Origin of the sequence: Mesorhizobium sp. ESP-6-2, from assembly GCF_020164675.1 — a bacterium.
In the GTDB taxonomy this organism is placed as follows: Bacteria; Pseudomonadota; Alphaproteobacteria; order Rhizobiales; family Rhizobiaceae; genus Mesorhizobium.
In genome coordinates this window covers 1-57,671 of sequence record NZ_JAIUGT010000008.1, presented here as the reverse complement: position 1 = coordinate 57,671, position 57,671 = coordinate 1, and the positions used below count along the sequence as shown (strand labels likewise).

Annotated in this window: 53 protein-coding genes and 1 pseudogene (1 of these 54 running past the window's edge); 24 read left to right on the top strand and 30 right to left on the bottom strand. The window is 60.7% G+C overall.

All coding sequences use genetic code 11. The features are described from left to right. A protein-coding gene (locus tag LB532_RS20735) for a substrate-binding protein (RefSeq protein ID WP_140642992.1) crosses the window boundary here: on the bottom strand, positions 1–495 show its start. It extends 858 nt beyond the left edge of the window; 495 of the gene's 1,353 nt are visible here — the first part of the coding sequence; it begins with the start codon at positions 493–495; its stop codon lies beyond the left edge, outside the window. Positions 496–718: 223 nt separating this feature from the next. Here LB532_RS20735 and LB532_RS20730 point away from each other — a divergent pair, with 223 nt between their 5' ends. Further along, positions 719–1,456: a Crp/Fnr family transcriptional regulator gene (locus LB532_RS20730; RefSeq protein WP_140642994.1), complete on the top strand. Its 738-nt coding sequence runs from the start codon at positions 719–721 to the stop codon at positions 1,454–1,456. Here LB532_RS20730 and LB532_RS20725 read toward each other — a convergent pair whose 3' ends face one another. Further along, positions 1,457–1,624, bottom strand: coding sequence for a helix-turn-helix domain-containing protein (locus LB532_RS20725; RefSeq protein ID WP_181169504.1), 168 nt, complete (start codon positions 1,622–1,624; stop codon positions 1,457–1,459). A 311-nt stretch (positions 1,625–1,935) separates the two neighbouring features. On the opposite strand from LB532_RS20725, the gene LB532_RS20720 reads away from it, so the two are divergent. Further along, positions 1,936–2,208 (top strand): hypothetical protein, encoded by a 273-nt coding sequence (locus tag LB532_RS20720; protein ID WP_140642996.1) that lies wholly within the window; start codon positions 1,936–1,938, stop codon positions 2,206–2,208. A gap of 88 nt (positions 2,209–2,296) precedes the next feature. After that, entirely contained in the window at positions 2,297–2,488 is a 192-nt protein-coding gene (locus LB532_RS20715; protein ID WP_140642998.1) for a hypothetical protein, read from the top strand. On the opposite strand, the gene LB532_RS20710 is transcribed toward LB532_RS20715, so the two are convergent. After that, positions 2,471–3,157, bottom strand: a complete 687-nt coding sequence (locus LB532_RS20710; RefSeq protein WP_140642999.1) for a Crp/Fnr family transcriptional regulator — start codon at positions 3,155–3,157, stop codon at positions 2,471–2,473. The genes LB532_RS20715 and LB532_RS20710 overlap by 18 nt on opposite strands. Positions 3,158–3,204: 47 nt before the next feature. Further along, positions 3,205–6,990, bottom strand: coding sequence for an ATP-binding protein (locus LB532_RS20705; RefSeq protein ID WP_181169506.1), 3,786 nt, complete (start codon positions 6,988–6,990; stop codon positions 3,205–3,207). Positions 6,991–7,373: 383 nt separating this feature from the next. On the opposite strand from LB532_RS20705, the gene LB532_RS20700 reads away from it, so the two are divergent. After that, positions 7,374–11,507, top strand: a complete 4,134-nt coding sequence (locus LB532_RS20700) for a GMC family oxidoreductase N-terminal domain-containing protein (RefSeq protein ID WP_140643003.1) — start codon at positions 7,374–7,376, stop codon at positions 11,505–11,507. Continuing rightward, complete coding sequence (locus LB532_RS20695; protein ID WP_140643005.1) at positions 11,504–13,219, top strand: alkaline phosphatase D family protein; 1,716 nt, start codon at positions 11,504–11,506, stop codon at positions 13,217–13,219. The genes LB532_RS20700 and LB532_RS20695 overlap by 4 nt, the downstream gene beginning before the upstream one ends. Positions 13,220–13,503: 284 nt before the next feature. On the opposite strand, the gene proX is transcribed toward LB532_RS20695, so the two are convergent. Genes proX through LB532_RS20680 form a run of 3 tightly spaced genes read right to left on the bottom strand, consistent with a single transcriptional unit; the run spans position 13,504 to position 16,927 of the window. Then, positions 13,504–14,556 (bottom strand): glycine betaine/L-proline ABC transporter substrate-binding protein ProX, encoded by a 1,053-nt coding sequence (proX, locus tag LB532_RS20690; RefSeq protein ID WP_140643007.1) that lies wholly within the window; start codon positions 14,554–14,556, stop codon positions 13,504–13,506. A gap of 56 nt (positions 14,557–14,612) precedes the next feature. Further along, positions 14,613–15,551 (bottom strand): ABC transporter permease, encoded by a 939-nt coding sequence (locus tag LB532_RS20685; protein WP_140643009.1) that lies wholly within the window; start codon positions 15,549–15,551, stop codon positions 14,613–14,615. Between the two features lie 2 nt (positions 15,552–15,553). Next, the gene (locus LB532_RS20680; protein ID WP_224557125.1) at positions 15,554–16,927 is read right to left on the bottom strand and encodes a glycine betaine/L-proline ABC transporter ATP-binding protein; all 1,374 of its coding nucleotides are present in this window, start codon (positions 16,925–16,927) and stop codon (positions 15,554–15,556) included. A 41-nt stretch (positions 16,928–16,968) separates the two neighbouring features. Here LB532_RS20680 and LB532_RS20675 point away from each other — a divergent pair, with 41 nt between their 5' ends. Next, the gene (locus LB532_RS20675) at positions 16,969–17,631 is read left to right on the top strand and encodes a cysteine hydrolase family protein (protein ID WP_224557123.1); all 663 of its coding nucleotides are present in this window, start codon (positions 16,969–16,971) and stop codon (positions 17,629–17,631) included. Here the strand turns inward: LB532_RS20675 and LB532_RS20670 are convergent. The 15 genes from LB532_RS20670 to LB532_RS20600 form a co-directional block, all read right to left on the bottom strand. After that, entirely contained in the window at positions 17,617–17,931 is a 315-nt protein-coding gene (locus LB532_RS20670) for an NIPSNAP family protein (RefSeq protein ID WP_140498490.1), read from the bottom strand. The two genes, LB532_RS20675 and LB532_RS20670, sit on opposite strands and share 15 nt — an antisense overlap. 16 nt (positions 17,932–17,947) lie before the next feature. Next, positions 17,948–19,030: an LLM class flavin-dependent oxidoreductase gene (locus LB532_RS20665; protein WP_140643014.1), complete on the bottom strand. Its 1,083-nt coding sequence runs from the start codon at positions 19,028–19,030 to the stop codon at positions 17,948–17,950. 42 nt (positions 19,031–19,072) lie between these two features. Continuing rightward, positions 19,073–20,584, bottom strand: a complete 1,512-nt coding sequence (locus LB532_RS20660) for an aldehyde dehydrogenase (protein WP_140643083.1) — start codon at positions 20,582–20,584, stop codon at positions 19,073–19,075. A 4-nt stretch (positions 20,585–20,588) separates the two neighbouring features. After that, on the bottom strand, positions 20,589–21,602 hold the full coding sequence (locus LB532_RS20655) for a flavin reductase (protein ID WP_140643016.1): 1,014 nt from the start codon (positions 21,600–21,602) through the stop codon (positions 20,589–20,591). A 114-nt stretch (positions 21,603–21,716) separates the two neighbouring features. Further along, positions 21,717–23,522, bottom strand: a complete 1,806-nt coding sequence (locus LB532_RS20650) for a helix-turn-helix domain-containing protein (RefSeq protein WP_181168428.1) — start codon at positions 23,520–23,522, stop codon at positions 21,717–21,719. A gap of 154 nt (positions 23,523–23,676) precedes the next feature. After that, on the bottom strand, positions 23,677–25,176 hold the full coding sequence (locus LB532_RS20645) for an aldehyde dehydrogenase family protein (protein ID WP_140643018.1): 1,500 nt from the start codon (positions 25,174–25,176) through the stop codon (positions 23,677–23,679). A gap of 81 nt (positions 25,177–25,257) precedes the next feature. Beyond that, entirely contained in the window at positions 25,258–27,006 is a 1,749-nt protein-coding gene (locus LB532_RS20640; protein WP_140643020.1) for an ABC transporter ATP-binding protein, read from the bottom strand. Next, entirely contained in the window at positions 27,003–27,770 is a 768-nt protein-coding gene (locus LB532_RS20635) for a hypothetical protein (protein ID WP_140643022.1), read from the bottom strand. Before LB532_RS20635 ends, LB532_RS20640 begins: the two co-directional genes overlap by 4 nt. After that, complete coding sequence (locus LB532_RS20630) at positions 27,767–29,524, bottom strand: hypothetical protein (RefSeq protein ID WP_140643024.1); 1,758 nt, start codon at positions 29,522–29,524, stop codon at positions 27,767–27,769. The genes LB532_RS20635 and LB532_RS20630 overlap by 4 nt, the downstream gene beginning before the upstream one ends. A 13-nt stretch (positions 29,525–29,537) precedes the next feature. Further along, positions 29,538–30,278 carry an ABC transporter permease gene (locus LB532_RS20625; protein ID WP_224557165.1) on the bottom strand — a complete coding sequence of 247 codons (741 nt, stop codon included), beginning with the start codon at positions 30,276–30,278 and terminating at the stop codon, positions 29,538–29,540. 72 nt (positions 30,279–30,350) lie between these two features. Further along, a complete protein-coding gene (locus LB532_RS20620; RefSeq protein ID WP_140643026.1) occupies positions 30,351–31,292 on the bottom strand; it encodes an ABC transporter permease in 942 nt (313 codons plus the stop codon). A 191-nt stretch (positions 31,293–31,483) separates the two neighbouring features. Continuing rightward, entirely contained in the window at positions 31,484–32,995 is a 1,512-nt protein-coding gene (locus LB532_RS20615; RefSeq protein WP_181169509.1) for an ABC transporter substrate-binding protein, read from the bottom strand. A gap of 101 nt (positions 32,996–33,096) precedes the next feature. Beyond that, positions 33,097–33,720, bottom strand: a complete 624-nt coding sequence (locus LB532_RS20610) for an amino acid synthesis family protein (protein ID WP_140643030.1) — start codon at positions 33,718–33,720, stop codon at positions 33,097–33,099. Beyond that, entirely contained in the window at positions 33,717–34,109 is a 393-nt protein-coding gene (locus LB532_RS20605) for a carboxymuconolactone decarboxylase family protein (RefSeq protein ID WP_140643032.1), read from the bottom strand. The genes LB532_RS20610 and LB532_RS20605 overlap by 4 nt, the downstream gene beginning before the upstream one ends. A 17-nt stretch (positions 34,110–34,126) precedes the next feature. Beyond that, a complete protein-coding gene (locus LB532_RS20600) occupies positions 34,127–34,906 on the bottom strand; it encodes an alpha/beta fold hydrolase (RefSeq protein ID WP_181169511.1) in 780 nt (259 codons plus the stop codon). 149 nt (positions 34,907–35,055) lie between these two features. Between LB532_RS20600 and LB532_RS20595 the strand changes: the two genes are divergently transcribed. The 4 genes from LB532_RS20595 (at position 35,056) to LB532_RS20580 (ending at position 38,421) form a co-directional block, all read left to right on the top strand. Next, positions 35,056–35,778, top strand: coding sequence for a GntR family transcriptional regulator (locus tag LB532_RS20595; protein ID WP_181169513.1), 723 nt, complete (start codon positions 35,056–35,058; stop codon positions 35,776–35,778). Continuing rightward, positions 35,775–36,755: an aldo/keto reductase gene (locus LB532_RS20590; RefSeq protein WP_140643037.1), complete on the top strand. Its 981-nt coding sequence runs from the start codon at positions 35,775–35,777 to the stop codon at positions 36,753–36,755. Before LB532_RS20595 ends, LB532_RS20590 begins: the two co-directional genes overlap by 4 nt. Positions 36,756–36,836: 81 nt before the next feature. After that, the gene (locus LB532_RS20585; RefSeq protein WP_140643039.1) at positions 36,837–37,517 is read left to right on the top strand and encodes a GntR family transcriptional regulator; all 681 of its coding nucleotides are present in this window, start codon (positions 36,837–36,839) and stop codon (positions 37,515–37,517) included. Continuing rightward, positions 37,495–38,421: an alpha/beta fold hydrolase gene (locus tag LB532_RS20580; RefSeq protein ID WP_140643041.1), complete on the top strand. Its 927-nt coding sequence runs from the start codon at positions 37,495–37,497 to the stop codon at positions 38,419–38,421. Before LB532_RS20585 ends, LB532_RS20580 begins: the two co-directional genes overlap by 23 nt. A 169-nt stretch (positions 38,422–38,590) precedes the next feature. Here LB532_RS20580 and LB532_RS20575 read toward each other — a convergent pair. Then, a pseudogene (locus LB532_RS20575) lies at positions 38,591–38,796 on the bottom strand (glycerol-3-phosphate dehydrogenase); the annotation flags it as partial. A gap of 354 nt (positions 38,797–39,150) precedes the next feature. Between LB532_RS20575 and LB532_RS20570 the strand changes: the two are divergent. From LB532_RS20570 to LB532_RS20535, 8 genes are all read left to right on the top strand, one after another. After that, positions 39,151–39,957, top strand: a complete 807-nt coding sequence (locus LB532_RS20570) for a metallophosphoesterase family protein (RefSeq protein ID WP_181169515.1) — start codon at positions 39,151–39,153, stop codon at positions 39,955–39,957. 39 nt (positions 39,958–39,996) lie between these two features. After that, positions 39,997–41,202: an ABC transporter ATP-binding protein gene (locus LB532_RS20565; protein ID WP_140643045.1), complete on the top strand. Its 1,206-nt coding sequence runs from the start codon at positions 39,997–39,999 to the stop codon at positions 41,200–41,202. A 2-nt stretch (positions 41,203–41,204) separates the two neighbouring features. Beyond that, positions 41,205–42,119: a carbohydrate ABC transporter permease gene (locus LB532_RS20560; protein WP_411908887.1), complete on the top strand. Its 915-nt coding sequence runs from the start codon at positions 41,205–41,207 to the stop codon at positions 42,117–42,119. A gap of 29 nt (positions 42,120–42,148) precedes the next feature. Then, positions 42,149–43,009 (top strand): carbohydrate ABC transporter permease, encoded by an 861-nt coding sequence (locus LB532_RS20555; RefSeq protein ID WP_140643085.1) that lies wholly within the window; start codon positions 42,149–42,151, stop codon positions 43,007–43,009. A 120-nt stretch (positions 43,010–43,129) separates the two neighbouring features. Then, positions 43,130–44,404 carry an ABC transporter substrate-binding protein gene (locus LB532_RS20550; protein WP_140643049.1) on the top strand — a complete coding sequence of 425 codons (1,275 nt, stop codon included), beginning with the start codon at positions 43,130–43,132 and terminating at the stop codon, positions 44,402–44,404. Between the two features lie 110 nt (positions 44,405–44,514). Continuing rightward, a complete protein-coding gene (locus LB532_RS20545; protein ID WP_140643051.1) occupies positions 44,515–45,348 on the top strand; it encodes a phosphodiesterase in 834 nt (277 codons plus the stop codon). After that, positions 45,345–46,130: an inositol monophosphatase family protein gene (locus LB532_RS20540; RefSeq protein ID WP_140643053.1), complete on the top strand. Its 786-nt coding sequence runs from the start codon at positions 45,345–45,347 to the stop codon at positions 46,128–46,130. Before LB532_RS20545 ends, LB532_RS20540 begins: the two co-directional genes overlap by 4 nt. 26 nt (positions 46,131–46,156) lie before the next feature. Beyond that, a complete protein-coding gene (locus LB532_RS20535; protein WP_140643055.1) occupies positions 46,157–46,837 on the top strand; it encodes an HAD family hydrolase in 681 nt (226 codons plus the stop codon). 282 nt (positions 46,838–47,119) lie between these two features. Here the strand turns inward: LB532_RS20535 and LB532_RS20530 are convergent, their stop codons facing one another. Continuing rightward, complete coding sequence (locus LB532_RS20530) at positions 47,120–49,087, bottom strand: AI-2E family transporter (RefSeq protein ID WP_140643057.1); 1,968 nt, start codon at positions 49,085–49,087, stop codon at positions 47,120–47,122. A gap of 617 nt (positions 49,088–49,704) precedes the next feature. Here LB532_RS20530 and LB532_RS20525 point away from each other — a divergent pair. Further along, positions 49,705–49,920, top strand: a complete 216-nt coding sequence (locus LB532_RS20525) for a hypothetical protein (RefSeq protein ID WP_181169516.1) — start codon at positions 49,705–49,707, stop codon at positions 49,918–49,920. A 92-nt stretch (positions 49,921–50,012) separates the two neighbouring features. Then, the gene (locus LB532_RS20520; protein ID WP_140643061.1) at positions 50,013–50,312 is read left to right on the top strand and encodes a DUF1236 domain-containing protein; all 300 of its coding nucleotides are present in this window, start codon (positions 50,013–50,015) and stop codon (positions 50,310–50,312) included. Positions 50,313–50,779: 467 nt separating this feature from the next. Here the strand turns inward: LB532_RS20520 and LB532_RS20515 are convergent, their stop codons facing one another. The 4 genes from LB532_RS20515 to LB532_RS20500 form a co-directional block, all read right to left on the bottom strand. Next, entirely contained in the window at positions 50,780–50,989 is a 210-nt protein-coding gene (locus LB532_RS20515; protein WP_140643063.1) for a hypothetical protein, read from the bottom strand. 85 nt (positions 50,990–51,074) lie between these two features. After that, the gene (locus LB532_RS20510) at positions 51,075–51,254 is read right to left on the bottom strand and encodes a hypothetical protein (protein WP_140643065.1); all 180 of its coding nucleotides are present in this window, start codon (positions 51,252–51,254) and stop codon (positions 51,075–51,077) included. A gap of 166 nt (positions 51,255–51,420) precedes the next feature. Continuing rightward, complete coding sequence (locus LB532_RS20505) at positions 51,421–52,671, bottom strand: phospholipase D-like domain-containing protein (protein ID WP_224557117.1); 1,251 nt, start codon at positions 52,669–52,671, stop codon at positions 51,421–51,423. 93 nt (positions 52,672–52,764) lie between these two features. Further along, positions 52,765–53,091 carry a low affinity iron permease family protein gene (locus LB532_RS20500; protein WP_140643087.1) on the bottom strand — a complete coding sequence of 109 codons (327 nt, stop codon included), beginning with the start codon at positions 53,089–53,091 and terminating at the stop codon, positions 52,765–52,767. Positions 53,092–53,792: 701 nt separating this feature from the next. Here LB532_RS20500 and rnk point away from each other — a divergent pair. Next, positions 53,793–54,257 (top strand): nucleoside diphosphate kinase regulator, encoded by a 465-nt coding sequence (gene rnk, locus LB532_RS20495; RefSeq protein ID WP_140643069.1) that lies wholly within the window; start codon positions 53,793–53,795, stop codon positions 54,255–54,257. Positions 54,258–54,417: 160 nt separating this feature from the next. Further along, a complete protein-coding gene (locus LB532_RS20490; RefSeq protein WP_140643071.1) occupies positions 54,418–54,978 on the top strand; it encodes a nucleoside-diphosphate kinase in 561 nt (186 codons plus the stop codon). Positions 54,979–54,985: 7 nt separating this feature from the next. Here the strand turns inward: LB532_RS20490 and LB532_RS20485 are convergent, their stop codons facing one another. Further along, entirely contained in the window at positions 54,986–55,531 is a 546-nt protein-coding gene (locus tag LB532_RS20485; protein ID WP_140643073.1) for a DUF488 family protein, read from the bottom strand. 65 nt (positions 55,532–55,596) lie between these two features. After that, positions 55,597–56,442, bottom strand: a complete 846-nt coding sequence (locus LB532_RS20480; protein ID WP_140518333.1) for a LysR family transcriptional regulator — start codon at positions 56,440–56,442, stop codon at positions 55,597–55,599. A 125-nt stretch (positions 56,443–56,567) separates the two neighbouring features. Between LB532_RS20480 and LB532_RS20475 the strand changes: the two genes are divergently transcribed. Both LB532_RS20475 and LB532_RS20470 read left to right on the top strand, forming a co-directional pair. Next, complete coding sequence (locus LB532_RS20475) at positions 56,568–57,230, top strand: 5-formyltetrahydrofolate cyclo-ligase (protein ID WP_140643075.1); 663 nt, start codon at positions 56,568–56,570, stop codon at positions 57,228–57,230. Between the two features lie 100 nt (positions 57,231–57,330). Next, positions 57,331–57,671, top strand: a 341-nt coding sequence (locus tag LB532_RS20470; protein WP_224557162.1) for a cbb3-type cytochrome c oxidase subunit I, incomplete at its 3' end; no start/stop codon positions are given.

The following is a 57,671-nucleotide window of genomic DNA, read 5'->3' as shown; positions in this document are numbered from 1 at the left end:
CGCGACGTAGAGGATCTTCTCGCGCTGCGCGAATTTGTTGAGCGCAACCGCGACCGCCGATGAAGTCGAGCCGGTCATCAGGATGATGTTGTTTTGGTGGATGAAATTCTGCTCAAGCTCGACGGCCTGGTTCGGCTTGGCCGCGCTGTCGGCGGACAACAGCTCGACCTTCTTGCCGAGCAGCCCCTTGTCGACCTTCGGTGCCAACGCCTTCATCAACTCATGGCCGTTGTTGATGTGGTCGACCGCGAGCTGCCAGCCCTTAAGTTCGTCAGCACCCTGCACCGCATAGGCGCCGGTAAGGGGTACCGCCGCTCCGATGTGGACGGTGTCGCCCGCCGACCCGGCCGGCCAGGTGCCTATCGCGGGCTTGTCGTCGGCCGCAAAAGCCGCAAAGCTGGATAACGGCAGAACGGCACTACCGAGAAGACCTGCGCCCGCGTGCAGCATGGTACGGCGGGATATATTGGAAGTATTTTGATCGTCGAGCGGCATCAGCTGTTCCTCCTAAGCGTGGAGCCGTCGGACGGCTCTCATTGTTGTTCCCGGAAACCGGTTTTTTCCAGCAAAAACGCTGAAAATGGCCTATTTGCATGGGCATTCGCAGTGGCGTAGGCCTGCCAGTCAATACAACTTTCGTTTGATGATTCTGTTCATTGATCTGGATTAATAAGCATAGGAAAGTTTCGTTGAAGGTCATGAACATTTGGAGCATGGCATGCCGCTGACCGGCCACCCGATTGTGACCCGACTGACACGTGCAATGAAGCTGGATGCGCTAGACATCAAACGTCTTGAGGCAATCTTCGAGCGCGATCTTACCATTCGGAAACGGGAGGAGCTCGTCGTTCACGGCTCCGAGTTCCGAAACCTGTGCTTTGTTAAAGACGGCTACGCGATCCGCTACAGGTTGCTGCGCAGCGGCAGGCGGCAAATCCTGAAGCTCATCCTGCCCGGTGATGTCATTGGCTTCCCGGTCAGCTTTTTCGATCGATCCACCTGTGCGGTCGTTGCCGTGAGCGAACTGACCTACGCCGTCTGTTCGTTCGACGCTTACATTCGTCTCTGCTACGAGCAGCCCCAATTCGGTCTGGTGTTAAGTTGGCTCGCCGCCCAAGAGGCAGCGACTTATGCGGAACACATTGTCAATCTGGGTCGGCGCACTCCGATTGAAAGGCTGGCGCACCTTTTGCTGGAGATTCACGCACGTCTCCTGGAGGTCGAACGCGCCGACGAAGCAAGTTTCGATTTGCCGTTTTCACAGGAAATCATGGCAGACGCGCTCGGGTTGAGCGTGCCCCATCTCAATCGCGTCATTCAGCAATTGCGCGCCGAACAGCTTATCACCAGCAACGCGCGCTTCATCGATTTGACTGATCTTGCGGGCCTTCGAAGACTGGCTCAGTACCAGCCGATGTCCCTCATTCCGATCCCGGTGCAGAAGCAGCGGGATTGATCACGGAGCTAGCCCTTCCAGGCCGCCATCATTGTAGCGCGTGAGGATCTTATAGCCCGTCTTGAGCGATATCGAATTCCGGCACAGCACCACCATTCTCTCGCCGTCCAGCAGCCGGGCGATGAACTTCGGCCGCTCTTCCACGATGTTACACTCCTTCCAAGGCACCTTGCTCTCCTTGCAAAGGGCCGAAAGTGTAACCCAACTATCCGGAATGAAATGTCACCCATCTCGCGGGAAGGGTATGCCTGAAAGGCGTCCCATCGATCATATTGGCACCCTTTGTGAATTCCTTCACATACAAATTCCACCCGCGGCGTACAAGAGATGACAGAGCAGGCAATTTAGTCTCTCTTTCGGATAGATCGTAAAGAAAATAGAGAAGATCAAATCCGAAGAGGAAGTTGGTTTTTTGAAACTAAGCCAATTTCGTTCTCATCACGACTTGTTGTGATGCCATCAACCAAAGGGAGATCAACATGTATAAGATCATTACAGCTGCGTCTGCGTTCTTCATCCTCACGGTGCCTTCGTTCGCGATCGACTCGACCTTCGTCCACAGTCTGCGAGCCGACAATGGTGACTTCGAGGCCCCGGGTGACTTGAAGGGTCAACATTCATTGCCTTCAGAAGAAGCGGTGTATGGCTTCCCGACCGGATCGATCGGGTTGCCTGGTGGCGCTTCGAACTCCAAGTGCATGGGGGTCAGCCCACACCAGTACGATCCCGTCAGCCCGGACTGCCGGAATTGACCCAGATAAGAGCGGTGGCTAGCGCCACCGCTCTGCCTCCTTGAGCGGGTACCGACTGACCGACGGACTATCAAGAAAAGGCCCGACCATGGATCGCGCGACAGCCGTGGCAGGTCAAATCCGCCTGGGCCGGCGTCAGGATGCTGAACGGAAGCCCCAGTTCGTCGCGATGCAGGTAGAGGACTATCTCTTCATGCCGATCCGGTCTTCGTTGCGCAACCTAATTCGCGGCTCTGATGCGCGCACGCCCATTGCGAAACGATCAGTCATCGTCCTGTGACTCGGCGATGTGACGAAGCGCACCGGCATTCGTTATGCGCAGGCCACCACGCTTGATTGCGATGATCGAACGGTTGCGCCAATCGTTAAGCGTCTTGTTGACGGACTCGCGCGTGGCGCCCAGGAACTCGCCCAGTTCGGACTGAGAGATCGGTATCCAACCTGAGTCATCCGCCATAGCGCCGGCCAAAAAGGCCAGTCGCTTTGCCAGCCTGGCCTCAATGCCGAAGAAAGCCTGATCGCCAAGTTCGCCGCTGACCCAACGCAGCCGTGCGCACAAAAGCTCAATCATGGCGCGTGCCAGATGTGGGGTTTTTTCGATGCGATCGAAGAGCTGCGCCCGGCCGAGCGAGGCCAGATCGCAAACGGTCAGGCAAGTGGCGGTTGCAGTGCGAGGGCGCCCGTCGAGCGCGCCGATCTCTCCGACCAAGCTGTGCGAAAGCTCGATATTGGCCACCAGCTTCCGGCCTCCCGGCGAATACATCGAGATCTCCACCGTCCCGCTCATCACCCCGTAAATACGATCGGATGGATCTTCCTGGACGAAGAGAATCTGGCCCGCCGCGTGGCGTTCAGCCTTGCAGCCGCCGAAAAGAAGATCGAACAAGCGCGGATCGATCCGTGCAAGGCGCGGCAGATCATTTCTTTCGTTCGCGCCGCCAAAAGCCATGTCGCCCCCAAGTTGCCGATCGGATAACTCCAACGCAAGAGAGTATCTTAGATCTTGTCTTGCCGGCGCCTCAGCTCGGCCGCAATGATCGACTGATCCCTGCGTAACGAGAGGCGCCGCGCAGCCGCGAGTGCTTGCCGCCAAGTAGAGACGGCGCGGTCACCGCGCCCGTCCAACCAATGGGCCACGCCGACCCACAGCCCATACTGGGCGGTGCCGACAGGAAACGCGCGGCGGTAGCGCTTGAGCTCATGCAGCGCTTGGCGCTCCCAGTGGTGCCACTGGTCGTACTCGCGCGAGAGGCCTGCCTCCCTGCCGCGCAGAAGCACTTCGCACACGCCAGCAATGCCGGGCAGTGTGCTGTGCACAGTCGGCCGACGCATCTCGCGCAGCAGGCGTAGCGTCTCGACCACAGCCCGAAGGCTCTCAGCATGGAGCCCGACCCGTGCAAGCGCGAGCGCAAGCGACCCTTTGGCGGAGACCAAGTCGGCGAGATCGGCGGACCCGGCCATAGCGGACGTGGTCAGCCGAAGGATGTCCACCGCTTCACGGGGGCTATCCGTGTGGAGCACACACAACGACTTGCATCGGAGCGCCCAAATCTCTTGCTGGAGGTTTCCGCTGTTCTGTGCGCGGGAGAGCAGCGCTTGGGCGGTGTACTCCAGCGCACCCGATTCACCCCGGTAGTACATTGACCAGAAGCGCATGGCCTGGGCGTTGCACCAACTTAGTTGATCGCCCGCCTTTAGACATAGCTCTTGGGACTGATCCAGACGACGATCTACCATCAGCCAGTCGCAGCGCCCGATGCGCCAGAGAGCATCGAGATTACACAGGTGGGCATGGACCGCTGGATCGGCGAGCGCAGTCACCACCCGTTCTGCCCTTGCCATGAAGTAGTTGCAAGCGCGCCGGCGCCCCAGAATTCCCAGCCCGCATGCCAGTTGGGCGGACGCGACCACCATCTCCATGGTGAGCCCCGTGCGCTCCGCATGGGCGACAGCCGCGACGGTGTGGGAAAACGCTCGCGAAAAGCGAAGCTCGAAATAGTCCACGACCGCCGCCTGGTTAAGACAGCGCGCTAGTTCTCGCTCCCATGAGTCCAGTACACCACCCTGAGTTGACCATAGCGAGGGAGGGAACACCTGTTGGAACGCGAGCCGCATTCCACCCCCAAGCAGCCGCATCAAAAGGGCTGCCGAGGAGCGTGGAACCGGCGTGCCCGCCAAGGTGAGGGCGCGCCTCACCGAAATGCCCTGAGCATGGAGGTCGCCGCGACTGTAATGAGCCTCGCCGAGCTGCCTGCGCCAACGCACCGACTGAAGTCTTTGCTCAGCACTCCAAGGCTGCTTCGACTCGTATCTTAAGCAGATTTCCAGAAACGCCTCGACCTCTCGAAATGCACCGACCTGCAGCGCCTTGATTGCTGCCAAATTGGCATATTCAACTGCCTTGAAATTGTTTCCGGCGGCCTCAAAATGCTGAACGAGGGCCGCGACATCCGCGCCCATGGCGGCCGACTGGCTCGACTCGATCCAGGCGGCCAGAGCTGCATGAAGTCGCTGTCGCACTTCACTGGGAATTGAACCATAAACGACGTCTCGGATTTGATCATGACGGAACTCGTAGTTCCCTGATCCGGTGCCCTGACGCACGAGATGCGCCGCCACGAGCGACTCGACAGCTGCACCCACACCGTCGTGACCCAGTTCGCCCTCGAGCAACGTCGCCAGGGCCTCGCCGGTAAAGGAACGCCCGATCACCGCCGCAGCCCTGAGAACGTGCTGGACTGGGGTCTCCAATCGATCAACGCGCTCCCGAATGACCCGATCGACACCTTCGAAATATCGAAGGCTCTCGAGCGGGCGGATCGGACACCACAAACCATCGCGTATGGCGATGAGCCCCTGGCTCTTTAATGTCAGCGCTATCTCCTCGGCGAAAAACGGATTGCCACCGGCCAAGGCCGAGACCCGGCGCGCCAGTTCGCCATGTGGGGGCACATCCCCGAGCGTGCGGGCGACCAGTTCGCAAATCGACGCTTCGCTGAGTTCCTCAAGATCCAGGATACGACACAGGCGGGCGGGATCGTCAGGTTCCGTTCCGGATGTATTCCTTCGTGAGGCCTCGGCTCGCCTTCGTAGGTTTTTTAACTCCTCCGGAACTTCGTCCGAGCGTACGCACAGGACCAGAAGCAACGAGGACAGAGATGAGAGAACCCACTCGACGAGGCGCCACGATGCCGAATCCAGCCACTGACTGTCCTCCAGGACCAATGCCAGCGGGCGCGGTGCCAAGTTATCCATGAGATCACCCAAAAGGCGCATGGTGGCATCAGCGCGATGAGGTCCCTCCAGATGTCGCGTCCCGTCGTTTTGGGGAATTTCGATGCTCAAAACATCACCTAGCAAGGGCAGTCGCGCAACGAGCGACAGATTGCCCTGAACCCGTTGCGTGACGACATCAAGCACCGCAAATCCATCGCTGTCGGACGGTAGGCCGAGAAGGGACACAAGCACCCGCCGCCATGGCAGGAGCGATGTCCGGCGATCGTCACGTTCGGCGCGCGCTGTCAGAACCTCGATTGCGGTTGAGCGCAGTTCGTCCGTGAAAGCTCTGATCAAAGCGGTCTTTCCAATGCCCGACTCACCCAAGACAACGAGCAAACGCCTGCCTCCACGGCGGGTCTCCTCGAACGTACGTTTCAGGAACTCCAGCTCGCTCCGCCGACCAATCAGCGGATTAAGAGGTTGGACCGGGGCGCGCGGATCCATGGGACAAAACACCGTTGCCATGTCCCCAAGTCCGTCCAGTTGCAACGTGCCGTGTTCTTCGAACCAAAACGCCGCCCGGCTGGCTCGCTCTGTCGGCGCATCGCAGAGAACGTTTGCCGATGCCGCTGTCATAAGCCGCGCCGCCCGATTCACGGGCGCGCCGATCACCATCAGCTGGCGCCGACGTGCGCTTCCGACAACACTAAAAAGCGCATCGCCGGTAGCCACTCCCATCGACGCGGAGAGGCCCAAGCGTTGGGCCGTCAGACGGATCGCGCGAGCAGCATCGACGGCACGGCAAGGGTCGTCGCGGTGGAAACTGCCCCGCGCCCCGAACGTCGCAAAGAAAATCAGACCTTTGTCGTCAAAGAGCAACTCGCCGGCCGGTCCACCGCGCGAACGCAGATCCTCCTGGAGGGTCGCGCATAGCAGTTGATAGCGCGCAAGCGCCTGAGGTTGGCGGTGGTCAAGTCCGGCAATTCGCGCGAAAAGGGCGGTGATCGGCCTAATCTCCGCCAGGGCGTCTAAGCGGGCGGTCGTTGGACGATCTTCTTCGGAACGGATGGCAATGGCGCTGTCGGCAGCAACTGAGCGCAAGTCGGCTTCGGACAGCAGGTCCCTGAGCTGCAAAGGCAGGAACCTTGCCAGCCAGCCCGGAGGCGGAGAATCCAGCGTAGGCCGACTGCGCCGCGATTGAGACGGCTGCGCAAGGGCCAAGTTGGCTTTGTCGGAAAGTACATATTCCCATCGGCGCGCAGCCGCTTGGGACTGAGCGGCCTGCATGATGGCATCTCCACCTGCAAAGAGAGTCCAGACCGGCTGACCGCCCAAAGCCGCCGCCCAGAGGGCCCCCGCCCCTACTCCAACATGCAGCGCGGGTGCGATTTCAGCTGTTCCGTTCTCCAAACGCTCGTTCCGGCCGCCGCAGATTGCCTTGGCACAGGCTGTCGCCGCTCGCACCGCGCTTTCAAGTCCGCGGACATCCGCCGACCAGTAGGCCAGCAGTTCGTCGCCGGCGAGGTACAAAATCTCGCCTCCACGATTGTATACTTGCTCCACGCATCGTGCGTAGGAGTGACTAAGCAGGCTCGGGATTCTTTCAAGTCCTTCTTGCCCTCGTCGTGCTAGTTGCTCGACCAAGGCCGTGTATCTCGACACATCGACAAACACCACTGCGGCCGGGAATTCGACGGCTACTGGGCCATCCGCTCGAAGTGCGTGAATTCTACCGAGTAATTCCAGCGGCAGAAAACTCTCAAGTAGCTCGCAAGTACCCTTCATGGGTTCCTTCCCGCAGCCGTGCCCATAATTTCAGGGCAGAGAAAGGCACCGCCGACCGCGCACTTCTTAGAGGGAATGAAGATCGCCCCGATAGATTGCGTGACTTCCTGACGTTACACCAAATTTCGTATATTATTGATACCTAAATTAGGGAGGACGCATTGCCTGTACACATCAAGGCAGCGCCGGAGCCGCCACGCGCGACGACTTGGCTCTCGCGCGGACTTGAGGCGTTGGTCCACGATTTTCCGCAGATCGCTGATACGCCAAGGACAACCGTCAACGGCGGATATGACTTTGATATTGTCATCGTTGGCAGCGGCTATGGTGGCTCGGTGGCTGCCGCCGAACTGAGTAGCTGCAAGGACGTGCAAGGCCAATCTTTAAAAATCTGCGTGCTCGAACGCGGCAAGGAGTACCTGGCTGGAATGTTCCCTTCGCGATTGGCCGATCTGGGCGGCCACGTCCGCTTTGCCACCCCCTTTGCGAAACGCCAACGCGGCGTGTTCGATGGTCTTTACGACTTGCGCTGCAGCGACGACGCGGTAGCTCTCGTCGCGTGTGGCTTGGGCGGAGGCTCATTAATCAACGCCGGCGTGATGGAGATGCCGCTGCCGGAGATTTTCCGGGAAGCACGCTGGCCCACCAAAATCCGTAGAGATACGAAGCTCGCAGAGACGGCTGAACGGCTGCGCGATTGGTTGGGAGCCAAGCCGATACGTACCACCACCAAGCCTTTCTTGGCCAAGTCCGAAGCAATTAGAAATTTGGCTGGTGGCAAAGCACGACCCGCTCACATAACCGTCGCTTCCGATTGCCACACCAACCACGCCGGGGTCGCGATGAGCGAATGTCGCCGTTGCGGCGACTGCGCCACTGGTTGCAACTACAATGCCAAAGAATCCCTCGACCTGAACTTGTTGCGGCTGGCTCGACAAAGCGGAGTACGAATCGTCACTGGCGCCACCGTCTTGCGCGTTTTGCGCGCGGGCGAAGGATGGCAGTTGGACGTCAATCACACCGATGGCCATCTACGCGATAACCAGCGGAATCCGTTCGCGCTGCTGGCGAGGCGCGTGATCCTTGCAGCAGGCACATTCGGCTCGACGGAAATTTTGATGCGCTCGCAAATTCGCGGGATAAAGTTCTCCGATCAGCTGGGAGGTAAGTTCTCCGCCAATGGTGACATGCTCGTGGTTGCTCACGATTTGGCGGCAAGGGTGAATGGCGTTGCTGACGAAACCGAGGATCCGGCTCCAAACATCAAAAGCGAGAATTGCGGTCGCGCGGTCGGCCCGACAATAACCGCAATGATCGATCTGCGCGACGGCAACGCGGCTACTGACCTGGTGATCCAGGATCTTGCCGTACCGGGACCGCTGCGCCGCCTGTTTGAGGAAAGCGCCACCACATTCGATGTGCTCAATCGCGTTGCCGATGGCGACTGGGCCAAGCATGAGCCGAATCCTTCACGGGCAGACGACGCAGCCGTCAATCCTGCCGCCATCACCAACTCCCTGGTGCTGGCTATGATCGGCCGCGACGACGCGGAGGGAGCACTGGCACTAGAGGCCTCGAGGCAAAACAGCGTCGATGAGATGCAAGACGATGCTGACGAAATGCGCGCCGACGGGATGCTCACAGTGCGCTGGCCGGAGTTGCGACTTGACCCCCGGCTGGAGAACCATCATGCGCGCCTTGACAGCTTGCTTCGAGAGTCGGGATTGGGGGGACGGCTGGTGAACAACCTGCTGTGGAGACCTTTGTCCGACAGGCTCGAAGCCGTGTTCGGTCGCCAACGCGGGCCGCTGCTGACAGTGCATCCGCTCGGGGGCTGCGCCATGGGTGACGACGTTCGACAAGGCGTGACCGATCATTGCGGCCGCGTGTTCGATGCCGCCGCGATCGGCCTCAGACGCACTCACGCAGGGTTGATCGTGCTCGATGGCTCGGTTGTGCCGACGTCTCTCGGCATCAATCCCGCCTTGACCATAGCCGTTCTGGCATTGCGAGCGATCACCGAGCTCAAGGGGGAATGGCAACTCAGTGGCGGCCGTTTGACCAATGCACCCTTGTCTGGGAACTCTCGTGGCGAAACGCGGCCGATTTATTCCACGCCGCGGACGAATGCTGCACCTACGCCTACCAGCATCGAACTGACCGAACAGGTGCGCGGCAAGATCCCTCTGGCGGTGCGCGGCAGAGGTGTGAAACCGCATACCGTCGAACTGACCCTGACCACCAAGCCGGTGGCGCTTGCCGATCTCTTCGCGCTGCAAACGCCCCGTGGACGCTGTTTGCCGATTGCCCACGGTCGGCTGCGCGTTCTGCGTGCAGGAAAGGAGTTCGACCCCATTGCAGATCAGGCCTATGAAAGCGATGTTGCGCTCGAGGCGGAGATCTCGGGATCGCTCCACCTGTTCGATCTGGAAGAATCGCGTCCCGTGCCTCGAATGCTGCGCGCTGTCCTTGCGTGGGCGCTCAACCGCGGGGTGCGCGACTTTGCTTACCGCTTGGTCCGCCAGGGCCAGGAATGGTTGCGTCTCACGCCACCTAGCGGAGAGCCGTCCCATCTCAGACTGCTCGATATTCTGCACCTGTGCTCGCGTGCGGGCGGGGTGCGCCTGATCGAATACGATTTGCACATCGACAAGGTTGTCGAGCCGGAAGATCTCGGCACGGGCGTGAGGTTCGACAGTTCTTTGTTCGCACAGAAGAAAATTAGAGGGGTGAAGCGGCTCACATATGCACGTGGCGCCAGCCCTTGGACGCAGTTGATGGAAATGTCGGTCGAGGCATTCCCGCAGATGCGCAAGGCCATCGTTCGCAAAAAGCTGTCCTCGCTGGAACTGAATAAGCGATACCTGGCGCGACAGGGAGTGCCATTGCTGCGAATAGTAGATCAGCAAGACCGTGTCGCAGCGCTGGCAGATCTGGCCTCTTTCATTCTCTACGGCTTTCGCGTCGTGCTTCAGATACATGCACTGAGTTTTCGCCGCCCCGACCCGCCATCGACGCGTGAACCGCAACGGCTGCCCGGGGCAGTGCCGGGCTTACCGGCGCCGCAGATCGACTGGTTGACTTTGGACGGCCAGCCAAGCCCCCCGATCCGCATTCGCCTGGCCCGCTATGACGGCAGGTCCGCAAAGGCGGTCGAGAACGGCGTCCCGAAACGCCCCGTCTTGCTTGTTCATGGCTACAGTGCGAGCGGCACCACATTTGCTCATGCTGCCGTACCCGGCAACCTCGCTCAATCGCTGTGTGATGCTGGGCGCGATGTCTGGGTGCTCGATATGCGATCGAGTTCAGGCCTGACTACCGCCACGGGCAGTTGGGCTTTTGAGGAGATGGCGGAGAATGACATTCCGATCGCCATCCAACACGTGCTGGCTGCGACAGGGCAGGAAAGGCTCGATGTCGTCTGCCATTGTATGGGCGCGGCAATGTTCAGCATGGCAGTGCTTGGCGGGCACGATCGAAGGACTTTGCACAATAAGATCGGGCGCGTGGTATTTTCACAAGTCGGCCCGGTAATGCTGTTGAGTTCGGCAAATGTGCTCGCCGCATATGTCATGCGATATGTGCGTTATTTTCTTCAGCTTGATGACTATGTGTTTAGTCCGCATGGCGATATCTCGCTCGCCGGTCAATTGCTCGACAGAGCGCTCTCGGCAATGAGGCTGCCGTCCGATGAATATCGGCGCGAGAATCCCCTCTGGCCTCCAGGCAAGGCGACGCCTTGGGTCGGCACAAGACATCGGATGGACGCGCTCTATGCACGCACCTTCTCGCTCAACAATCTCTCTGACCTCGTACTCGACCACATCGACGATTTCTTCGGCCCGCTCAGCGTCGAGACAGTCTCGCAGGTCATACATTTTGCTGGCTTCAACACCGTGACCGACCGCGCCGGCATAAATCGCTATGTGCTGCCGGACCGGGTGAGGGATCGACTGAAGTTCCCGATGATGTCGATCCATGGAGCCGAAAACGGTTTGGTCGCCCCCTCAACGCTGACACTGATGCGAAATATGCTCAAAGGGGCCGGCGTGCCGCACTTGAACTCATCTCTGCATGCGGTCGAGGCGGTGCAATCGGACGAAGAAATCAGGCATCTTATCGACAAAAGCCGCCAGTTCCTGGGGCTCGGCCAACCGTCCTACCTGACCTGGTGCATTGCCGGCCACGGTCATCAGGATTGCCTGATTGGCAAAGACGCCCCGTCGATCTGCGGTGTTATAGCGAAATACCTTGGAATGCCGGATATGCCGGGCCCCCTGGAGGACAAGCCATGACGCGTTCTCTCCCCTTCGAAGCCAGGGCGCCCGTCTTCGGCGTGCGCGTAGGGATCGAAGCGGGCAAGATCCTGGTGCAAGCGGCCGATAGCGGAGGGCGGGGCTTGCCTCATGCAGCCCTTATTGTTCCCGTTTACGCAAAGGGCGACCGCCTGCACATGATCGATCCGCCGGCTACGAGCCCTGGCGACGAGAAAGGACAGAGAGACGGCAGCCTCCATGACAGTCTCCTCCCGTACTATATCGAGCAACCCGCATCTCCCTATGTATTTGAAGTTCCGCTCCACAAGTGGCCTGAAGCGCAGCAGGTACTCGTCTTGCTGCTGTACGTTCAGGCGCAGGGTATTGGCGGCTTGGCTCGGTTACCGAAACTGCCCGACGCGGCGGAATCAGCATCTGAAATCCCCGACAAAGGTTTGCATGCCGAGTACGCGGTGAAGAGGGCCGCCGAGGCTATTCGGTATGCGCTCGAGACTGACACATTGGATGATTTGCGAGGTGGCCTGATCCTCGGCAGGCCTGGAAGATCACACAGAAGCTACCGCCACAAGAGCGCTATCGGGACGGTATCGAACCTTTCATTCGCTCTCGCAAGTTGCCAATACCCCAGTGATTTCCTCGACCACATGCCCGACGGTCAGCATGCAACACGAGGGCCCGCGGATGCGTCTCTGCTCGCGCTCGGCGATCTACTGGGCAAACCCGGCGCTCCCACGTTGCTGCTGCTGGCCGGCGACCAAGTATATGTCGACGCTACGGCAGGGCTTTTCGACCCCAAGGCGACCGATGACCGATTCCGAATACCCTACGAACGCCGAGGCCAGAGCCGCGGCGTGAAGGCGGTGATGCAGCGCTTGGACATGGCGGTTGAAATGATGCTCGATGACCACGAGTTGCGCGACAATTGGGCAAAAGACCCCGACCCGGCGATGCGCAAGAACGATCCCGTCATAAAGCCTGGGAAGCTGGCTTACTTCAGGTATGAACGTGTCAAGGCCGGGGTGCTGGAAAAACGCCTGCCGGCACACATCTGGCGAGATGATTTTACCCACAAAGGGATGCCATTCTTCCTTTGCGACACGCGCACCGAACGTGAAGGACGGACGGTTTCGAACTGGTGCAAAGCGCGGATTATGGGTCCAACCCAATTCGCGAAACTTCGTGAATGGCTTACCAAGCCTGAACACGCCGAAGTGCCCAAATTTGTTCTCACATCCTCGGCAGTGCTGCCGCGGCGGCGGGAGGTGGCCGAGGACCCCACCTGTGCCCTGCGTTCGGACGCGTGGGATGGGTACCCGCTCTCCATGCACGCGCTGCTCAGGTTCGCGTGCGACAAGGAAATAAAGCGACTGGTATTCCTGTCGGGTGACGAGCACGTGAGCAGCCTGGTCACCGCCCGTGTAACAAACAGCAAAACCGGCAAGCAGAGCATCCTGCATTGTATCCACAGTTCGGCGCTGTACGCGCCTTATCCGTTTGCGAACGGAACTGCCGACAATTTCCAGGCCAATGAGACTTTTTACTTTCGCGATCCCGATCCCGATCCTACGAACGGGCCGTATTGTTGCGACGTGCAGACAAGTTTCGCCCCTGGCGACGGTTTCGCGCTTGTAACGACATGCCGCCGCCGTTCGCATTGGCGTCTAGTTGTCAGGTTCCACGACAGCAGGGGGCTCAAGGGGAATGGAACCTTCACGCGCGACCTAGAGTAATAGCTGCGCGAGAAATAAAGCTTCACTCAGCTTTTCTCGCTATGCCAAGCGGCCCGCGCTCGACCAGGCGCGGCGGCGCTATTTATCCCGAGATAATCGTCTCTGTGGCCGCATGTCCAAACGATCGCCTGCCCTTTGCATGAGCCTGGTGTAGCCGCTCTGCACAAGGAACGTCGCCATGAAGCGAAAACGCCTGGCCGGCAATCGGTCTCCTCAATCGACAGTGGTGGCGGACAGGGTCCGCCACCACTGTGATAACAAGCCGCGATAGAGGTCTGCCCGGATTATTTTCCGGCGGCAGCCGCATTCTTTACCCAGCCATCGAACTCCGACTGATTTGCGGCAATCCAGTCGTTGGCGATCTTCTTGATCTCGGCGTCGGTCTTGTTGCCGGCCCCCAGATCGCCTTCCCACTGGCTCCAGATGTCCAGCGACCATTTCGCCTGTTCGATGAATTTCTTGGCCGCCGGATTGTCAGCCAGGAACTTCTTGTTGGCGAGCGTGCGCCAGTTCCATGGGCCAACCGCCATGCGGCATGGGTTCTGGCCCCCCGCACAGCCAACCACATCCTTGACCTCGTGCGTCTTCGGTTTCGATACGCCCTCGGGAAGAGCGTCATACGGGATCGGCAGCCACACCACGTCCTTGCCGGGCTTCAGCCGATAGACGATCCAGGATGGGCTCCAGGTGTAAAGAAGGATCGGCTCTCCTCGGTCGGCCCGTGCAAAGACCTCGCCGATCAGCGGCTCGTATTTGGCGCGGATGGAGCGCACCGTATCGCTCAAACCGAACTCCTTGACCTGGAAATCGACGACGTCACCGCACTTCCAAGCGGGATCGCAATTCACCAGATTGGCTTTTCCGTCACCGTCGGTGTCGAACAAGGCCGCGATCTTCGGGTCCTTCAGTTGCGAAACATTGGTGATGTTGTTGGCTTCGGCCGTCTTCTTGTCGATCATGTAGCCGTTGATGCCGCCGCCCGCGATCGTGCCTTCATTGATCAGTTCGACCGTATCCGAGATCTGTGCGATGGCGGGCTCGGCCTGCGGCCAGTTGATGTCGCCGGTCATGTCGAGGTCGTCCTGCGAAATGGCCTGCAGGATCGCCGACATGTTCATGGTCGACAACTTTACGTCGTAACCGAGTTTCTCGAGGCCCGCTATCAGGACCTGGTCCTGAATATAGTTGGCGCCCAGGCTGTCGGACGACGTGAAACGAATGGTCTTGCCTTCGCCAGGCTTATCCTGCGCAAAACTCAGCCCACCCATCATGGTTGCTGCAACAGCCGTGGCGCAGGCCAGTCTCAACCCTTTGCGGTATCGATAATTCGCCGACATGTATTATCCCCTTGTTGTGATATTTGTTGCGTCGTTCCGCCTGATCGAGACGGTGTTCACACCTGCTGGTGGTTCGTTTCGAAACTCCCCGCTTCCTCATTTCCGGGACGCAGCAGCTGAGCCAGGGCGGCGCGGATGCCCCGGGTCGGTCCGGCCTTGTCCTGGTTGGCCAGGCCCTGCGTGATGCGATCGAGGATCATGGCTAGCAGGACGATGGCGATGCCGCCGACGGCAGCCATGCCGACATCGAGACGTCCCAGCCCCTGCAGGACCACAAGTCCGAGCCCTTCGGCCCCGATCATGGATACGATCACCGACATGACCATGGCCATCAGCACCGTCTGGTTGAGGCCGCCCAGAATGGTTGGCAAGGCCAATGGAAGTTGGACTTCCCAGAGAAGTTGGCGATCGGTGGCACCGAAAGCCCGCCCCGCCTCGACCATCTCCTTGTCGACAAGACGAATCCCGAGATTGGTGAAGCGGATCAGCGGCGATATCGCCGCCACGATGACCGCGACTGCCCCAGGCACCGTTCCGACGCCGAACAGCATGACCACCGGGACCAGGTAGACGAAGCTGGGCGTCGTCTGCATGACGTCGAGCACCGGCCGCACAATGGTCCAGGCGCGGTCGTGGCGGGCGCACAGGATCCCGATTGGAATGCCAAGGATGACGCACACCACGATTGCCGTGGCGATGAGCGACAGGGTGGTGATCGCTTCCGCCCACAGGCCCATGAAGGCAATCAGGGTCAGCGAAAGCAGCGTGAATATGGCCACGCCACGCGATGCGGAGCGCCATGCGATGAGGGCAAAGATCCCGATCAGGATCGGAAACGGAATGGCATGGAGTCCATGGTCGATCGCGGTCAGAAGGGTCTCGACGGGCCACTTGATTGTCTGGAACAGCGGCCGGAAATGCATTGCCAGCCAGCGGACGCCGACCTGGATCCACTGGTCCAGCGGGATGACATAGAGATTATCGAGATCCAGCATGATCAGGCCTCCGCTCCCGGGGATTGCGAGGAAGCCGCCGCCGGAGCGCCAATGCGGGACAAGATCTGGAGTGGATCGACACGCCCCAGATATCGGCCGCCCTCATCAACAACGGCTATCGGCCGGTCTCGATGACACAGGCTGGCCACCACGGACAGCTTTTCCGTGCCGCATACCGTCTCATAGTCCTTGCTCATCAATGATTGGATCGCCGAACCATCGGCGAGGCGTGGCAACTGGCGCGGTCCGACGACACCCACGACCTGCATCGAATCGTCGACGATGAACACAGGTTCGCCCTCGGCATCGCGGCCGCCGGACGCACGTGCGTCTAGCCGGAGCGGGCTGCTTTCCACCATCACGGAACTGGCATCGAACAGATGGGCCCGGTTGACGTCGCGGGTGAAGGCGGCGACGTAGTCATTGCCGGGCTTGGTCACGATGTCCTGCGGAACGCCTTCGCGCATCACCATTCCATCCGCCATGATGGCGACCCGGCTTCCGAGCTTCAGCGCCTCCTGGAAATCGTGCGTGATGAACAGGATGGTCTTGTGGAAAGTCCTGTGCAGGCGCAGCAGTTCGTCCTGCATTTCGCTGCGGATGAGTGGATCCAGCGCACTGAAAGCCTCGTCCATGATCAGAACGTCGGCATCCGTGGCGAGTGCGCGGGCCAATCCGACGCGCTGACGCATGCCGCCGCTCAACGTACCGGGAAGATGATTTGCCCACGAAGCCAGCCCGACGACCTCCAGTACCTCCATCACCTTCTTCCTGCGCGCGGCGGCTGGCACACCGCGCAGTTTCAGGCCGAACTCGGCATTCTCCAACACCGTTCTGTTGGGCAACAGGCCGAAGTGCTGGAACACCATGGAGATACGCGTCCGGCGGATTTCGCGCAGCCGCGCTTCGCTGGCGCCGGTGATCTCCTCGCCATCGATAAGGATGCGCCCTGCATTCGGCTCGATGAGGCGATTGATGCATCGCGCAAGCGTCGACTTACCGGAGCCGGACAAGCCCATGATCATGTAAATCGAACCGACGGGAACGGACAGCGACACGTCGCTCAAGCCGACGACCTGCCCGGTCTTCTGGAGCACCGCTTCCTTTGTCTCGCCAGACTTCAGCATGGCCAAAGCCGGTTCCGGCGATCTGCCGAAAATCTTGTACACGCCCTCGACCGTTATGCGATCCGTCACACCTGTTCTCCACTCCTGGCCTGGCGGACGATAGTCAGCACATTCCAGAGCCACGATCCCGATTAATGAAGATAGAACTGCAGCCGCCGTCTTCCCCCGTTCGGCAGGATACCCGCGTAGCCCAATACTACGAAGGAAAGCATACGGCTCGCGGGTTCGATGATATAGGCTCTCCGCCACCCGGATAGGTATAATCCGGGACGCCTGTATGGAGAAACGGCGTGCTGGCTTCGCTTAAAAACCCTGCTCTCATCGTCGTGGACATGCAGAACGATTTCGTGCGCAGGCATGCGCCGATGGAGGTTACATCCGCGCGCGAAACCATACCTTCGATCGGCAGACTCATTACGGCGTTTCGCGGCAACGGCAAGCCGGTGGTATTCACGCGATATGTTGCCGCCCCCCTGTATCAGGCCCTCGCCGGCAAGCTGACCTGGATCAAGCTGACCGATGCGCCGACCCATGCGTGCGTGCCGGGCTTCATGCGCTCCTACGGCGATGTCGAGGGCATGCGGGATGCTGCGGAGGTGATCGACGAGCTTGCGCCACAGAATGGCGACATCGTGCTGGATAAGATCTATTTCAGCGCCTTTCATGCCACGGATCTTGCCAAGACGCTCAAGCTGCTTGCGGTGGATGGTCTGGTATTCGTCGGCACGGTAGCCGAGATGTGCGTCGAAGATAGCTGCCGTCACGCCGTGCATTTCGGTTATCCCACGATTGTGGTGGAGGATGCTGTTTCTTCCAACCATCCGCCCAGCCGGCAGGCCATGCTCGAGGCTTTCGCACGCAACTACGGCTGGGTCATGACCACGGACCGGGTTCTGGATTCTTTCGCGGTGGGGCAAGCGGGAAGCCAGGTCTTGAACCTATCGCAGCGGTGAAAAATCGGTCGGGATCAGGATTCGGTTTTCCATCGTTTCGATATTCTCGGTGAGCTTGACGGTAAACGCCCGCCACGCGGGATCTTCGGCCAGCCGCTGACGCCGCTCGGCGCGGTCGTTCAGATCGCTATAGCCCCATAGATGCACGACATGGTTGAGAGGTCCGATCTCGGTGCGGAAATAGCCGATCAGGTTGCCCAAGATCGGCTGCTGGATGGCAAGGCCTTCCTCGCTGATAAGCTGCATGTATCTGGCGAGACGGCCGGCCCTTATCTTGTAGATGCGTTCCTCGACAATCATGGCGCGACAGCTCCCATCAGGCGATCACCCGCGACTTTTCCCTGCCCGCTTCCTTCTCGCGCATCGCAAATACGGGCATCACTTCCTTGATGAACAGCGCCAGCGATTTCTTCTGCACTTCAAACGGCAGGTCGAAGGCGAGGCCGAGGCAGAACTGGTCTACGCCCGCCGCTTCATAGACCATCAGCTTTTCGACCACCTCGTCCGGAGTGCCGAAAAGGAGATTGTCGCGGATCGACCGCGGATCGTAGTCGCCGCTGTTGCCAACGGTGTCGTAAGAAACCGCTTCAGGAAAGCCGTTCTTCACCGGGCCGATGTTCTGGAACAGGTTCTCGAAGCTGCGCCCATATTGATAGCTGTAGCGGACCGGCAGTTCCCAGTCCTCGGGACGTTCATACACGCAAGTGCGGCGCAGCATCATGAACCGCGGCCTCGGCACTTCCGGATGATCCTGGACCGCCTTCTTGAACTTGTCGCCGAGAATGCCGACTTCCGCGACCGGCCGCGACAACGGCGTGGAGAGGATGTTGTGGCCATTGCGCACCGCCCAATCGAATGTGCCGGGGTCACGCGCCGCCACCCAGATGGGCGGGTTGGGTTGCTGCAAGGGCTTCGGCACCGAGGTTGCCAGCGGGAAGTGGTAATACTTACCCTCGTGGGCGTAGTCGCCTGCCCATAATTTCTGGACTGCCGGCAGCAGTTCCTGCATGTAGGCGCCGCCTTCCTGTTGCGGGATGCCTCCCGCCATACGGTCAAATTCATACTGATAGGCGCCGCGGGCGATGCCGAATTCCAGCCGCCCTCCCGTCAGGTGATCGCAAAGTGCGGCCTCTCCCGCGAGACGGATCGGGGTCCAGTACGGCGCGACGATGGTGGCGGTGCCAAGCCGGATCTGTTCGGTATGAGCTCCCCACCAGACCAGCAACTGGAACGGGCCGGGCGCGATCGTGAATTCAATCGTGTGATGCTCGGGCGACCAGGCGGTCTCGAAGCCGCCGGCATCGGCCATACGGACCAGTTCCAGCGTCTCAGCCGCCACCTGGCGCATATCCTTGTCCGGACTGAACCTCTCCATGTTCAGGGAAACGGAAAATTTCATGGCAATGACCTTTCGAATATTAGGGAATCGTCGGATGAGGCATCAGCGCAAACGGATTACGAACGGGTCCTGTGTGGCGCCGGAGTAGTCGATGACGACATTCTTCAGGCGGGAGAACTCGCGCATGACCTCGAAACCCCCGCGCTTGCCGTAACCGCTCTCCTTGAACCCGCCGGAGGGCGACATGTAAGCAGCCGAGCGATACGTATTGACCCAGACCGTGCCGGCATCGACGTTGCGCGCAAAGCGCAGCGCCCGGTCGATGTCGCGGGTCCAGACACCCGCCGCCAGCCCATAATGGGTGTCGTTGGCAAGCCCAATCAGTTCGCTTTCATTGTCGAACGGCACGACGCCCACGACCGGGCCGAAAATTTCGTCGCGCATGAAGCGCATGTCGTTGCGCGCATCCGCCAGAACCGTGGGCTCGTAATACCAGCCGCCGGAGAGGTCGTCCCGCCGCGGCCGGTGGCCTCCGGCAACCAGCCGCGCGCCATCGGCGACGCCGTAGTCCACATACTGCTCGACCTTGTCGAGTTGGGCAGCCAGCGCCAGCGGACCGATTTCCGTGTCCTCATCGGTCGGATGGCCGATACGCACGCGCCTGGTACGATCCGCCAGCTTTTCGACGAATGCGGCATAGATGGATTTTTCGACGAAACAGCGCGAGCCTGCGATACAGGTCTGCCCGGCAGCGGCGAACACGCCGGCAACCACGCCGTTCACCGCGCGCTCGATGTCGGTATCGGCGAATACGACATGAGGCGACTTGCCGCCCAGTTCCACCTGGCACGAAACAAGTCGGCTGGCAGCGTTGGCGGCGATGCGGCGGCCGGTTGCCGTACTGCCCGTGAAGGCGATCTTGGCGACATCGGGATGCAAGGTCAGCGCTTCGCCCGCCGTCGCGCCCTTGCCGGTAACGACATTGAAAACGCCAGCCGGGAAGCCCGCTTTTGCAATCAGTTCGGCGAGGGCAAGGGTGGACGCGGAAGTATGCTCTGATGGCTTGACCACAACCGTATTGCCAATTGCCAGGCAGGGTGCGAGCGTGCCGGTCAGCAGCATCAGCGGTGAATTCCACGGCGAGATCATGCCCACCACGCCGATCGGCTCGCGCAGCGTGAAGTTCAGCATATCGAGCTTATTGACCGGTATGGTCTCGCCATGCAGCTTGTCAGCCATTCCGGCGAAATAGAGATAGCTGTCCGGCGCCGCGCGCAGTTGCACACGCATCTCTTTCAGAAGCTTGCCGTTGTCACGCGTCTCGATGGCGGCGAGTTCATCGGCATGTTCCGCGATGAGATCGGCCAACCGGCGCAGCAGCTTGCCGCGATCCGTCTGCGTCAGCCTGCGCCACGCCGGGTCGTGAAACGCTCTTTTGGCTGCCTGCACGGCGGCGTCGACATCATCCGCCCCGGCGTCGGCAACCTCATACCAAGGGGCCGCGTTCGTCGGATCGTAGCTCGGCATGTAGCGGCCGGACCGCGGCGCGACGCGCTCCCCGGCAATGAAAAGATCCTGGCGCGATCCTTCGATCACCTTCAGCGTCAGGCCCATCATCTCATCCCTTCGCGGTTTCTCGGTCGCCAGCCAAGCCGTTAAGCGACCGCCACGGACGCGGGGGGCCGTCTATCATCGCCACCCGGCCGCCATCGCTGGAATCGACGTAGATCCCGAAGCGAGAGTCCGCGCGCTCATGCAGGTAACGGCGCAGCGTTGCGCGTATCTGCCTGATCGGAATGCTGTCCCAAGGCAGCTCTTCATGGGCAAAGAACCTCAGCGACGGCGACAAATCCGGCATTTCGCCGGGTGGGCCCGCGAGCGCGCCACGGTAGACGACATAGCCGGGCTGCTGGTCGGCCACGTCGAAGACCGAATAGAGAAACGCATCGCTGGTGAGCGGCGCAACCACGCCGCCGCCTTCGAAGCTGAGCATGTCGCCCGGCTTACGGTGCGTTGCCGTCGGCAGTTCCCAGCCTCCGGCGCCATCGTCGCGCAGCAGGATGCGGCCGTCATGCTCGACCAGGTAGCCGATGATCATGCGATGGGAAGGCGTCCAGCCAGGCGGCATCGGGTCTTCCACGCAGACATAGCGTCCCCGGCAAAACCCTAGCGGAGCGGCAGGGCTGGTGCCGAAAGCACGCACCCGGCCGATCAGGATCACATGGTCTCCTGCCTCGATACGGTCATGCACCGTGCAGTCGAACCAGGTGAGGCTGTCGGTGAGCACCGGCGAGCCCGTATGCACGGTGGTATGGGCTATCGTCTCGAACTTGGAGAGTGACTTCGAGGCGAAGAGGCTCGCCACCTCCTTCTGGCGGTCGTGCAGAACGTTGACGGCGAAGCCTTCGGCGGTGTTGAACGCCGGAAAGCTGCTGGCGCTCTTTCCTATGCAGACGAGCAGCAGCGGCGGCTCAAGAGAGACTGAGGTGAAGGAATTCGCAGTCATGCCGCGCGGCGAACCATCTTCGTCCCGCGTCGTCACCACCGTGATGCCCGTGACGAAGGTGCCGAACGTTCGCCGCAGTTCCACTGGATCGATCGTGCTCAGCTCTTTTTCCCTCTTGTCCGTCATGCGTCCTGCCTCTCCAGGAGAGAGTGGAAGGATAAAGGGACGTGAGAGAGGGTCTTCCTGCTCTACGCAGGAGAAGCGGCAGTCAGGCTCCTAGGACACGAAGCAGAGACCGCGTCAGACAGGTTGCTCCCGGGCAATGGTCTCGTTGAGGCGTATTGCCAGTTCAAGCGCGAACCGACGTTCGGGTGAATCGATCTCGATGCCAAACAGTTCCTGGATACGGTTCAGGCGGTAGCGAAGCGTTGTAACATGCAATTCCATCGCATCCGCGCAGGCCTGGCTGCGGCAACCGTGCTCCAGAAAGACGGTCAGGGTCCTGATATAGTCCGTTGCATGCGCCTCGTCGTGACGCACGACCGCGCCAATGGCGATATCCACGAACGACCTCACTTCCTTGCTGTCGGCCGCCGAAAGCAGCAGCGGAAAAGGACCGAAGTCCTGGGGCGCAAGCAACCCGGTACGGTTGAAGCGGACGGCAAGACGGATCATGCGCTCGCATTCAAGCCATGCCTGGGGATAGTCGTGAATGCTCGAACAGGTCTTACCCGCCACGATGATCGGCTTGGTACCGATCAGCCACTGCGTTTCCTCGATCAGCTTGCGCACAAACGTCTTGACCACCGTGTCCGCGTCGCGGGGCGCGTCGGGAATGCGGCACAGAATGATCTCGCCCAATGCGGCGGCGGTCGCCTGCGGCGCCAATTGGCCGGCGAGCCGCATGATGGAGCGGTGCAGTTCGGGTATGGTCTTGCCCTTTTCCGGCACAGTTTCCGGGAGGCCGATCGCGACCAGCCTGGCGGTGGCGTTTACGTCAATGCCGAGCCGGCGCGCCCGCGCCGTCAAATCGTCGACGTTGCGCCAGTTGCCGGAAACGATTTCCATGAACAATTCGCTGGAAGTCTGCGATTCCGTCTGGAAGCGTAAATGGCTGCGCATCAACTGGACGCTGAGCGCGAACCGGGCGCTCTGAAGAAGAAGATGATCGAGGTCGCCGAAATTGGCGTCGAGCGAAAACACGATCAGGGCCCCTACCGTCTTGCCATCCACGACCAACGGCTCCACCGCCGCCGGCAGGTTGAGGTGATGGCCGCCGCAGTTCAGGTACAGCTTGCGCATTTCAAGCCCGGCCTGGTCCGAGATATCGCGAGCAAGACGCAGAAACTGGCGGCTCATGCAATCGTCCATCTCCTCGCGCCAGCGGTCGGTGTCGATGAGGTCCGGCTTGGGCGAGCGTCCGGCAACGACCAGGTTGGCAGTCAGATCCACCACCACGATTGCGTTCGGCAGGAAGGTTTCGACCATGGAAGCCGCGGATGCGACAGAACCGTCCGACAGGACCTGGTGCATCAGGGAGGAATGCGCGGCAAGTGCGTTTTGGAGTTGCGCGGCGGCAGCATGTTCCGCCCTTAGCCTGTGCGCCTTGTCCACGGCTATGGCGCCCAGATGGACGATCGTCTGCAGGAATGCGAGATCGGCCGCCGACAGATCGACAACGTCGCGCGACTGCACCGACAAGACCATCGCGCGGTCTTCCATGTCCCGGCAGCCCAGCGGCAAAACCACGACAGTGCGATAGCCGCGCTGGATTGCCTCTTCCCGATAGCCGGGAAATTCGATGCTCTCCTGGGCATCGCGAATGATCACCGGATCATTGCGGGTCAACGCGATGAGGGATGGACTTGTCGCCAGCGTCCAGCGGTTGCGATAGGACTTCGTCAACTGGCTCGGATCATGCCGAGTCACGACCACAGCATTTCCATCCGCCTGATCGATGCTCATCACCGCCGCCATCGACCAGGCATCGTGCTGGCATGCCGCATCGACAAGGTGCTGCAGCGTTGTCTCGAGATCGACGCTGGAATTGATGAGGCTGGTCACGTCGCGCAGGACGCGTGACAGCGGGCGATCCAAAGCGCTCAACAGAACCTCGCTGCTTGCCGGTACTCGATCGTTACATAACCTTCCTGGTCGATGGCGCGCCACAGTCATATTCGTTACCGGCGGCCATGTCGCCGCATGGCCGGCATGGATAGGATCGACCTTGCCGGCTGTTCGCGAAAGGTTTGGCAGGCCTTCAAAGCGACATGATGACCGACTTGGTCTCCGTATAAAGGTTCAGCCCTTCCTGTCCCCGTTCCCTGCCCCAGCCGGATTGCTTGAAGCCGCCGGTGGGTATCGCCGCGTCCACCGAGCCGTGTACGTTGACCCCGATCCGGCCCGCGCGAATTCGCCGTACCATCTTGTGGGCGACGCTCAGGTCCCGCGTCCAGACGCTGCCGGCAAGCCCGAAAATGCTATCGTTCGCCTGCCGTGCGATCTGTTCCAGGTCGTCGTCATCGAAGCTCATGGCGCACAGGACAGGACCGAAAATCTCTTCCTGCACCACAGCCATGTCGGGCCGGGTGTCGGTCAGCACGGTCGGCGCAATGAAGTTGCCTTCATTGCCTATCCGCGTGCCGCCAAACGCCACCGTTGCACCGGCGCTCCTGCCCTGCTCGATATAGCCCATCACGCGGTCGCACTGGACCGGGGAAATGACCGGCCCCATCTGGACGCCTTCGCTGAGGCCATGACCGACCCGGATATTCCCCGCCCGCTGGCCGATCCCATCCACGATCTGGTCGAACACCTTCTTATGGGCGAACAGCCGCGATCCCGCGGTGCAGACCTGGCCGCTGTTGGCAAAAATGCCCTGCGTGACACCGGGAATGGCAACCGACATGTCAGCATCGGGAAAGACGATGACGGGCGACTTCCCTCCCAGTTCGAGCGACACTTTCTTCAAATTGCCCGCGGCAGCCTTGACGATGATGCGGCCGACCTCGCTGGAACCCGTAAAGGCAACCTTGTCGATCTGGGGGTGCGAGGCGATCGCGGCACCCGCCGTCGGGCCAAAACCGGTCACGATATTGATCACGCCAGCGGGAATGCCGGCCTCCTGGACCAGTTCACCGAAGCGCAGCGCCGTCAGCGGCGTCTGCTCCGCCGGCTTGAGCACGATCGTGCAGCCGGTGGCCAGCGCCGGAGCTACTTTCCAGGCCAGCATGAGCAGTGGCGCATTCCACGGAATGATCTGCCCGACGACGCCGACCGGCTCGCGCACCGTGAAGGCATGGTATTTGTCCGGCGCGGAGATCGAAATGGTTTCCCCTGTTATCTTGGTCGCCCAGCCCGCCATGTAGCGGAACATATCCACGCTGAGCGCGACGTCGGAATTCCGGGCATTGGCAAGCGGCTTGCCGTTGTTGAGAACCTCCAGTTCGGCCAGTTCATCGGCGTTCTGTTCCAGCAGATCCGCCAGTTTCCAGATGAGACGTCCACGTTCGCTGGGCGTGATGCGGCTCCATGGGCCTTCTTCAAAAGCCCGCCGCGCAGCTTTGACGGCATCGTCGATGTCGGCGGCGTCGCCCTCCGGAACCTGCGCGATTATGCGCCCCGTGCCCGGATCATATGTGTCGAAAATTTTCCCGGACTGGGCCGGCACCCATTTTCCATCGATAAGGAGTTTTTTCTCCTGGCGTAAAAAGGACGCCGCCTTCTCTCCAATTCGGAACTGATCAGCATGTGTGTTCATCGAATTCTCCATAGGTATCGGGAAGCGCCTTGCCCGGATTCGTTCAAGGGCGTCCATCTGAAGCGCCCTCGTTAAAGCTTGTCACTCGATCACGAAGTGGTCGGGTCCGACCGCGCGAGGCTGCCGCTTCGGCGGAATGAAATCGAGCGGCCGCACGGGAGACGGCAATTCCGTCACTGGCTTGCCGATCAAGCGGTGCCTGTCCGCGGCCGGCTCCGGGTTCGGCACCGCTGCCATCAGCCTCTGGGTATAGGGATGTTTCGGGTTCCCTATCACCTCGCGGCTGGGCCCGATCTCCACGATCTCGCCAAGATACATGACCGCCACACGGTGGCTGACACGTTCGACAATGGCCATGTCGTGACTGATGAAGAGGTAGGACAGCCGCAGGTCCTCCTGCAACTCAAGCAGCAGGTCGATCACCTGCGCCTTGACCGAAACGTCGAGCGCCGAGACGGCCTCGTCGGCTATGATGACCTTCGGGTCGAGCATCAGGGTCCGCGCAATGCAGATTCTCTGGCGCTGCCCGCCGGAAAACTCGTGCGGAAGACGGGTGATCATCGACGGTTCGAGGCCGACACGCTCCAGAAGGTGTTTGGCCTTGTCCAGGGCCTCGGCCCTGGTCGCCAACCCATGGCATAGCAGGGGCTCAGCCAGGATCGCACCGACGTTTTGCTTCGGGTCCAGGGAACTGAACGGATCCTGGAAGATCATCTGCACGTTGCGCCGCAGATCCGAAAGATCGGACCTGTTGTCGCGCCGCACCGTGCGGCCGTCGAAGACCACCTCGCCGGAATCCGGAGGATTGAGAAACAGGATGCTGCGTCCGGTCGTCGACTTGCCGCAGCCGGACTCGCCAACCAGCGACAGCGTTTCTCCAGGCATGATGTCGAAGCTCAGACCCTCGACGGCATGGAGACGCCCCACCTTGCGACGCATCGCCCCGCCACGCACGTCGAACCGGGTTACCAGCTTGCGCACGCTCAAAACCGGCTTCGGCACAGCATCCTTGACGGGCGCGCGGTAGGAGCGGGCCACGCCTTGCCCCAGGCGGGGGACCGCGTCGATCAGCATCCTCGTATAGTCCTCGCGCGGACGCTCGAAAACGTCCTTTACTGCTCCCGTCTCCACCACGCGTCCCTTGTGCATGACCATGACGCGGTCGGCGATGTTGGCCACTACGCCCATGTCATGCGTGATGAACAGGATCGCGGTGCCGGTATCGCGCTGGACCTCGTTCAGAAGATCGAGGATTTGCGCCTGTATCGTCACGTCGAGCGCTGTTGTCGGCTCATCGGCGATAAGCAGCTTCGGCGAGCACGCCAATGCGATGGCGATCATGATCCGCTGCCGCATCCCCCCGGAGAACATGTGAGGATAGTCATTGAACCGCCGCCGCGCGTCAGGAATGCGAACGCGGTCGAAAAGCCGGATGCCCTCCTCCCGCGCCTCGGCATCGCTCAAGGGTCGATGCTGGCGCAGCATTTCCTTGATCTGGGTGCTGACCTGCAGAACAGGGTTCAGGCTCATCATCGGTTCTTGGAAGATCATGCTGGCAATGCCGCCACGCACCCGCCGCAATGTCGATGTCGACGCGCCCACCACTTGCTGGCCATCCACGATGACCGAACCGGTCACTTGGGTATTGCCGGAAAGCAGTCCCATGATCGTCATGGAGGTGACGCTCTTGCCGGACCCCGACTCGCCGACAAGCGCCAGCGTCTCGCCAGCATGGATGGCCAGATCGACGTCATGCACCACCTGATGCTTGCCGAAAGCGACGTTGAGGCCTTTTACCTCGACCACTGGATCGGATTTCCGTTCACTCATGAGCTTGGCGCCGGTGCAACAGTGAAGCCCGCCTGCGAGCGAGAGCGCTCCGAAGTTGGAGCCCAGGTGAGCATTTCGAGCGCGTACAGCGCATCCAGCGTCTCGCGCGACAGGGGAATGCCCTTCTGGTGCGCCACGGCGATCTTTTCCCAAGGCCGAACGGCAACGTGCCCGGACGCCTTCAGCTCAGGCCTGCGGGTGCTGACCATGAGAAGCGCGCAGCCCGGCGTCAGCCCGGCGGCGTCGATCGATTGCAAAACCGCCGTGTCCTCACCGAGGAGCGCCGCCAGGGCATCCCCGCCCCGGCCCCAATAAAGCACACCCCGTGCGTCCGGTTCAGCCAACAGCCACTCGAAAGGTCCATCCCTGGCGATGATGCCGACGGAAGACAGATTGTAATCCATCGCTCCGACCAGCGTGGCGGGCATAAGCGACAGCTCGGTCGCCGCCGATATCCGGCACATTTCCCATTTGGCGCCTGCATGCGCGGCGAGAGCATCGATCGCGGCAGGTCCCGTTTCCAGAAGTGAAACGCCGGCGGCGTCCAGCATCGTGAGTCCGTTCGATTTCCGATAGCGGAAGCCATGGGAGGGCCGCGGTCCCGCCTGGCGAATTTCATCCAGAATAGCCGGATCGAGCGCCGCACCTGTTGCAACGAGATGAGCGCCCCGGTCAGCGGTTCCGAACGCGTAGCCCAGCGCCCTAAGCGACCACGGCAGGACGCGGGTCAGTTCGGAATAGGCAACAAACATGGTCGTGCTCACAGGGCGACCTCATTCTCATGCTTGCGAACCCGGGAACCCGGCTTGTCAGGCTCGAGGAATTCCGAAGGCAGCGGCTGGTCTTGGAAGAAAGTCCCCCGCACATAGCGGATGCTGAGCGGCGTCGAGCCGCGAATGCCCAGCGACGCAAGGAAAAACCGTATGAGATCGGCGGGGACGAAATCGCGATGCGCGAGCGGATCGCGTATTTCCGCATAGGGCAGGCCATCCAGATATTGCACGCGCGAAATGGCGTAGTGCAGGTCCGGATGGTCGAGAACGACGTCGCCGGCGCGCTCCTTGTCACCACGGCTGACCAGCACCGCCGCCAGCCTCTGGATCAGTCCGATATGATCGATGAAGGATTCGAAACGCTCGTGCGGGTCGATGACCCGCTCGCCGCGCCTTTGTTCGCCATTATCGATCGAATGGTACCAGAAGTGCTGATGGGTTTCAGCAAGCGTGCGGTCGGCGGTGAGAGCCCAGACGTAGTTCCTGCGCAGGATCTCGCGCAATTCAGCGACTGTCATTGCTGGCTGCAATTGCCGCTTGCGGGCTGCGCCGATCTGGAAATAGGGCGCGATGGCGTCACAAAAGTCCGGCACCACGTCGAGAAGTACGCTATGGAACTGCTCACTGGTCTCGCCATCCATGACTTCTGCGACGTGCGCAGCAACGTCGCCCCAGCACTGGAACCGTCCTTCGCGCAGGCTTGCCGATATGCGTGTCAGGTTCTCGATGATGGTTTCGTTGGCCATCACATAGTCCTGCGTCTGTGGGTCGGTCTGCGCATAGATGCGGATGGTGCTCTCTATCGAGCCGCGGACAACCGAAATGCTTCCCGTATCGACCGGCCGGCTTTTTGCGTAGCCAAGCGCCGCCTCGCGCACGGTCACCCAGGTGGCGACCCAATGCGGCCAGCGCTGGAGGGCAACGCACATGCCCTGGCCTGAGGAGTTGCCTATTCCAAGCCCGCGCGCGATCGAAATGTCGAGCTGCGCTGCGTCCGGATTGCGCCGCCGCGCGACGGCATTGACGAGATCGATGGAGACGAGCCGCACCAGGTAGATGGCGAAGATATCCGCAAAGAATGGGTGCGCCAGCGGATGCTCCTCGGGAATGCCCGGATAGGAAACCGTGCCGTTGCGGCCGCTGCTTTGAAAACCACCGTTCCGCATGAGATAGGCGATTCCAAGCTCGGGAGCGGGCTGTTCGCCGCGGGACAGGGCTTCGACAGCGGCGTCGAAATGCCGGCTGCTGCGATTGGCCGGGGTCCAGCCGACCACATCCGAATCCGTACGCATCTGGCCTTCGGCCTTGATGTCGAACGTTTCAAATTCCCGCTCGATACGCTGTTGGCTGGCAAGGTTGACGAAGAGCGCGCCGAACATGTCACGGTCCGCGCCATCGGAGCGGCGTCCGACTTTTTCGATTCCGTCCCATGGATATGCTCGGGCAATATAGGAGAAGGAATGGCCTTCCGCGTCGATCCGGTAGACGAATCTCGCCGCGCCGTCATCGCCGCATTCCGCCGAGATCATCCTTATCTGCCAGCGTTCGCGAACGATCCTGCGCAACAACATGTCGGCAAAACTGACGCGCGAAGCCTTGAAGCAGCGAAGGTTCTCCACACGCATCAGTACATCCGCCGGCCGCATCCATCGCCGCGCTTGCAGGGCACCTTCCCGGCCCGCAAACTCCTGCAGGCGTTGTTCTATGAATGCCGGCAGCGGCGGTTCGATCTGGTCAGACGTCATTTCCCTGTTCCAATTAGCGATCATTGCGGGACGCGGCCTCATTCATGCTCGACCCGACAAGATAAAATGTGAAAACGGTAAGGGCGACAGCAGCGCCCGGCCCCAGGCTGAGCAGCGGCAGGATCGGCAGGAACATCGAACCGTCGCGTACCATGCCGCCCCAATCCGGAGCCGGCGGAGGAACGCCCAGCCCCAGGAAGCTGAGGCTTGCGGAGGTGAAGATCGCGAAGGCCACATTGATTGCGAACTGCGCCCACACCACGCGCATCGTGTTTGGCATGATATGATGGCGGATGATCCAGAAAGAGCTTGCGCCCGTGGCGCGCGCAGCTTCCACGAAGACCATTTCCCGGACGACGAAGACCTGACCACGAACCAGCCGGGCGACCGTCGGCGCGGTGACGACACCCAGTGTCACCGCCAGATTGACCACCGAGGGCCCGAGCATCGCGGTGATGATCAATGCGAGAACGAGCCCCGGCAAGGCGATGAAAATGTCGATGATCTGGACGAGGAAGAAATCGATCCAGCCACGGAAAAATCCGGCGATCAGGCCAATGGGGGCGCCGATCAGCACAGCCACGATGGCCGCCGAAGCACCTACCTGCAGTGAAACCCTTGTTCCGTAGATGACGCGCGACAGCACGTCCCGGCCAAGTTGATCCGTGCCAAGGATGTTTTCAGCCGAAGGCGGGCCGAGGACGTTCACCGTCGTGGCGGTCGGATGCAGGGGCGCGATTAATGGCGCGAACACCGCGATCAAAGTGATGATCACCAGAAGCGTCAGGCCAAGGACCAATCGGAATGGAAGTTTTCTCATTGGATGCTAAGCCGATGTTCGCACGAGCGGATTGACGAGGCTGTAGGTCACGTCCGCCACAAGGTTGAGGATCATCACGCCGACGATGATCACCATTCCAACCGACAGCATGACAGGAAAATCCCGGGACGAGATCGCTTCCACCAGAAGCCGGCCCATGCCCGGCATCGAAAAGACGGTTTCGGTGACGACCGCGCCGCCAACCAGTTGCCCAAGCGAAAGACCGGCATAGGTGATCAAGGGCAAAATGCTGTTGGGCAGAATGTGCCGGTAGGAAATGCGCGCCTCGGACAGCCCCTTCGAACGCGCGGCCTGGATGTAGAGGCTGCCTTTCACCGACTGGTATTCGGCTTTGTAGACGAGCGTGAAGGAGCTGAAATAGAAGGTCGTAAGCGTGATGACGGGCAGGATCATGTGGATGAGATGCTGCCCAGCGCCCCGTGACCACGGCGACCATCCGGTCGTCGGCAGCCAGCGGAGCTGAACCGAAAACAGGTAGATCAGCAGCAGTCCGAGAAAGAAATTCGGTATGGTGATGCCGACGATGCTGACGGCGGCGGTGAGCCGGTCCACCAGCTTTTTCATGAACGTCGCCGAATTGATCAGCGTGGCGCCCAGGAAAGCGATGAGGATTGCCCAGGATGCCAGCTCAAGCGTTAGAGGAAGGGCATCGGCGATCATTTGCGCGACAGGCTGTTGGGTGGAATAAGACCGGCCCAGGTCGCCCGACAATGCGGCGCTGATCCAGTTCCAGTAACGCGACAGGATGGGCTGGTCGAAGCCTAGCTTCGCGTTGAGTTCGGCGATCGATTGGGGGGATGCGTTCTCGCCCAGCATGATGGCCGCCGGCGTCCCCAGAAAGGACGTCACCGACGTGAACAGCAGAAACGTCAGAACGATAACGTTCGGAACCATGATCGCTATGCGGGAAAGTACAAGCGCAAGCATGCCGGCCTCAGTTCATCGCGAAGGATTGAAGAAACGCCTCCGGAGCGCCCGTCTCGCAAAGCGGGCGGTTGGGGCACATCCGATGGGCGGCGGTCATAATGGCGATCAAGTTCCTCTACCGGTTGCAGGCGGGACCAGGTCCCACCTGCGCCAGAAGCCGCGGCGCGGCGCGCCGCGGCAATGCCTGAAGATCAGGCCTGCGTTTTCCAGACGTAACGGAACCGCGGGATTTCGTCCGGCATCGGAGCGAACCCTTTGACGGTGTTGCGCATGGCGTTGAATTCGACGCTGAACCCGACGGGCATGTAAGGCAGATCGGCAGAAATCTGACGCTGGATCTTTTCGTACAATTCCTTGCGGCGCGCCTGATCGGAAATTACCCGCGCTTCATCGATCCATTTGTCCACTTGGTCATTCTTGTAGCCCGTGGAGTTCGCGGTGCCTTTGCTGGAGAAGAGATAGTGGATAAGGCCGTCGGGATCCGCCCGTTGCGTCCAGCGCATCGGCGTGAAGCGTATCTCGCCTGAGACCGCCTTTGCGTAGTAGTCGCTTTGGGGGACCGGCTCGAGCTCAATGTTGAGGCCGATCGCGTCGAGGTCTTCCTTGGCAAGTTCGGCAAACCGTCGCAGCGTATCGCCGCTTGGCGCCGCAAGCTTGATGGTGGTGCCCTTCAGGCCGGAATCAGCCACGATCTTGCGCGCCTTTTCCGGATCGTATTCGTAGTGCACCAGATCGGTTGGGGTCCACCACAGCCCGTCTGGCGTGAAGCTGTCGGAAATCTTGCCTTGCCCGGCCCATATGATCTGGTTGATGCGGTCGCGGTTGAGGCCATGCGCGATGGCCTGGCGCAGTTCCGGCTTGTTGTAGGGCTCGGCGTCCCACCGCCACTGGTAGGAATACCAGACGCCACCCTTCGACGGCACAAGCTCGATGTCCGGGCTGGCCTTGGAAAGGCGCGTATCCAGCGGATCAAGCTGGCTTATGAAATCCAGTTCACCGATGGCCATGCGCTGAATGCCGACGACGTTCGTCGGAATGTCATGGAACGTGATGCCGTCGAGATATGGCATTCCCTTCTGCCAATAGCTGTCGTTCTTGGTGAGCGCTATGCGTGACCCGCGCACCCATTCGCCGAAAACGAACGGACCGGTCCCGACAGGATTGGAACCGACATCGCTGCCGTATTTCTTGGCCGCAGTTGGCGAAGCCATCAGCCCTGCGCGGTCGGCAAACAGCGCCAGCAGGGGCGGATAAGGTTCCTTCATGTCGATGGCGACGGTGAATTCGTCGAGCACTTCGACATTCTTGACGCCTTCCAGCAACTTGAACTGCGATGAGTTGCCTTTCGGATCGAGACGCGCATCAAGGTTCCATTTCACGGCCTCGGCGTTGAACGGTGTGCCGTCATGGAACTTCACGCCTTCCTGCAGCTTCAGGACCACGCGCTTGCCGTCGTCCGAAAACTCCCAGCTTTTCGCCAGGGCAGGCTTGAGGGAGAAGTCCGCCTCGGTCTCGAGAAGCGTATCGAATATCAGGAAAAGGATCTGCCGCTCGGTCCATTGCGACGACTGAAGCGGGTCGAGCGTGCGGACGTCGCTGATGAAGCCGACGTTGAGCGTGCCGCCGGTGACCGGCTGGGTATCTTGAGCCAGCGCTGCCGCCGGCAAAGAGGCCACGATTGCGAAGCCGCTGACGGCGGCCATAAATTGTCTTCTATCCATGACAAATCCTCCGTTGGTTCAGTTCCCGATATTATCGGCATTGCCGTTATTGACCTCCGGGCAAGGACCCGGAGGCTTGCGCGTTATTTGCTCTCGGCTGGCAGCGGCCGGCCGGCCTGATCGACTCCCATGATCCGCATGTCGTTGAACCGATCGCCGATGCGATGGTGCGGACGCCCGCCGCTCGCGGCGCCCAAGGCGATGACGATCTCGTCATGGGCAGGCGCGTCGGGAATGGTGAATTCCACGGTCAGAAAATGAGCGCGGCTCCCCTTCCTCTCGGCGTCCTTGTGGGTCAAGGGAACGGTGAGCGCAGTGCCGGCGCCGGCACGCTTGTTCGTGAACGGGAGAAAGGAATCGCCGCCGGCGGCGATGCGGAAGACATTGCCGAAATGCAGCGTGTGGATCAGGCCGGCCGCGTGTTCGACTTCGCCGTCCGTCCCGGTCACCGCGCACTTTCCAAACGCTTCTATCCGGTCCGGACCGCCCATGATCGCCACCAGGCGAGGCACGAGGGCATCCGTGAGAGCCTTGGCGTGCTCCATGATGTGCGGCTGCAGGTCCTCGACGAATGCCGATCCTGCCCAGGGATTACGGATTACCGCCGCGCAGGCGGCCATGCGAAGCGGAACCGGCGCGACGCGCCCCCCTTCGATAAGCGTGTCCTCGACGAAATCGACGATCTTGCGGATCAGGACCCCAGTCATTTTTTCACTCCGCCGGCTGCGACTTCGGCAAGCACGCGGTTGGCGATGCGATGGCATTCGACGCCGACAGGAACGCCGCAATAGATCGTGAGATGGGTTATCAATGCGTCCAGCTCATCCCGGGTGACCCCGTTGCGAAGGGCGCCACGAAAATGCAGTTCCCACTCATGCATGCGGTTGAGCGCGGCAATCATGACGATGTTCAGCATGCTGCGGGTCCTGGCATCCAGCCTGTCGTCGCCCCAGGCCGCCCCCCAGCAATATTCTGTGATAAACGACTGAAAACCCTTGGAAAACTCCGTCGCCTTGCTCAGCGAGTTTTCAACATATTCGCTGCCGAGCGTCGCCTTGCGCCGCTCCAGCCCACGCTCAAATAGCGTCTCGTTCATTCGTCTTCCCTTCATTTTCAGCGTGGACGCAAAAGGAACTCGCGGACATGATCGGACACCAGCTTGGATGCCTCGACCAGGACGCTGTGCTTCAGGCCGGCCAGAATGCGTAATTCCGAATCGGGGATCAGCCGGCGCATCGTCTCGGCCATCCGGACATTCGACCCCTGATCGAATTCGCCCGTCATCACCAGCGTTGGCTGCCTGATCTCGGGAAGCCGATCCACCAGTTCGGTAAGGCCGAACACCCGATACGCCTCCAGGTAAGACGGCACGTGGACAGCCTTGAGCTCGGCAATTCGCCGCTCGATTACATCGGGATGGCGCTCGGCGAATTCCTTGGTGAACCAGCGGTCGTGCGCAGCACCAACGACTGCGTCCATACCGCCGTCGCGGATCATCTGCAGGCGCGCTACAACCTTCTCACGTTCGGCGGGGGTGCGCCCCGCAACTGCGGAAAGAAGCACGACGCGCTCAAACCGGTCCGGATAGGAACAGGCCAGTTCTTGCGCGATCAAGCCCCCCAATGAAAAGCCGACCAGATGGGCTTTGCGCACGCCGGCATCGTCCATCACCCGAACGATATCGGCGGCAAATTTCTCGACGGAATATTCCGAGTCGATGTGCGCGGACTGACCATGACCGCGCAGGTCGGAACGAATAATGTCGAAGCTGCCCTCCAGTTCGCTGCTGACGTCGTCCCAGCTTTGCAGATTGGCGCCGACACCGTGCACCAGCACGAGAGGATGCCCCTTACCGCTTCTCTCATAGGCGATGAGATCGTCTTTGGTGCGCATCGGCGCCATCCCAGGTCCCTCGTTCGAACTCGATTTTTTTGGTATACCGACAGACAGGCATATGGTCAACCGTATTTGAATCGGCTACTTGTGATGAAAGAGTCGAACGCGTAGCTGTCATGAAAGGAACGACGGGAGAGGACGCCGCGATGCATGAATGGACTGACTGGTCGATTGCGGATTCGCCGACATTGCGCGAGCAGACCGTTGTCACGCTGCGCGAGGCGTTGTTCAACGAAGTGTTCAAGCCGGGTGACAAGCTGGTCGAACGGAAGCTCGCCGAGCAGACCGGCGTAAGCCGCACAAGCATTCGGGAAGCGCTGAGCCAGCTTGAGTCCGAAGGGCTTGTGACTCGGGTAGCCGGCAAGGGCATGTTCGTGACCCGCTTGTCGGAACGGGAAGTCCGGCAGATCTACGAGGCCCGCGCAATCCTGGAATCGGCCATGGCGCGCCTGTTTGTCGAACGGGCCAGCCAGGAACAAATGGACGAATTGGCGCGGCGTATTTCGGAAGCAGGCGAAACCGACACCTCCGAGCTTGCCAGGCAGCATGCTGAGAAGCTCGACGCGGTGTGGGACATCATCATGCAAGGCGCAGGCAACGACATCACGAGGCAAATGACCTTTCTCCTGCATGGCCGCGTCACCTATCTGCGCACCGTCACCACCCGCGTCGCCTCGGCTGAACGGCGCAGGAATACGATGGCCTTGCTCCACGGCATTTTCGACGCGCTGCGCGCGCGCGATGCCGACCTCGCCGAAAGGCTCACGCGCGGGTATGTCGAAAGATCCGCGGCTTTCGCGCTGTCGCTGCTGCGGGACTCTGGGCAGAACGCCAAATCCTCATCACGCAAGCAACGGATCGACACATGAACTATGTCAGGCTCGGCAAGAGCAATCTGAAGGTATCCCGGCTATGCCTCGGCGCGATGGGATTCGGATCCGCGGGATGGCGGGCCTGGGTGCTCGATGAGAAGGCGTCGGCGCCGATCGTTGCGCGCGCCCTCGACCACGGTATCAACTTCTTCGACACCTGCGACTTCTATTCGGCTGGCGAGAGTGAACGCATTCTCGGCCAGATACTCGTTCTCCAGCAGCCGCGCGACAGCTTCGTCATCGCCACCAAGGCGGGAAACCCTATGGCTGCGCATTGCAACGGCCGCGGCTACTCCAGAAAGCACCTGTTCAAGGCAATCGACGATTCGTTGGTCCGCCTTGGAACCGATCACGTGGACCTCTTCCAGACGCATATCTGGGACAAGGACGCCGACCTCGACGAACTGGTCGATGCCATGGCAGATATCGTGCGCGCCGGAAAGGCGCTCTATGTCGGCGTCACGACGATGCCCGGCTGGACACTCGCAAAATGCCGTGCGGCTGCCAGCGCACGCGACCTTCCGGCATTCATCTCGATGCAATGCGAATACAATCCCGCTCACCGGGAGTGCGAGCGGGAACTGCTTGCCTACTGCCGCCACGATGATGTTGCCCTGATACCGTTCAGCCCCATCGCGCGCGGCTTCCTTGCCGCGGATCGCCGCGATCCCGGCCAGCAGACGGCGCGCACGAAAAGCGACGACTATACGCAGAAATATTACCACCGCGACGGCGACCACGCCGTGCGCGAAGCCGTCGCTGCCGTTGCCGCCGACATCGGAAAGACACCGGCGCAGGTGGCTCTCGCCTGGACATTGGCGCGCCCCGGCATTACCGCGCCCATCTTCGGAGCGACCTCGACAGACCATGTCGACGAGGCAGTCGCGGCATTGGACATAGTGCTTACGCCCGAACATATCGACCGCATTGACGGGGCCTACGAGCCACGGCCGCTGAACGCCTCAGGCCACTGAATGAAGCACAATGCTTGCGGTAAGCTGATATGCTTGTGAAATTGCACTCGTTCGCGCAGGTTTCAAAGGAGCAAATCCGCCGTGTATGATCTGCGAGTCCATGCTCCGCCGCGCCTGTACACGCAGGTGGCCGATACCATCCGCAACGCCATCGTCGTCGGAGAACTGGCGCCGGGAGAGCGGCTGGTGGAGCGCACGCTTTGCGAGCGCATGGGCGTTTCGCGGACGTCGCTCAGGGAAGCGATGCGCGAGCTCGAGAACGAGGGCCTGGTCACGAACCTGCCCAACCGGGGGCTTATCGTCTCTGTCGTCGATCCCAAGATCGCGAGGGACATTTTTGACCTTCGCGAGGCGCTGGAGGCGCTTGTATGCAGGTTGTTTTGCGAGAATGCGACTGACGATCATATCACGCGTTGCAGGGGCGTGTATGACGAGCTGATGGAAGCTTATCGCGTCGGTGTGCCGCGCGAAATGATTGCCGCAAAAACCCGATTTTACGACGTCTTGATAGCGGGCGCGAACAATTCCGAGGCGGAACGGATGCTTCGCAGCATCCATATGCGGGCCTCACAGTTGCGCATGATTTCTCTTTCCGATGCAGAGCGGCGAAAGGCATCTCAGGAGGAGCTGGCGGCCCTGCTCGACGCCCTGGTGAACCGCAGGGCATCGGATGCCGAGCGGCTTGCGAAAAAGCATGTACGCAAAGCCGCCCAATTCGCGCTCGGGATGATCGAACAGCTTGAAAACCAATCCGTCAGCTGATCGGCGGCGCTTGAAAGCGCGAGACGCCGCCCGTTCGCCGTTACCCGCGGCGATGGTGACGGAGAATTATGTCGTGGCGGGCGGCATCCGTACGCGCTATTTCGAAGCTGGCAGCGGACCGACCGTGATCCTTCTGCACGGCTCGTCACTGGCAATCGATGCCTGGTCCACCTGGCACAACACCATCCCGGCACTCGCGCATGACTTCCGGGTGCTGGCGCCCGATCTGGTCGGCTTCGGTCTCTCGGATGCGCCGGTAGACGGGAAACACGTTCCCCGCCTCGAAAGGCGGCATCACGTTTCAGCCTTCATCGAAGCGCTCGGCATTACCCGATGCGCGCTGGTCGGCCATTCCGAAGGCGGTTTCATCGCGGCAATGCTCGCCGTTGAAAACCCGGGTCTGGTCGATAAGGTGGTCGTCGTGAGCAGCGGTGCGACCTCTCCGCGCCTCGGCGGAAATGAGGACCACGCTTGGCAGGCAGCAGCGGCAGCAGCGTATAATGTGCTCGATGGATGCGATACCGAGGAAGACTTTCTGCGCACCAATGCAAGGCTAAGCATGAAGAATCCGCCGGAGTTCGTGGAGCTGCTGAAAAAGAACTACCGCCTGGCCTGCGAGTCCGGTCAGCTGGAGCGCTTCAGGCAGGCTGCCCGGAAAAAGGACGACACCGAATATACCCAGATCCAGGAGGACCACCTCCTTCCGCATTTGCCTACCATGCAGGCCAAGCTGTTCATAGCCTGGTCGGGCTGCGATGAAACCGTGCCGGTGGCGCGCGGCATCAAGCTGCTGGAACGCGCGCCGCAAGCCGACATGCACATTTTCGCCAATGCCGCTCACATGGTCATGATCGATCGCCCACGCGAATTCAATGGAGTTGTCCGGGACTGGCTTGGCAGTTAGCGCCAGTCCAAGCCGTCCAGCTTATGACCCACAGCAAGTCGTCCCAAGAGGGCCACCATGCCGCCCCCGGCCTACCGTCAGGCAACGCCGGATGCCAGAGCGACGGCTCGCGCTCACGGCCTTGCCATCCGGGTAGGACACCAGGTCGAGCTACATGCCAGTGGCGCGCCCCGGTCTCGTCAAGGTCGAAGACGTAGTCGCGCGTAACCGCCGAAGAGTTCCCATTGCCGTGTCGAACAACGGCCGTACGCCCGAGAACGCATGCAGCAAGTCCTGGCGGCGCAGCATCTCTTTGAAGTAGCGGTTCACGGCCGCGATCAAATATTCGATCTCGGTCTGGTCGATCTGCACTGGTTCGACAGCACCCTCATAGGCGCCGAAATCCGAGGTGCGGCGACGGTCGCGATTTTTGTCTTGATATTTTTATCAAGCTGTGAAATTTTTTTCATTCGAAAGCTGGAGGAAGTTTTCCGCCCCTCAGAACGCCCGGACAATGGGCATCGGACGGAGAACACGATGGGAGGTTCAATATGCCGGTCCAAGCCGTTTCAACCGAGTGAGCCTTTCATGCAGGAGGACGCCGCGTCCTGGACCTAAAAATCCGACGTCGTCGTCACACCTTCACATGCAGGGGAAAGAATGCGTCCGCCTTCAGGCGCTTCTTTCGACACGACGAGATCAACGCCGCAAGACGTGGCAAAGGTTCCAGAACGTCCGATGACGCGAATAGTGCAGATTTCCGATACCCATCTCAGCCCGGGCAAGCGGCATTTCCTTGCCAATAGCCAGCCACTCCTCGACTGGCTGAAGGAAAGCGAAGCCGACCTCGTTATCCATACAGGCGACGTCACCGTGGATGGCGCCGATGTCGAGGAGGACATGCGCTATTGCGCCGAGGTGATGGACTCCATCGGACTGCCCTATCTCGCCGTGCCGGGCAATCACGACGTGGGCGAGCCCAAGCATCCCTACCAGCCAGTCAACGCAGAACGCCTGGCCCGCTGGCGACGTCATTTCGGGCCCGACTGGTGGCATCGCGACATCGAGGGCTGGCGCCTGATCGGACTCGATTCGATGCTGTTCGGCAGCGACGAGCCGGCCGAAACGGAGCAGATGGCGTGGCTGGAGAGCGCAATGCGCGAGGCCTCCGGACGCCGGATCGGATGGTTCACCCATCGCCCGCTCTTCATCGGCGAGCCGACCGAAGGCGACGTCGGGTACTGGGCGCCCACTCCCGAGCCTCGCGCGCAACTGCTCGACATGGTGCGCCGCTACGACGTGGCCTTCGTGGCCAGCGGCCACCTGCACAAACTCTACGATCGTCAACTCGGCGGCGTCCGGTACCTGTGGGGGCCGTCCTCCGGCTTCCTCGTCGAGGCGCACTTGCAACCGGAAGGCATGGCCGGAGAAGCCACCTTGGGCGTGCTCGTCTACGATTTTTCCGGGTCCGATCTCACCGTGGGGCCTCATGAAATTCCGGGCCTCACACCCTTTTTCATCGGTGATGTCGTGCATGAGGTCTATCCACCGAGATAGCGCCTCGACCCAATTGTTCGCGAAACGGAGCAACCCCCAGTGGCTGCAGTGGAAATAAAGAACCTTTCGAAGTCCTTCGGAGCCCACCAGGTTCTCAAAGATATCAACCTGTCCATCAACGATGGCGAGTTCCTGACGCTTGTCGGCCCCTCCGGCTGCGGGAAGTCGACGCTGATCCGCATCATCGCCGGCCTCGAGCCGCAAACCTCGGGCTCGATCCTCGTCGATGGCGCGCCGATCGATCACCTGAGGCCGCATGAGCGGCGCATCGCCATGGTGTTCCAGAGCTACGCGCTCTACCCGCACATGTCCGTCTTCAACAACATGGCGCTGCCCCTGACGATGACCGGGCTTAGCCTCTACGAGCGCCTGCCGATCGTCCGCCTACTCTCGTCCCGGCGCCGCAAGGTGATGCAGGAGATCGGCAAGCAGGTCAGGGGCATCGCGGCGCAACTTCAGATCGAACCCCTTTTAGAGCGCAAGCCCGCCCAGCTCTCCGGCGGCCAGCGTCAGCGCGTCGCGCTCGGTCGCGCCATGGTGCGCCAGCCCGCCGCTTTCCTGATGGACGAGCCACTTTCTAACCTCGACGCCAAGCTGCGCGTCCACATGCGTAGCGAGCTGGCGGAGCTCCACCAGAGACTCGGCGCGACATTCGTCTACGTCACGCACGATCAGGTCGAGGCGATGACCATGTCGAGCCGGGTCGCCATGATGGAAGGCGGAGACATCCTTCAACTCGGCACGCCCGACGAACTCTACGACAGGCCGGCCAACATCCAGGTCGCCCAGTTCATCGGCAGCCCGACGATCAACCTGATCCCCGCGACGGTGGGGGTCGGTGGGCGGCTGGAATTGCTCGGAAAGCCTCTGCCGATCGGCACCGCCCTCCCCGCCGGAGAGAACGCGACGATCGGCGTCCGCCCGGAAATGATCCTGCCCGGCGCGGTCTCGGGCCAGTCGGCGGACCAGGTCCCGCTTCCGGCGAAGCTGCGGCGCAGCGAGCATCTCGGCTCCGAAAAGATCCTGCATTTCGACGTTCCCTCGCTTCCCGGAACCTTGGTGACCTCGCGCATAGGCGCGGGCGTGCCGGACAGTGAGGTCGAGAACACCGAACTCTTGTTCCATCCCTCAGCCTGCCATGTCTTCGATGCCGCCGGAAACCGCGTGGCCCCCCAAGTTTCCCAAGACGCGGCCACCGCCGCCAAGGGAAAGCTGCGCCTCGCAGAGGGAGCGCGCGCATCATGAGCCTGACCGCGGTACCCGCTCCGCCCGCCCGGCCCGGTGCCCGGCAGGCCCTCATCGAGAGGCTGGTCGCCGGCGGCTTCGCGCTGCCTGCCCTGCTTTTGCTGGTGCTGACGATCCTCGTGCCGCTCGGCGTGCTCGGTTATCTCAGTTTCACCGACTACGAGCTCGGCGAGGTCGATGTCCATTATGTCGGCCTGCAAAACATCACCGACGCGCTGACCGATCCGGAATTCCGCCGCGCACTCAAGAACACGCTCGTCTACGTCGCGATCGTCCTGCCCGGCTCGGTGATCCTGTCGCTGCTCGTCGCCGTCCTCGTTCACCGCCGCAAGCGCACCCGCTCGCTCTACGAAATCATCTACTTCCTGCCTGTGACCTCGACCTTCATCGCCATGGCGACGGTGTGGCAGTTCCTGCTGCACCCCAGCCTCGGCCCGGTGAGCGCGGTGCTGCGCTGGCTCGGCATCGGCGAGGTCGCCTTCCTGAGCAATCCCTCGCTGGCGCTGCCGACGCTTGCCGTGATCGGCATCTGGCAACTGGTCGGCTTCAACATGATCCTGTTTCTGGCCGGCCTCTCGACCATTCCCAAGGACCTCTACGAAGCCGCCGAGATCGACGGCTGCGGCGGCGAAATCGACCGCTTCCTGACGATCACGTGGCCGCTGCTGGGACCGACGACCATGTTCGTCATCGTCACCAGTTCGATTACCGCCTTCAAGGTGTTCGACACGGTGGCGGTGCTGACCCATGGCGGTCCGGTGGGATCGACCGAGGTCCTGCTCTACAAAGTCTACCTCGAAGGCTTCCAGTACTTCCGCATGGCGTATGCCTCGGTTCTCACCTTCATCTTCCTCATTTTCATTCTGGTCTTCTCGATCCTCCAGACCGTCGTCATGGACCGCAGGGTGCATTACTGATGACCGACACAACCATCACTGCTCCCGCGATGGCGGGCACAACAACCACACCGGCTGGCTCCGCCGGCCGGCGCTTCGCCTCTCTGTTCATCACTCACGGCATCCTGATCACCGGCGCGGCGTTCATTCTCCTGCCTTTCCTGTGGATGCTGGTGACCTCGATCAAGCCGCCGGAAGAGGTGTTCAACGCCCAGCTCAGGATCTGGCCGAAACATTTCTACGGCTTCGAGAATTATGCGATGGCGCTGACCAGTGCGCCGCTGCTGCGCTTCGCGCTCAACGGCATCATAGTGTGCGGTGGCATCCTGCTCATCCAGCTTCTGGTCGCCATCCCATGCGCCTACGCGCTGGCCAAGCTGGAGTTCCCGGGCCGCAACCTGCTTTTCGTCCTCGTCCTGCTCGGCCTATGCGTGCCCGAACAGGTGCCGGCGCTGCCGATCTACATCGCGCTGGCGAAAATGGACCTGCTGAATACCTATTTCGCCATGATGGTGCCCTTCTTCCTCTCAGTCTTCGCGATCTTCCTGTTCAGGCAGTTTTTCCGTTCCTTCCCCGACGACATCATTCATGCCGCGCGGCTCGACGGGATGAGCGAGTTCGAGATCGTGTGGCGCATCGTCACGCCCAGCGCCATGCCGGCGATCGCCGCCTTCGCGGTGTTCTCCTTCGTCGCGCACTGGAACGACCTCTACTGGCCGCTAATCGTCATCTCCGACGTCAACCTGGCACCGCCGCCGCTCGGCATGATGTTCTTCTCGGACGCCGAAGCCGGCACCAATTACGGCGCACTGACGGCCGCCGCGACCATCCTGACCGCACCTCTGCTGCTCGCGTTCCTGTTCGCACGCCGCCGCTTCATCGAGGGCGTCACGATGACCGGCGTGAAATAAAACTGACAACTGGCGCGGCTAGAAGCCCGGTCGCGCCGTTCCCCCACACCTTTCGCGGGGCAAGGCGGCATCATCGCCTCAAGAGCATCGGGCAAATCGCATAACCGGAGGAAAGCCTTAATGAAATTCCTGTCAAAAATCATCGCGGCCTCGGCCGTATTGCTGGGAGCGGCGTCGACAGCGCTGGCCCAGTCCCCCGTGACGCTCGACGTCTACTACGCATTCCCGGCCTTCGCGAAGTTCCATGAGCCGCTGGCCGCGGAATTCATGAAGGAACATCCCGACATCAAGATCCAGTTCCGCGCACCGGCGGCCAGCTACGACGAAGGCCACCAGGCCATGCTGCGGGCCTCCATCACCAACAACCTGCCCGACGTCTATTATTCGGGCTATCACGTCCTGCATGAACTGGTCGGCAAGCTGAAGGCGCGCAACCAGATCTTGGACCTCGGCACGATGATGGACGCCGAGTCGAAGGAATGGCGCGACGCCAACTACGCCGACAACATTCTCGACCTCGGCCGGGTGGACGGCAAGCTCTACGGACTGGCCTTCAACGCTTCCATGCCGATCATGTTCTACAATGCCGACCTGGTTAAAAAGGCCGGGGGTGATCCCGACAACATGCCCGCCGACTGGCCGGGCATCATGGAACTCGCCAAAAAGATCAAGGCTACCGGTTCCGGCATCGCTGGCCTCGCCTACAATATTCATGACTGGCCCGACGAATGGCTTTGGGACGCCATGTTGATGCAGGGCGGCGGCGAGCTGACCAAGGACGGCAAAGTGGCCTTCGGCGACGAGCACGGCCTGAAGGCGCTGGAATATTTCCGCAGCTTCGTCACCGATGCCGGCATGCCGTTGATCGACTGGGATCAGTCGCGCCAGGCCTTTATCGCCGGCCAGATTGGCATCTTCTTCGATACGCCTGCCCGTCTCAGCCAGGATACCGAACTGATCGGCGATCGATTCAAGCTGCGTACCGCGGTCTTCCCGGTCGACGACAAGGAAAAGGGTGGCCTGCCCACAGGCGGCAACGCGGCGGTGATCACGGCCTCCGACCCGGCCAAGCAGAAGGCGGCCTGGGAATTCCTTAAATTCGTCACCGGCCCCAAGGCGCAGGAGCAGGTCGTCAAGATGAGCGGTTACCTCCCGACCAACAAGGCCGCCACCGGGACCGACTATCTCGGCCCGTTCTACGAAGCGAACCCGAATTACGCCACCGTTGCCAAGCAGATGGCACTGTCGCGCCCGTGGCCGGGCTATTCGGCGGGCAACACGGTCCGCATCTGGCGCACACAGCGCGAGATCATCAGCAAGGTCATGAGCGGCGACGTATCGATCAAGGACGGGCTCAACAGCCTCGTCTCCGAAACACAGGCACTCATGAAATAAATCGCCATGCACGCGCGCCGGCCGGCTTCGGCTGGCGCGCCTGTTTTAAGGTGGCGCCGATGTGGCGCCCTTCTTGTGTCAGCCCTCCCTTCACACTGCCGGACCTCCCGATGCTCATTGCACAGATCAGCGATTTTCATATCCGACCCGACGGCCAGATGGCCTATGAGGGTCTCGAGACCAACACCATGACTCGTCGCGCCATCGCGACCGTCGCCGCGCTCGATCCGGCGCCCGATTGCGTCCTCGTCACCGGCGATCTCGCCGATTGCGGTCGCCCGGAAGAGTATGCGCTGGTCGCCGACATGCTGTCGGCCCTGCCCATGCCCGTCTTCGTCATCCCTGGCAACCACGACCGGCGTGAGACAATGCGCGAGGTGATGGCGCCGAAATTCCCCTATCTGAGCCAGTCGCCGGATTTCCTGCATTATACGATCGAGGACCTTCCGGTCCGCCTCATCGGGCTGGACACGGTGCAGCCGGGCGAGGACGGTGGTGCGATCTGCGAGCGGCGCGAAGCCTGGCTCGGTGAGCGTCTCGCCGAGGGCCACGGCCGCCCGACCTTCGTCTTCATGCACCATCCGCCCTTTCCCGTCGGCGCGCACGGCATGGACATCATGATGTGCGTCGTCGGCGACGGCTTCCGCGACATGATCAGGTCCCACGCCGAAATCGAGCGTGTGGCCTGCGGGCACTATCACCGGCCCATCACCACGCGCTTTGCCGGCACGGTCGGCTTCGTCGCGCCGGGCGTCGCGCACCAGGTCGCGCTCGATCTTCGTCCGGGTGAGCCCAATCGCTTCATCTTCGAACCGCCGGCTTTCGCCCTGCACGCCTGGTCGCCGCAGACCGGTGTCGTTTCGCACGTCGTCCCGATCGGCAATTTCGGCCCCGCCCGCGATTTCATCACCGATGTCGACTACCCCGGGAAAAACGAGACATGAGCGACTACCACCAAATCCTGAAAGACGCCGATGCCATCGCACGCAGGGCAGCCGCGACGTTGATGTCGATGCGCGAGGAGCGCCTCGACGTCACGCGCAAGGAAGGGCTGGACATTGTAACCGCCGCCGACCTCGCTTCGGAACGCATTGTCATCGACGGGCTGCGCGCGCTTACACCGCAAGCTTGCATCCTGTCGGAAGAAGCCGGCACGACGGGAACCTTGGGCGAAAGCCGCTGGATCGTCGACCCGCTCGACGGCACGATAAACTACGCGTCCGGCCTGCCGTGGTTCTCCGTCACCATGGCCTATCAGGAGCAGCGTGCGACGAAGGTCGGCCTGACCGTCGCGCCCGCCGCCGGCTTCGAGGCGCACTACACCAGCGACGGCATCGCGACCGTCAACGGCAAGACGGCCAAGGTGTCGACAACTGCAAGACTGGCCGATGCGGTCATTGCCGTGGTGCTGACGTCGCACTTTTCAGCCGAGGAGGTGGCGCGCACCGCAGAGATCGTGCGGCGGCTCGGCGTCGGCGCGCGTGGCGTGCGCGTCATCGTCTCAGGGGCCTTTGAATATTCGATGGCCGCCGCCGGCCAGCTTGATGCGGCGGTTTCGATCAAGGCCGACGTCGTGTCATACGCGGCTGCCATGCCGCTGCTACGCGCAGCAGGAGGCAAGGTCACCACGCTTTCAGGTGCCGACTCCACAGACGAGGACACGCAGAAGGTCGGCTCGAACGGGCTCATTCACGACGAACTTCTTGAAGCGCTACGCGGCCTGTGACACCTGGCGCGCAAACCGGAGCGAGCATGCAAGACGGATTGATCATATTTGACTGCGACGGCGTGCTGGTCGACAGCGAACCGCTGGCGGCGCTTGCCTACCGGCGGGTCTATTCGAAACACGGCATGGAACTCGACCCGCAGGCGGTCCTGCAATGCGTCGGCATGAAGCAGACCGATATCCTGGAGCGCATCAGGCTCACGACCGGCCATCGTCTTGAGGAGCATCAGACCACGGATTTGTGGGACGAGGTGAAAGCGCTCTTCACCGAAAGTCTGCAGCCGATGGCGGGCCTGAAGCCCTTCCTTGAACGGCTGTCCAATTCCCGCTGCGTCGCCTCATCCTCCTCGCTGGAGCGGATACATCACAGCCTTTCGGTCACGGGGCTCGCGAAATTCTTCGGCGAGAACATATTCTCATCGTCAATGGTCGCGCGCGGGAAGCCCGCCCCCGACATCTTCCTGTTCGCCGCGGATCGGATGAGCATCGAGCCGAAGCGCTGTGCGGTTATCGAGGACTCGCCCTTCGGCGTGCAGGGCGCAATCGCCGCCGGCATGACGGCGATCGGCTTCATCGGTGGCGGCCACACCTATCCGGGGCATGCCGAGAAACTGCGCTTGGCCGGCGCCCGGACCATCTGCGCCGACTGGGACGAAGTCGCGCGCGAACTCGTTTCTCTGGAGCTGATCGCGCCCGTCTCCGTTTAGATTTCAGGCCCAGCGAAAGCCGGGCAGCAGATAATCTGGCACCGCCCTTCCTGCTCGAACACCGTCGAAAGCGCCGCGTCGTCGAATGTAACAGATGGGCCGGAACAAGAGCTGTTCAGAATCTTGCGCTAAGGTCGAACGGAGAGCAAACACCCGGATGTTCGCTGTGGATACGCGCTTGCCAGCGAACTTTCGAAACTACCTGCCGGTGCCAGAGGTACCGCTCACACGATCATTGCCAGGTAGCCGAAGTTGGTCCAAAAGAGGCCGTGCCGTTGACGATCACCGCACCGGCTGAGCCAACGAATCGTCCAATTGCACCGTCGCCGCCACGCCCTGACGAACGCGAGGCCGCCTTAGATTTCTCTGCTTTCTCTTTTTCACTTGACGCGGTTCTTCGTTTGAAAGCGCACCCGTCACGCAGTCGACCACGTTGAAAGCAACAAAGTCCGCTTCCAATTGCTCGGCGAGGCCCGCCGCATCCTCCCTGGGCTTGTCATGGGTATCGTGCCAGAGCGCGATTCCGATGCGTGCACGCGGTGCGAGTCGCCTCAAGCGCCTCACGACGAACACCGCGTGTTTGAATGAATCGCGGTTGAGGAAGCCCACGACGACTGCGTCGCGAGCTTCAAGCGGAAGTTTCCGGATCCGCGCGGGGAGGAGGTCACGGTGGCTCGCGGCCACGCAATCCGCACCCTCGATCGAAATGACCTGTGCGAGCATCGCAGCGGCCACATCGTCGAGGTCTCCGCGCCCGCCGATACACAGCACTGACTTCCCAGCACCATCCGGGAGATCAGGCGCAAACTCGGCTTGATCCTCATCCTCTTCGCCCGGATCTGCGCTCGCGCCTTCTTTTTCCGCGTGCTCGTCTTCTTCCTCTTCTTCTTCCTCCGCGGCGATCTCGTTGAGGTTGGCCACCAGGGTGCGGGCGTTTTCGGCAAGGTTCGCCAACTGAGTTGCCGTCAGGGCGCCCCGGGCCCGGTCCTGTTCACCAAGCAGCAACGCCGGAATTGCCACCGTGCTGTGGAACTCGATCAGGTATTTCTCCTCGAGCATTTCTTCCGCGTTGTCGGTGGCTTCGTCGATATCGTCAGCAAGAAGCCGCTGGTACAGACGCTCCTTCGGGTCAAGTACCGGCTCATCGCCAAACAGGATCTGCAGGAATTCGAACTGGGGCACGTGCCGTCCAAGCACGACAAGGCAGACGGTCAACGGCGTCGACAGCACCAAGCCGACCGGGCCCCATAGCCAGGCCCAGAAAACGGCGGCTACGATGATCGCCAGCGGCGAGAGGCCCGTGTGCGAGCCGTAAAGCCATGGCTCGACGACGTTGCTGATTACAAGCTCTGCCAAGATGAAGAGAGCGCCAGTCCATACCAGTAAGCTCCAGCCGGGAGCCACTGCGAAGGCAAGAAACAAAGGTATCACCGCCGCGATAACCGGACCGATAAAGGGTACGAACCGCAAGACAACGGCCAACATGCCCCATAGCAGGGCATTGGGAATGCCAAGAAACCAAAGACCTATTGCAAGGGGGACGCCGTAGACGATGTTCACGACCAATTGCATGAGCAGATATTGTCCAACGCGACTGCCTGCATCCTGCAATGCCTGGGTCGTGCGATGGAGATCGCTGTAGCCCACAAGGCGAATGAATCGATCCCGCAATTCTTCGCGCTCGAGCAGCATGAAAATCACCACGATGATGACAAGGCCGGTCGTGGCGAGTGGTCCGATCAGCGGCTCGATGATGTTCCTCAGCGTCTCTATCGGACGCTGGGGCGAGAATATCTGAACCAGAAGCGGATCCTGCTGCTTCGTGGTTTGCTCCACATCTGCTTGCCCGTTGGGTTGGGATTTGTTTATTTCAGTGTTGACGCGTTCGAATACCTTGCCGAGCCGGCTGATAAGGCCGTCTTCGGATCCCGTCTCTTTCAAGGTCCGAATCTTCTCGAGGATGTTGGATTGGTATGTCGGAATGTCCTGCGCGACCTGGCTCACCTGCGTGGCAACGATCAGGCTGAACAGCGACACGAGGACGAAGGCCGATGCAACCGCGCCAAGCACAGCGATCATTCGCGGCAGCTTCAACTTTCGGAGCAAAGAAACAATCGGCGCCAATGCAAATGTGAGAAGGACCGCTATTGCCAATGGCAGCAGGACCTCCTTGGCGACGTAAAGGATGGCGACGGTAGCAATCATCGCCACGACGGTTGCCAACTTCGATGTCATGAAAGCAGGGGGCATGATGGGACCTATCTGCAATCTCGCGATCTAGAGGACGACCATGGCCTAACCGCGCAAAGCGTGCGCTAGTCCATATACTGGCACCTCCTCAGCTTCTGGCCAATGACCTGGTTCGCTACACCGCATGTGTGATGATCTCGAACTTTTTCAGGGCATGTAGCCCAAAGGTGTGGATCATCGGAACATCCGCGGCGTCCCTCGCAGGCCCTGCGCGAACTGGCGCGAAGAGCCTATCGCGACTGGGACATCAGTAGCGACGCGCGATCATATGCTGGCGTAGTTGTTCGTTCATATTCCGTGGCTCAGTACATGGTAAATGGCGGGGACTAACATCAACCATCCCCCCATCCCCAGAATCACCAAAATAGCCACGCGCTCGGTCCGCCTTACGAGGGCGGCAATGTTTTCCTCATTCATCAAAGAAACAGCGCTCAGTAGCCCAGGCGCATGATCATCGTGGTCATTTGGCGGTTGGTTTGCGTTGCCACTCCCCGTCGTTCCCTGGATCGGTGTCATTGTCTTTTGCTCATCAAACAGACTGAAAATAGAGGACCCGCCAGCCACCGAGGCGACTTGCGGGTCCTATCAGCACAGGAAGGGAACGCAGCTGTGCCGACATGTCAGCCAAGGAATATGCCCATCACCAAAAATCCGACGGCTATCGCGAAAATTGGCGCGAGCAACCAACGCGCTTGGCCAATGCTTTTATCCATCTGCTTTCTTCCGAATTTGGGGAAGCAACTACCCTGGCCCTAAGCCGTTCCGCCCAGTCTCAAGAGGTAAGACCATTGCGTTTTGTGATCGGCCTTTGGTCTGGTCAGGGTTCAGACTGAAGCCCGCTAGAGGAACGTTGGGCCTGCCGACGTGTTCAGGTGGCTGGCGCGCAGAAGATTTGTGCTGTCGCCGGAACAACAGGAGAAAAACCATGAGGATACACCTTACCAGCACCGCAGCGGCGCTATTGCTTTTGGCCGGCGGCGGCGCAGTTGCGGCACAGGATGTTGTCATCACACCGGAACAGGACACCGTCGTGCGCGAATACGTGAAGAAGCAACCGCTGGCTTCCGTGAACCTTCTCGGACTTGAGCTGAATGTCGGCACGGCTCTGCCGGACACGGTCGAGCTTCGTGAAGTTCCGAATGTCAAATACCAATATGTGGTGGTCGACAACCGCACGGTTTTGGTGGACCCGAGCACCCGCAAGATCGTCAAGGTCTACGACTGAATCCTCGAACGAAACCTACAACCCGGCGCCACCTTGGCGGCGGGTTGTGTATGTCAAATCGCCATTCAACCGGACAAATGAAATCGTGAACTCCTGAAGCCGAGACGGTCGAAAACCCTCGTGGCGCGCCTGGTCGATCTCTAGAAACTCGCTCAACTCGACTTGGCACAGGTACTTACTTCCTGGTGATCCAATCCAGCAAGCCAACTTCGACCTGATCGCACCGGCGTATTCGGGAGCCAGATCGCGTCATTGATACTCGGGCACGTTCGTTCCCAGGACCAAATCTCTGAACGCTGCGCGGAGGACATCGGCATCGAACGCTGAAACAGCAAAGGGAGCCGGGTCTGCATGTTCCCAAGCTCGGGCGGCGTCATCGCTTTGGCCGAAAAAAGACGTAGGCGAAATGCGGGAGAGACGCGCTTAAACGCAAAAATGGGGCAGGCGGTAAGTTTCCATGACTTTGGTTAACGGCCCAGCGGCTGCTTCGATAGCGAAATCAACTCGGCCTCGTCGACCACACCTGCCATGTAATTTGCAATGATCCGGGAGGCAATCGAGTCGCGCTCATCAGGCGATGGGTTGTGTAGCTTAAGCTCGTCGAAAACCCGCCCAAGCAGTGCCAACTCGGATTCATCGAAAATACCGGCCTCGGCCGCCTTTCGTTGAATTGGCATGATTTTCTCCAGGAGTTCAACCGCGAAAACATGCAGCAGGACCTCCGGTCGCGCAAGGGCTCACGGGCCGCGATCCTGGCCGACATCAAAATGGCCGGCGCTGGTTTTTTAGAAACAGGGCTTCGCGCAGCAGCGAGTTCCAGTCTGTCCCGATGAGCTTGATCAGATCCAGTGCATCCTCTTCGGGAATGCCGACCTCGTTTGCGAGCCGTCGGGCGAGCAATTGCTGATTCTCCCTCTTGTGCCCATCGCTATCCTTTTGCATCGGATCGATCCTCCTTCGCATCCAAACTAGCCAACTGGCCCTTCGTTTCTCGGACAAGAAAAAAGGCCGCCACTGAGAAGCAGGGACGGGCTTGAGGGAGCCGGCCAGCGAAGGACGATGACAGGCGCGGATACCCGTTTGCGGGCACTTGCCCACCAAGAGGGTTCTAAAGTTGCGAGTGTAACCGGCTGGCCAGCCAGTCCGTTACTTTTTCGGTCAGGGGACGCGCTTCCCATTCGCTCAAACTGATCTGCCTGGATCGCGCAAGATCCTGGTTGAACAGGTCGATCTGCGTTTTGGCAAAATCCTGGCCGTAGACGTTTAGCGTGGCTTCATCGTTCAGGCGCAAAGAGCGCTCGTCCAGGTTGGCAGAGCCAAAGCTCGTCCAGACGTCGTCAATGATTAGGAGTTTGGGATGATACATCGTTGGCTGGAACTCGAAGATCCGGACCCCAGCTTTGAGCAGGTCGCCCCAGAAGTACCGCGAGCCCTTTCGGACCAGGGGCACATCCGTCAGCCAATTGGGCACGATTACATCGACTTCTACCCCTCGCTTCCTGGCGTCCAATATCTGCTGCAGGGCAATATCGTCGGGCACGAAATAGGCCATTCCGATGCGAAGATGCTCCTTGGCGGCGGCTACCGCGGCCAGCATCATCAGTTCCATGTTCCCCGAGCCATTTGGCTGTGAGGATAAGATCAACTGAACTCTAAGCGCCCCCGCAGGTTCGGAGGGTGGATAGAACTTCTGACCCTGCAATGTCTCCCCCGCCGTTTCCAACCAGTTTTCCGCAAATGCCGCCTGGAAGGCAGACACTGCGGGTCCTTTGACTTGGTAGTGCGTGTCGCGCCACTCATCTGGGTTGCGGGCGTTCCCAAGCCAGTTGTCGGCAATACCGACGCCGCCGGTGAACGCGACCAGTCCGTCAACGATGAGCAGCTTGCGATGGGTTCGGTTGTTTATACGATCCAACGTATACCAATGGATAGGTCTATAGCGCTGAAACCGCACGCCGGCGCTTGTCATGATCTCGATCAGGTCTTCATCGAACGGCAGGCTGCCGACCCAGTCAACGAGCACACGGACTTCGACACCGTCTCGGGCTTTGGCGGCCAAGGCGGTCGCGAATTCATAACCGACGACGCCCGACCAATAGATATAGGTCTCGAAATCGATTGTAGAGCGAGCCGCATGGATCGCCTGCAGCATTGAAGGAAAGATCTCATCTCCGTTGACAAGGGTTTGTACCGAGTTTGAATCGAACAGCTGTCCTTGCGAATAACTGCTCATGCTCCTTACAAATTCGGGATCCGACGCGTCGAAACGGTGCGGGACAAGCGTTCGCAAGATGCGTGGCTCTGGTGCCAAGTTTATGCTGAGCAACGTGATCAGGCTGGCGAGAACGGCAACGGCCACGTATTTGAGGCTCTTAAGCAGCCTTCGCAGGTTCAGGCCAAACCTCACTGTGTGCGCGCCCGCCCGTGGCGCCACGGGGACGAATGGTACATCTCAATCGCCCTGCTGCTTACGATTGCGATGCTTTTCGATTTCCTCGGGTTCTTCATCATCGATTCTGGTGATGTTTGATGCCGAGCTATTCGTTCGCAACATCTCATCCAGCTTGGCATGGATAGCCTGCGTGTCGCGATGCTCTGCGCGTTGAATGAACAGTGTCATGGCCCAGGTGAATAGGGTCGCCGCGCCGTGCCAGTTCAAACTCTCCCTGTCGAGAAATAGCCAAAGGGCCGCGTAAGCCAGCAGCACCAGGAATGCTGCCGGCCGCGAGGTCAACGTGCCAATTGAGGTGAGCACGCTCGTGATCGGGCGATTTGCCATCATCAAGAACTTTCGACTGCAACGCAGGTTCCCGTCGTGCCAAGCTCTGCAACGCATGCCGGCGGAGCGCCAAGCAGTGGTGGTAGCGAATGTTCCATTCCAAGCAGCGTAGATAGACGGCTTCGATTGGGGCCGGAGGTGCTCGTCAATGGCGACCGAACGGAGGGTTCTCCGTCGGGAGGCTGGCGCGATACAAAACCGCTGGTTCTGCTTGTTCCGTTCAATCAGGAAACGTGGCCCCCCATCGTCCTCCTTCCTGACCTGATCAGCGATTGTCTGGTCCATTGCCATGTAGTTAGTCCGGGCTAAGCAGGCTTTGCATACTGTTCCAAGAAGGCGGGGCCATGGTGCAGGGCGAACCCAATGAGGTTCAGGTAAAGGCTACCGACGGTATATGGGCCGTACCCGCCGAGGTGGCTGACTTGACTTCCCAGATCGCTTCACCAACTATGATCCTATGAACGCCGCAGTCAGAATTCGTCGCGATTTTCTTTTCCGGGTTTGCCCCATAGCGGGAATGTAGCCCCCGGCTCGGCTGCCATGCGCACCCCGAGCCGAGGGGCGGTGCGTTTACCCACATGGGATGGTTCCGCAGGCCTCAAGCCTCCGGAGCATCGGCGTTCCATCAAGATTTTCACGAATTGGCTCGATTCCGGCATCCTCCATGGGCGGCTGGTCCGAGCGGAAGCACGAGTATTCAAATGCAAGACAAAACGAAAACCCGGCGCAAGCCGAACATCCGCATCTCACAGTCAGACCATGCGCGTCTGTCGGCGGTTGCGAGCACCGTGGCCACGCGCAATCCGGAGGCCTCCGATGAACTGCTCGCCGAACTCGAGCGGGCACGTATCGTCGCCGACGGTTGGGTCTCCGCCGGCACCGTCCAGATGGGTTCGACGGTGACATTCAAGCCCGATACCGGCAATGCCAAAACAGTCACGCTGGTTTTTCCTGGCGACGCGGATATCGCCGAAGGCAAGGTTTCGGTTCTCACGCCGATCGGCACCGCCCTGATCGGCCTCTCGGCCGGACAGTCGATCATGTGGACCGCGCGCGATGGGCGCCGGCACGAACTGTCGGTGCTTGCCGTAGGCCAACCCGCTGCGGAAAGCGATGCAGTCGATCGGCGCGCACCGGCGTCTTCGGCGATCCCGGCAGACGCCTAGACATGGGCGTTTCCATCCGTCTCCTCAATCACGCAGGCAGCCTGATCGCGGGAGTGTGACCCCTGCGCCGGCCTGTCCTGGTCCGGCACAGGGGTAGCTTCCATATCCGATCAAATGCTTGACGCCGGATCCTTTCACGGGTCCGTCTTGGAGACGCACCATGCCCACTAGCGATAGCTGCCAACTGACCACCAAGGACTACACGATTCTTGAAGTGATGCAGGAGCGCCATCCCCGCGGCGATGCCTTGTCCGTTGTCCTTCAACGGAAGATTTCGAGCGCAATTGTGATGTTTCGAGAAGACATTCCGCCAACGGTCGTGACGCTCAGCACCCGAGTGACCTATCGTGTAAACGACGGCGCTGCCGAGACCCGCATCGTCGCACATGACGAGATGCGCGGCCTGGTTGGCATGCTTTTGCCGATGACCAACCCGCGCGGCCTGGCGCTGCTTGGTCTGGCCGAAGGTCGGTCCATGTCCATTCCGACCGCGCAGGGCGGCCATGAAACGCTGACTGTGCATGAAGTGGTCTACCAGCCGGAAGCGGCAAGGCGGGAGAGATTGAAGCCGACGGGGGGTGCAGCGCCGGACCCGTGGCGACCGAACGGACCGGTTTTGCGCGTCGTCCATCACTCTGACGAGGCACAACCCGAAGCGGAAAACAGGGTCATGGCGGCTTTCAACGACGGGTTCGATGACCCGGGGCCGTCGGCCGCCTGAGCCTCGACTATCCAAAACGCTGTGAAGGCGGGTAGACAAGCGTTCCGTCGAGCCTTGCCTCCACACCGTCGGTGAGCTTCGCCGGCTCGACCTTGTCATGGCTCATCAGATGAAAAACGGACTCGCCACGACTGATCAGATAGTCGGCGACGATTCTTCTGTGGCAACGCCACCAAAGCGTTTCCGAGCACATGATGGCGCACCGCTGCTGCCTGCCAAGTGACACAAGCCGCTCCAAACCGCCATGAAACTCCGCTGACAGCGCGTAGTCGGCGTAGTTGTGAAAACTCTGGTTGAGCCAGAATGCGTTGAGCGTCGGTGGAATGTCGTGCGCCTTGCCGCGCAGGCCGCCAAGCTCGGCAATATGCTCATATCCGATCGCGAAATCCGCAAGGCTGTCCGGCAGCGTTTCGCCGTTGAATTGCGGGTTAGTCCGCGATCGCCGGATGGTCCTTATGTCGACCACCAGGGTAATCGCGCAACCCCGCAACAGGGCGACGAATTCGGCGATCGACCGGGTCGAGTGACCGATGGTGTGGAACGGATAAGGCATATTCGATCAATCCATGGCGATGGATTTCTTTCCGGCCGCATGATCAGTGAGTTGGAAGAACGCTATCATTTCACCACCTGCTTCAGTCCACGTAGCGCCTCCTGTACGTCGGTTCGCGACGCGCTTGCATCCGGATAGACTGCATAGGCCGGATAGGTGAATTCCGGCGCGCCCTCCACGACCTCCAGCTGCCCGGCTTCGATATGGGGCGCTGCCGCGCCCCTCCGGAAATAGCCCATTCCGCCGGCGCGCAGAATGTAGCTCAGCCCAAGCGGACCAAGGCCGACCATCAATCCCGGCTCACCGAAGGCAGAGGAACTGGCACCATGCTGGGCCGCAAACAGCGGCCCCCAATCGACATAGACATAGTCCCTTGAGGCGTCCAACTCCGAGTCTCTGTCCGTGCTCCGAACCAGGACGAGCTGCTCCTCCACGAGAAGCTCTACCCTGAAACCCGGCAGCAGCTTCGGCGCATAGAGGACCGCGATATCCAGAACGCCAGTCCTGAGCTGCTCGAGGAGCTGGTCCGGCACGCCGACCTGGGCTTGGATGGCGATTTCCGGCCTGGCCTTCTTCATCCAGACCAGCCAATCGAGCAGCAGCGGGTTCCACAGACTGAGCTCTCCGCCCAGGGCAACGACGCTTGTCCGTCCCGATGGGATGGCGAGCTGGTGGCGTGCTCGTTCCCAGATTTGCACGAATGATTGCGCGAACCGCTCGAACTCCCGGCCCGCCTGCGTCAACTGCGCACCATTGCGGTTGCGGACAAAGAGCTGACGTCCGAGCTCTTCCTCCAGCGTGCGTATCCGCGCGCTGACAGTGGTCTGGGTGACGTGGAGTCGGTCGGCAGCTCTCAGAAAGCTGCCGGAATGGACGATTTCCAAAAACGTGCGCGCGCGGTCGATGTCCATGCTGGTTCCCGGATTAGTGCAATAATCTTGCATCAATACAGCATTTAATTCCGTTTGCCTTCCTGTTTTACGCAGCGCAACGTCCAGGCAGGCGGGTCTCCGCTGCAACGGATATGGAGCGTGCAATGTCTGATCAGGAGGATGTTTACCCGGAGACGAGAGAATACGCCTCTCCGCCATGCTTCATGCATGAGCTGGTCCCCGGGTACGGCACTGAGCCGGCCGTTCAGGACGCATGGCCCGATGTCTGCCGATGGCGCAAGGCGGAACGCAAGCGTCTAATCGATGAGCGTCTCGCCATTGACGCCGAGGAACGCAATGCGAGGTCTTTACGCATCGCTTCCGTTCTCGACCTAGCTGTCGGTCGGGTGAGCGGGCGGATCGTCAGCGGCTATTGGCCATTCCGCGGTGAGCCCGATCTCCGCAACTGGGCGATAAACGTGATCGAGCGCGGCGGGCGGATTGCGCTTCCAGTCGTCATCAAGAAAGGCTGGCCGCTGGAGTTTCGCATCTGGCGGCCGGGAGACCCGCTCGAACGCGGAGTCTGGAATATTCTTGTCCCCTCTCATGGACCTGCCGTCCAACCGGATGTGGTCATCGCGCCCGTTGTCGGTTTCGACGAGGCTAATTATCGCCTGGGTTATGGCGGCGGCTTCTTCGACCGGACCCTGGCCGCGGCGCCCAGGCGGCCTCTCGTCGTCGGCGTCGGTTACGCCCGCAGCAGGATCCGAACCATCTATCCGCAGCCGCACGACATTCCGATGGATGCGATCGTCACGGATGAATGAAGAGCGCAGGCAAGACCTGGCCCCGTGTGATGGCGGATCGCAGGTGCCGTCCATCGTTGAGTCCGTCTGCCTGCCGGCAGTGAAGAGCAGGAAGCATATCATGTCCAATCCAGCCACGATCTTGGATGATCACAAGCCCCGGTTTCTCGTCCGATGGCTGTTCTCGACCAATCACAAGGATATCGGGACGCTTTACCTGCTGTTCTCGATCATGGCAGGCGTCTTCGGTACGGCGCTTTCCGTGTTGATCCGCATGGAGTTGCAGGAACCGGATTTGCAGATATTTGGCGATCCGGGCGTCTACAATGTCGTCGTCAGCGCCCATGGGCTGGTCATGATCTTTTTCGTGCTCATGCCGGCGCTGATTGGTGGCTTCGGCAACTGGATGGTGCCGATCATGATTGGCGCACCCGACATGGCTTTCCCCCGCTTGAACAACAT

Bases quoted from the DNA above. Each gene is read 5' to 3' on its own strand.
- LB532_RS20595 (WP_181169513.1), top strand. From the start codon at position 35,056: ATGCATGAATGGACTGACTGGTCGATTGCGGATTCGCCGACATTGCGC.
- LB532_RS20535 (WP_140643055.1), top strand. From the start codon at position 46,157: ATGCAAGACGGATTGATCATATTTGACTGCGACGGCGTGCTGGTCGAC.
- LB532_RS20475 (WP_140643075.1), top strand. From the start codon at position 56,568: ATGTCTGATCAGGAGGATGTTTACCCGGAGACGAGAGAATACGCCTCT.
- LB532_RS20530 (WP_140643057.1), bottom strand. From the start codon at position 49,087: ATGCCCCCTGCTTTCATGACATCGAAGTTGGCAACCGTCGTGGCGATG.
- LB532_RS20510 (WP_140643065.1), bottom strand. From the start codon at position 51,254: ATGCAAAAGGATAGCGATGGGCACAAGAGGGAGAATCAGCAATTGCTC.
- LB532_RS20630 (WP_140643024.1), bottom strand. From the start codon at position 29,524: ATGACGTCTGACCAGATCGAACCGCCGCTGCCGGCATTCATAGAACAA.
- LB532_RS20685 (WP_140643009.1), bottom strand. From the start codon at position 15,551: ATGCTGGATCTCGATAATCTCTATGTCATCCCGCTGGACCAGTGGATC.
- LB532_RS20590 (WP_140643037.1), top strand. From the start codon at position 35,775: ATGAACTATGTCAGGCTCGGCAAGAGCAATCTGAAGGTATCCCGGCTA.
- LB532_RS20670 (WP_140498490.1), bottom strand. From the start codon at position 17,931: ATGATTGTCGAGGAACGCATCTACAAGATAAGGGCCGGCCGTCTCGCC.
- LB532_RS20485 (WP_140643073.1), bottom strand. From the start codon at position 55,531: ATGCCTTATCCGTTCCACACCATCGGTCACTCGACCCGGTCGATCGCC.
- LB532_RS20665 (WP_140643014.1), bottom strand. From the start codon at position 19,030: ATGAAATTTTCCGTTTCCCTGAACATGGAGAGGTTCAGTCCGGACAAG.
- LB532_RS20490 (WP_140643071.1), top strand. From the start codon at position 54,418: ATGCCCACTAGCGATAGCTGCCAACTGACCACCAAGGACTACACGATT.
- LB532_RS20620 (WP_140643026.1), bottom strand. From the start codon at position 31,292: ATGCTTGCGCTTGTACTTTCCCGCATAGCGATCATGGTTCCGAACGTT.
- LB532_RS20645 (WP_140643018.1), bottom strand. From the start codon at position 25,176: ATGAACACACATGCTGATCAGTTCCGAATTGGAGAGAAGGCGGCGTCC.
- proX (WP_140643007.1), bottom strand. From the start codon at position 14,556: ATGTCGGCGAATTATCGATACCGCAAAGGGTTGAGACTGGCCTGCGCC.
- LB532_RS20550 (WP_140643049.1), top strand. From the start codon at position 43,130: ATGAAATTCCTGTCAAAAATCATCGCGGCCTCGGCCGTATTGCTGGGA.
- LB532_RS20610 (WP_140643030.1), bottom strand. From the start codon at position 33,720: ATGACTGGGGTCCTGATCCGCAAGATCGTCGATTTCGTCGAGGACACG.
- LB532_RS20600 (WP_181169511.1), bottom strand. From the start codon at position 34,906: ATGCGCACCAAAGACGATCTCATCGCCTATGAGAGAAGCGGTAAGGGG.
- LB532_RS20615 (WP_181169509.1), bottom strand. From the start codon at position 32,995: ATGGCCGCCGTCAGCGGCTTCGCAATCGTGGCCTCTTTGCCGGCGGCA.
- LB532_RS20555 (WP_140643085.1), top strand. From the start codon at position 42,149: ATGGCGGGCACAACAACCACACCGGCTGGCTCCGCCGGCCGGCGCTTC.
- LB532_RS20515 (WP_140643063.1), bottom strand. From the start codon at position 50,989: ATGCCAATTCAACGAAAGGCGGCCGAGGCCGGTATTTTCGATGAATCC.
- LB532_RS20605 (WP_140643032.1), bottom strand. From the start codon at position 34,109: ATGAACGAGACGCTATTTGAGCGTGGGCTGGAGCGGCGCAAGGCGACG.
- LB532_RS20660 (WP_140643083.1), bottom strand. From the start codon at position 20,584: ATGGGCCTGACGCTGAAGGTGATCGAAGGATCGCGCCAGGATCTTTTC.
- LB532_RS20480 (WP_140518333.1), bottom strand. From the start codon at position 56,442: ATGGACATCGACCGCGCGCGCACGTTTTTGGAAATCGTCCATTCCGGC.
- LB532_RS20720 (WP_140642996.1), top strand. From the start codon at position 1,936: ATGTATAAGATCATTACAGCTGCGTCTGCGTTCTTCATCCTCACGGTG.
- LB532_RS20640 (WP_140643020.1), bottom strand. From the start codon at position 27,006: ATGAGTGAACGGAAATCCGATCCAGTGGTCGAGGTAAAAGGCCTCAAC.
- LB532_RS20730 (WP_140642994.1), top strand. From the start codon at position 719: ATGCCGCTGACCGGCCACCCGATTGTGACCCGACTGACACGTGCAATG.
- LB532_RS20500 (WP_140643087.1), bottom strand. From the start codon at position 53,091: ATGGCAAATCGCCCGATCACGAGCGTGCTCACCTCAATTGGCACGTTG.
- LB532_RS20525 (WP_181169516.1), top strand. From the start codon at position 49,705: ATGTCAGCCAAGGAATATGCCCATCACCAAAAATCCGACGGCTATCGC.
- LB532_RS20520 (WP_140643061.1), top strand. From the start codon at position 50,013: ATGAGGATACACCTTACCAGCACCGCAGCGGCGCTATTGCTTTTGGCC.
- LB532_RS20715 (WP_140642998.1), top strand. From the start codon at position 2,297: ATGGATCGCGCGACAGCCGTGGCAGGTCAAATCCGCCTGGGCCGGCGT.
- LB532_RS20655 (WP_140643016.1), bottom strand. From the start codon at position 21,602: ATGACGGACAAGAGGGAAAAAGAGCTGAGCACGATCGATCCAGTGGAA.
- LB532_RS20540 (WP_140643053.1), top strand. From the start codon at position 45,345: ATGAGCGACTACCACCAAATCCTGAAAGACGCCGATGCCATCGCACGC.
- LB532_RS20710 (WP_140642999.1), bottom strand. From the start codon at position 3,157: ATGGCTTTTGGCGGCGCGAACGAAAGAAATGATCTGCCGCGCCTTGCA.
- LB532_RS20695 (WP_140643005.1), top strand. From the start codon at position 11,504: ATGACGCGTTCTCTCCCCTTCGAAGCCAGGGCGCCCGTCTTCGGCGTG.
- rnk (WP_140643069.1), top strand. From the start codon at position 53,793: ATGCAAGACAAAACGAAAACCCGGCGCAAGCCGAACATCCGCATCTCA.
- LB532_RS20545 (WP_140643051.1), top strand. From the start codon at position 44,515: ATGCTCATTGCACAGATCAGCGATTTTCATATCCGACCCGACGGCCAG.